The sequence below is a fragment of the Sporosalibacterium faouarense genome (assembly GCF_016765695.1).
Classification (GTDB): Bacteria; Bacillota; Clostridia; order Tissierellales; family VENL01; genus Sporosalibacterium; species Sporosalibacterium faouarense.
The window spans coordinates 1-57,671 of sequence record NZ_JAETGO010000023.1 but is presented as its reverse complement, the minus strand read 5'-3'; the positions used below and the strand labels follow the sequence as shown (position 1 = coordinate 57,671).

Sequence of the window (57,671 nt, the reverse complement as noted above, 5' to 3'; positions counted from 1 at the left end):
ATGAATTTAGTACAACTTCTTTATCTATTCCTAGTTTTGTATCTGTTAATTTAACTTGTATACCTAAATTATCTACTTTCACAGTTCTTCCTGTATTATTAGCTACTCTAATGATTCCTTCTTTTTTTAACCCTGGAAACCATAAACCAGTACCATATAAATTCCCTTGTTGACTAGTTCCTCCTTTTTCGAGAGTCACTAACACATTAGGCACTTGTGAGTTTCGTGTTGCATAAGAAGTATTGATGATTCCATAGGTAAAAATTGACATCATTACAATAACTAGAATTATGTAGAAGAAATTCTTTCTATACCTTCCCTTACCATTACTCATTTTTACCCCCCATTAATTCAACTCATTTTTAAATTTTATTAATACTACTTAATTATAAAACTATACCTAAAATATCATTTGAGTTATATATATTAAGCTCTTTACTATATCATTGAAAAAGTATACTCCTATCTTCCTAAATTATATCTAAGTTTTTTTACTTTTTCGCCATACATAATGCTAATTTTATATAGTACTTTATGTTACTCTATTTACTACTAAAGTAGTATTTAAAAATAGAAAAGCAGGTGTTCAGCCTACTTTTCTATATCCTTAACTCTCTATATCACTTTTCTTTATTTTATCTTTTTTTGATTTTGATGAACTTAACTTTAATTTTGATAACCTCTCTCTTAAGCTCTTAGGAGCCATATTACCGTTATTATCATCTCTTATATTTTTGGCTTGAGAAGTGAGTTTATCCATATCCTTATTGATATCATAAACATAGATTTCATTATCATCAGTTACATAGAATCTATCAAGTTTTTTATAGTTCGAACTATATCTGTACATAATAGGTCTTCCAAATTCATCGGAAATTTTAACTAAGTCACCTATTGATTCAACTGCATTTTGTTCTAAATATGAGTTTCCAAATTCATTATTTAAAGCCACTAATCTATCTCCGTATTTCTTAAATATTTTATTAAGTCTCTTTTCTTTAGGATCATTAACAGCTTTACCCTTTGTTAGAAGTAATACAACTAATAATATTATACCTAACAAACAAATTGTAACCACGTAAAGCTTAACTCTCTCTTCATCAGGTGGCAATAACATTTTTTGAGTTTCTTCTATAGCACCAGACTTTTTACTTTCTAATTTCCCTTCCACTTCAAAATAGCTTGTATTTAAAGGTATTGTTATTGAAGGTGATAGATCTTCTTCTATAACACCTTTGCCAGTATCAACATTAACATCTACATTCATAAATACTATTAGTCTAACATTTGAATTTACTTTCGAATCCTGAATAACTTGTCTTGCAAAGTCGTTGTATTGATTATAGTCTAATGATATATTTTCACCTATATGCAATTTAGTATCGTTACTATTAATTTTATTCTCATCTGCTAAAATAAAATCTTTATTCCAAATTACTTTATATGTTTCATTACTAATAGTATAGCCCTCTACCCTAGCTATTACCTTATAGCTTCCCTGAATATTTGCAATACTTTCTCCATCAAACTCATATATAAACGATGTATCAATATAATCTACAAATTGTGTTATATAAATATTATCTTTTCCCACACTTTCCTTATCATATAAAAGATTGGGTTTTAAAAAAACTTCATAGTCCATATTTGTTTTATTATTATAACTATATAAAGATATCTTCTTTTCTTCAAATCTTGGATTGTTTTTTTCTGTATATAATAAGAAAGATAAAACTCCAATTAATATAATCAAAATGATTATCAGTCCACGTTTAAAATGATTATTTATATGTACCCTCATTCTCAACACCCCTACAAGTCTTTTATATGTGTATTCCACATAAGCTACACTTATCCTTTATCTAGTTTTGTTGCTATTTGTCAACTTTTCTGTATTCTATATAACTCTTGCTTTTTATTTTTTTATTGCTAAAAATAGTTATTTTCAAAGTAGAAAATAGGAGCAGGAATCTTTCCTACTCCTATTACTTATATATTTCTATTATCTATTGAACGTCTCCATCTCCACCATATCCATTATCTCCATCGTATGGATTTTCAGTTGGATCAGTTGTCCATTGTTCCCAATTAAATGTTATCTTGAACTTAACATTTTTATTTTGGAACTCATTGCCAGCATCTGGATCAAGTTTAATTTTTATGCAACCATTCTCTTCTCCATCACCTAATGAAAGCCATCCACCTGGTTCAATAACTGCATTATGGTCATTAATATTAGCAACTAAAGCATTAAGAGCTCCTTGAAGTCCTCTCCAATTTTCACGATTCCATTCTACATGATCCCAATCATCTTTAGAGCCATCACCATTAATGTCAGCTTTCCAAGAAGTTTGACCTAATAATAAATTGAATAAATCTTCATTTCCACTAAGGTATTCAACCTTTGCACTCTTTAGCTTAGCAGGAATTGTACCATTATTAGTTGTTGTCATATCAACTTGAACTGTTCCACCAGGATATAAATCATTAAATTCAACTACAGCTGATGTTGCATTATGGTCAACATTACCACCATGAGTCCAGTCATATTCGTGCCAATCATGTGCTTCGTTCGCCTCTTGTCTATCACCAGTGCGAATAGAGGTATCAGTAATTTCCATCTTGAAATTACCAGTTCTCACAGTTGTTGTCAAGAATGTTTGGTTACTCCATGCCGCATAACCAGCACCCATTAGCATAACTGCTACTGCTAATGCAAGAGCTAAAAATTTAGTTTTTTTCATCAAAATCCCACTCCTTTTCTTGTTTTGAGCTTATCGAGCTCTTTCATTTATAATTATAGAATGACAGTAGCTTTATTTCGCCATTATAAAGTTTACTTTCCAATAGTGACTATGTGTTATTTTCAATGGTACTATTGAGTTAAATATCTACTTCTTTAGTAGTATAATGTAGCACTAAACTATCTATTATAGCAAATCTTACTATGACCATAAAAAATACTCCCCTTGTACTGACAGTCTTATCAATTTGACTGTCTACTACCAGGGGAGCATATCATATGCATGCTATTTTTTCTCCTTAGAATACTATTCCCTTGAGAGGAATATTTTCTTCGCTCTTTATTAATAGTGTTGGCCATCCTATCTTGGGAACAACAAAAACGATTTTTCCTCTTATATCATTTGGAGATACTAGCTCTTGATCTGGTCCAGAGTTATTATCCCCTTTAGTCTTATATCTTTTACCTTCATTATCTTCTATTATTTCAATTACTCTATGGGAAATCAAAATATTTCCTCGTTCAAATTGAATTACATCGTTTATCTTCAAATCATTTATATCATCCATGCTTTTTACTTTTTTTACTAAAATAACATCTCCTGGCTTAATCAGGGGCTCCATACTACCTGTAGCTATAACAGAAGGATAAACAGGGAACACTCCCACAGAAAACCATACTATCCCTATGGAAACCACACTTACCAATAACCAACTAAGAGGACTTTCATTGTCTTTTTTTGATTTATTAATTTGCTTCGAAGCATCTAAATATATATTCTGAACTGACATCATAAAAAAAATTGGACAAAGTACGCCTATCAATGCAGTTGTTATCCATTGAAAGTCAGGAAGTATAGGAGACAGCCAGTGAAACCCATCTACTGTACCTATATATATGATTGAAGTTAAAGGGCCACCTAAAAAAACCAAATATGTAGCCAATAGATGTTTTGAAAACTCTGGAGCTAAGCTTTCAGCTATAAATTCTACCAAATTCTCATGTCCACTTATATTTATATAACTGTTAAATGATATTGAAATAAAAGTTGTAAATAATGTTATCAATATGAATACCTTATAATTTTCTTTTTTCACTATTCTATTAACTAAATATCCACGAAATATTTCCCTTCCTATTAAAGCACTTCCAACAAATATTACATTCTTCAATATACCTATAGGCGAATGTGCATAAGGACTTTTCCCCAAGCCTTCTATAAATATGCCTACTATGACGGAGCAGGCTATATAAATAATAGCAAAGTTAAAGGCCCATAAATTTACCAAGCCTCTAAGTTTTAGTAATGCATGTCCATTTGCTCTTGGGTAAAGCCATATAGTTAATACAACTATACCCCATAATATCGGTTTAATTATGTAATTGAAGCTTTGACTCCCTATGATTGAAGGAATGCTGCTATTCTCTATGCAATATATGACTATAACCATTAATACTAATATAGAACACCTTAGTTTAGATACCTTTGTGGGTAAAAAGTCTTCTTTTATCATCATTACATTTCCCCTTTTTATCCTAAAAAATCGTATATTAGTTATATCTGTTACACATTTTGTTAACTCATCATTTACCATTATCAAATGTACTTATTTCATATCCATTATTTTAATTTTCATTATTAGAATTGTATTCCTTACTAGTCTTTTCAATTACATTTAAGTTATTACTATTTTCTTCGCCCTTACTTTCTTTAGTATCATCAGATTTTATTTCTTTATTTATAGAATTCTCCTGCAAATTTTTTATTCCATCATTTTTTGGTGAGTCCATTTCTTGAGTTTTGACCTTTGTATTTGAATTTTTATCTTCATTACTTTTGCTTTCATCTATCTTCTCTGCATTCTTTTCTTCAGATAATTCACTATTTATTTTCATATCTTCATTTTCCGCATTTACTTCAATAGTTTCATTTTCTATATCTTTTTCTTCTTCTACTATTTTAGGTTCATCCTCATAAATAGATTTATCTATTGATTTATCCCCATTTTCTTCAATCTCTTTATCAATTATGTCTACAGTTTCTTGACCTTGAAGTTGTCTATCCTTGTCTGTAGTATCACCAGCCTTTTCTTGCATTTCTTCAATTGCTATTGAAGGCGTTGCAGTCAAAGGATTATCTTGGGACTCAGAAGGTAATGATTGAACTTTAACTTCTCCAGTTATTGTTAAACTATCTTTCCAGTACCCATATCCACCTGACATCAACATTAATGCACCTAAAAGACTAAAAGCTATAATAATCGTTCCTTTTTTCATATTATACCTCCATGCATATTATTATTAAGTAGGATCAAGCCTTACTTAACTTATACTAATAATAATTTTTAATTATCTATTCCATTGTTTATAGTTCAATATTATATCGAAGGGATATTCTCCAGGTTTATCTGTTTCTAATGTTATAGCAATTGATTTTTCCTCTTCTGGATTTAATATTCCATCATATTCTGATGTTGATATATTAAGTTTAGAGCAAGAAGATGTATCTATATCACTTAATCGAATAGGTATACTTCCTTCATTTATGATTGTATAATTCAACTTTTTAGTATATTTTTCACCGTCTTTAATCTTTATAATATCATTAAAATCCTTATCTCCTTCAACTGATACACTCATTCTTCCAGTTGTCACAGTAGTATTAATATTTAATCCATCATTCCAGTATGCATAACTTATTCCCATAGCATTTAACATAGCTACAGAAGTCACAACCATTATAAATTTACTTGTAGACATACTTCTCTTTCTCTTCCTGGTCAATTAATTTTCCTCCCTCCAATATTCAACTGAAACTAACTAATATAAGCTTTAAAAATTAGCTGAATCTTTTATAAACAGAGCTGCCTCTGTTCTATGACTAAGTTCTAGCTTAGATAGAATATTACTTACATGTTTTTTTACTGTATTTTCTGATATATATAATTGATTAGCAATTTCTATATTGCTAAGACCCCTGCCAAGTTCATTGAGTACTTCCCTCTCTCTGGGTGTCAACTCACTTAAATCATTTCTATAAGTACTTTGCATATTATACTCCATAATTTCAGAATCATAGAATTTTTTGCCCCTGGTCACTACCTTTAAAGCATATAATATATCATCCATGAAGGATTCTTTTAATATATATGCATCAACACCTACTTTTTTAGCTTCGGAAAAGTCCTCATACCTCAAGGAGGAAGTTAACATAATAAATTTTGTCTTTATATCCATATTCTTTGCTCTATTTACAATTTCCAGCCCGCTCTCTTTGCCCAATCTTAAGTCGATTATAGCTATTTCAAATTTATAATATGCTAATAATTCCACTGCTTCACTAACATTTGAAGCCTCTTTAGTTTCTTCGATGTCATCTTCATAAGTTAATATAGAAGCTAACCCTCTCCTTATTAAAGGATGATCATCAACTAAAAGTATTCTCATACTATTTCCTCCTTATTTAAATAATACTTATTAGGTATAGTAATATTTATTTCAGTTCCCTTTTCTATATCACTAAAAAATAATATTTTTCCATTAAGAGAATTAATTAAATACTCTATGTTTCCAAGTCCTAATCCTAACTTCTGTTCCTTCCTAATTTTTTCATAGTTAAACCCTATTCCATTATCAGTTATTTTAAGAGATGTGGTACTCGCTTTGATAATCAACTCAATTACTATACTGCTTGATTTACCATGCCTTACCGCATTACTTATCCCTTCACTCACAACTCTATACAGAGCATTCTTCTGCTGTGATGATAAAAAATCAGTATTTCCCTGAACTTCAAAATTAATATTAACATGATTAAGTTTTATTACTTCGTTTATATAATTATTAATATCGGTTATAAACCAATTAATCCCTGTTTTTTTCCAATTAAGACCATATACAGTAGCCCTTAGTTCTTTCATAGTTTTATTTAAGGAGTTTCTTATTACCTGTAATTCATCTGTTAATTCATACGTCCTTGAATTTTCAAACGCCTTGGTTAATGCAGTTAGCCCACATGATATAGCAAAAAGTCTCTGTAAAGTACTATCGTGAATCTCATCAGCTATCCTTTTCTGCTCTTCATTTATAATCAAATGATTATTTACTCGTTCCAAATTCAGCTTTTCCAATACAATCCCACCTATTTCTGATAAAAATTTCAACTGATTTATTATTCCATTCTCTTCTTCATCACTTATACGTGTGATTTTTTGAATTCCTAATATTCCAAATATCTTATAATTACTTACTACAGGAGCTATTACAAAAACTTTATTATCAGCAGTAATTTCCTTAGTAGATGCTACTTTTAACATTTCAACTTTTTCTTGTGATAAAACATAATTAATATCTTTTTCTAAGTTGATATTATTCTTTTCATGATTAAATACTATATTGCGCTTTGAGTGTGATAAGTTATAGAAAAAAACTATTTCCGACCGAGTTAATTGCTTTGTATATTTAACAATTAAACTTATTAAGTCAGATTCATTGTCTTCAGAGGTTAATAAGTGTACTGCTTGATATAGCTTCATTACATACTCCATGGACTCCTTGTTTTTTTCGTTTGCTATTTCTAGCTGATGGTTTGCTCTCTCAAGCTTAACTTTTTTATCTTTAATGATATTTATATGCTTGGACAAGTACTGTATTACAACTGTAATTAATATAAAGCTAAGTATTAAATTCATTTCCTCATATACTAAAGCTGTAAAAGGCGTGATTCTTACAATTTTAATCGAATAAAGTATGCATGTTGAACTAAATAAGTAGACAAAAAGGCTTACCCAACAATACCTTTTTTTAAGCTTAATAGAAGATATTAAAATAGTATTCAAAGCATACCAAACATATGGGCTATTAAGTCCTCCTGAAGGTATTAGTATTAATGAATTACCCAAAGTCTCAATTAATAGCAATATTTTTATTTTAAAGGTAGAATCATGGTTTTTTACATATAAATAGTTTAATATTATAGAAGAGATACTAATACAAGATATAATAAAAACCTTTCTATCAATAGAATGTCCTGACCTGTCTATAATGTAAAATAGAGATGTTACAATTAATGATATATACCTATAAAAAAATACTAGTTTAATTTCTTCTAGTTGCTGTATGGCAGGTGATATTCTGGAATATATTTTTTCTAAAGTCAAAACATTTCCCTCCTAATGGTTGTTAGTCTAAAGACATGAAAACTAAACATAAATATCTATATTTTTTAGTCCACGTAATAAAAATACCGACCCTAAAAAAAGGCCGGTTGCACCACTGATTCCATATATCCTAGGTGCCCAAATAACGGATATACTTCATTATCTCCTATCATATAAAAACTGTATTCATCACATTATATGCATGTACAACTTATTATATTCCTAACTTTATTAATTTTTTTTAATATATTTTTACTCATTAGTATTACATCAAATACTACTTTAGAATTATAGCTTTTTTGATTCAACTTTCTAGATTATTATCAAAAAAAAATAAAGCCACCCTTCCTGGGTGGCTTTATTTTAATTAGAATATTTTTTTAACTGATTTGAATCTTTCTATCTTCATTACAAATTGTTACTTCAACTGTTTCGGTCAATATATCTGAATAACTATAAGACACTCTTCTTACTGAATTATATCCTCCGTCAATCTTTACTACGAATATACTAGGGTATGCGTTCTCTAGGACACCTTCTCTGATTGTTGTTTTCTTTCTGCCTTTGTTAGCTTTAAGTCTAACTTTTTGTCCTATGCAGTTTTCTACGTTTTCCTTAATTTTATCTAAAGAGTTCCTTTGTAACAAACAATCACCTTCTTTCAAAATGTATGGCTAATTTATTATAGCATACAAACAAAATCGTGTCAAGTCTTAAATATTTATTATACTACTTTAGTATAGCTTTTGTCAATTGATAAATCCAAACAAAATGCCATAAAATTCTCTATTTTTTCGCTAATACTTATAAAAACTGACAATACCTTGCACTATTCCCTTAGATATCTTTTGAATATTTTTCTTGTCAGCTAGTTTTTCTTCTACATCAGGATTAGTTAAATAATCTATAAATATCTGTATAGCACTATTCCTAACTTCTTTGACCAAAAATAACTCTGCTGTCCTTACGCCTCTATTTATTAAATTTGTCTCCTTGACTAAATTCTCCATTATATAATTTCCTAGGGCTTGACTATCCTTATCGCCTCTATAATGGTATATCTCGCATCCATTTACTGATGTATTAGGGAAGGCACTTAAACTTAAAGTAATAAAAAAATCAGGTTTTTTATCATTAGCAAGTTCTGCCCTTTTACTCAATGATAAGTAACGATCATCTTCTCTAGTTAAGATAACTATAGCCCCTAAATCTTCAAGCCTCTCTTTAGTGTACTTTCCAACTTCTAATACCACATCTTTTTCCTTCATACCTTTGGCTCCTTCTGAACCATTATCTTCTCCACCATGGGCAGGATCCAACATTATTAGTTTTCCACTCAACGGTTTTTTTATACTTGGCTTATTATATTTTTTGACTGCTATTCCTGTATAATAATATTTTAAAATTTCATAATAAGAATGCCCTTTTTGAGCCATTTCATTTCCACCATACTGACAGAAACCTATTCCATGGCCCTTTCCTTGGGTATTAAAAGAAATTACTGCTGGAGATATACTAAACCTTGTAGAGTTCAATCCCAAAAGCTCTCTAATTTCTGTGCCTTTAAATTTTTTTCCTCCTATTTTCATGCTTAATACTCTTCCACTCTCATCTTTATCTACTTCTTCTATGAATCCTTTTATCTCACTTTTTAAACTTGGCGTGATATTTGGGAACTTTATTCTTAATTTATCTTCAATTTCATCAAGAAAAAAGTCTCTTTTATTATCCCAATAAGGCGATTCTTTACAATAGTCACAGAGCACCCGTCTTAAATAAGTAATCTGATTACCTGTGACATTCTCAGAGTTTTCAGTAGCTCCTCCACATGTACTATGATATTTAGCATCTATAGGCTTATTATTATAGGTTATTATCAACCCTTTAGTACTATTAATTGCTTCATTTAGTTTTTTGTTATTTTTTGCATAGTTATCTCCCCATTTATCTTTAATATATTTATTATTTATCATTTCAATACAAAAGTCTCTATCACATATATCACAATCTTCAACTTCACTATATCCTTTGCCTCCAAAACATTTAGCTTCTTTAACAATACGAGTTCTAGCTATTATAGTTTGACACTTCAGCAATTCTATATGAAAATCTATATTAATTTCAGATAATATCATCATTTTAACAACTTCCTCCATAGGAAGACTTTCAATTTTATCAGTTAAACATCTATAAACTTTTATATATATATCATTATTTCCTAACACGGAAATATACCCCCTTCATTTATGCAATAAAATATTATATAAGTCCTCTTTTTATTAATATTAATATAAATTGATATATTATATAGTATGTTTATTACTTTGACCACGTGAGTAAGGAGAAGCCATAATAAATATATTTTTGCATTTATATGCTTAATGAAGGATTTTGTAATTTGATGTCTAATTTATATATTATATGTATTTATCGAAGGGAGGGACGGGGATAACCCCTTAATTATGAAAGGTACAATTGTACAAGCCTGGATAAAAACTTGCCGTAAAATTTACGGCGATGATTTAACAAATGAGGCAATGACAGCTAATAATATGGACCCCAAGAAACTTTTCAAACCAACAGAAGACATTGAAGACAGCTACGCAATGGGTATTGTTGATTTTATTTCAAAAGAAATAGATAAAAAGTCATATGATGTATGGAAGTCAATAGGAAATGATAATGTACTAACATTTTCTGAGGACTATCCAGCCTTCTTTAAGCATAAAAATCTATATTCTTTCTTAAAGTCTATGTATGATGTTCATGTCGTAGTTACACAAAAAATCCCTGGAGCTAAGCCGCCTATATTAAAGATGAAAGCCATAGACGGTTACACTGCTGAAATGACTTATAACTCATCTAGAGGAATGTTTGGTTATTTTCACGGTATGATTGAAGGAGCTGCAAAATTCTACGGAGAGACTATAGAAGTAAAAGAAATTGAAAAAACAAATAGTTATACAAAAATTCATGTGAGATTCTCGGAACAGATTTATTATCATAAATCCTATAAAATAAACAAACTATTATCTTTTGGATTTATAAAAAGTATAGAAGTAAAAATAGGAATAGCTTCCTTATTGTTTATAGGAATCCCTTATGGCATCTTATCAAGATTTATAGATGGAACAATGCTTACAGGAGTTACTTTGGGATTAACTCTATTAGTTCCTTATATTTTTTCTAAATTACTTATGATGCCAAAGAAAAGTGTTTTTAATGTTTTAAATGACTTAAAGAATAGAAATTATTCTGAAGAAACAAATATTTCTACTAATGACTTCTTTGAAGAAATAATAATCTCATTAACTGATTATAGAAACATATTGAAAAGTGATTTTGTTGGTTTTAAAGGCATGACCGATGAGCTTAACGTTTTTGGAGATAAATTTAATGAAATTTCAAAAAAAATGGGTGAGACATCTAAGGATATTTCTGGTGTAGTTGAACAGGTTGCTCAAGGTGCGACGGGACAAGCTAATGAAACTGAATCTGCTGCATACCTATTAAACAACAATATTGAGGCATTAAATAAGATTGTGGAAGAGGAAAATACAAGTAAGAGTGATTTAGAAACGGCAGTTAATAAAATTAGTGATGGTTATGAGGAGCTAAATGACACTTCTGTAAGCTTAAAGAATATTTTAGCTGAATTTGCACAGGTTAAAGAAAGTAGTCTATCAATTCAGACTAGAGCTGAGGATGTTACCAAAATAGTAGAAACTGTAGAATCAATATCTGATCAAACAAATTTACTTGCATTGAATGCAGCAATTGAGGCATCTAGGGCTGGAGAAGCTGGTAGAGGATTTACTGTAGTGGCAGATGAGATAAGAACTCTAGCTGAGGATACGAAGGATGCTGTTAAGAATATAAATGATAATTTAATTTCATTTATTAAAGAAATTAATGACTTAGTTGGACAAATCGAAGTACAGTTTACAGTTCTAGAAGAAGAAAATACTAAGCTTTCAAGTGTTGCAGAATCCAATTATAGCACTGTAAACTCTATTGAAAAGGTATCATCTTCTCTTATTAGAATGATTAACAAATTAACTGACGAAACCAGTTCAATTAATAGCGTTTCTCAAAATATAGAATCTCTAGCTGCTATTGCTGAAGAAAATTCAGCTTCTTCTGAGGAAGTAAGCGCTAATGTTACTGTATATACTCAAGAAATCGACAAAATGATGGAAAGCATTAGAGAATTTAAAAAAGTATCCACAGATTTTAAAGAGGATTTAGGGAAATACTCAATATAGATTTAAAATAAATACTCGAAAAATAAAGTCAGGAGATTTAAATCTCCTGACTTTATTTTTACTTCAAAACATATTCTTTCTAGTTAATACTAAAACAGCAAAAGTAGATAGTACTACAGAAGTTCCTATGATCAATAAGAAAGCATATGGAGAATCCTGTAATGGAAGTCCTATGTTCATCCCATAGAAGCTAGCTAGCATCGTTGGTATAGCCATCACTATTGTTATAGAAGTTAATACCTTCATAACTATGTTTAAATTATTTGATATTACTGATGCAAATGCATCCATCATGCCACTTAATATATTGCTATATATATTGGCCATCTCAATAGCCTGTTTATTCTCAATAATTACATCCTCTAGTAACTCTTCATCTTCCGGATATAGTTTAAGTGCATCTGTTTTTAATAGTTTTTCCATTACTATTTCATTAGCTTTTAATGATGTTGAAAAATAAACCAAACTTTTTTCTAAGTCTAATAATTGTATAAGTTCTTTATTCTTAGTAGACCTATGGAGTCTTCTTTCTATTTCATTACTCATCTTATCTATTTGCTTTAGATATAAGAGATATCTAGCTGCAATTCTAAAAAGTAATTGAAGTACAAATCTATTCCTCTTATAAGTAAAGAATGATTTCACTAAATTTTGCTTAAATTGATCTATTATTGAATTTTCCTTAAGGCATACTGTGATTATTGTCTTATCTGATAATATAATACCCAGTGGAAATGTGTAATAGACATATGACCCGTCCTCTTCTTCCACCATAGGTATATCAACTAAAATAAAAATTTGATTGTTTTCTCTCTCAATTCTAGAACTTTCTTCATCATCCAATGGAGCAAGTAAAAAATCCATATCTATTTCTAAATCCTGATTTACTATATCTAATTCTTCCTTCGTTGGATTTACTAAATTTATCCACACCCCATCTTGGAACTCATTTAATTCCTCTAAAGAATTATTAACTGTTTTGTAAATATTAAGCATAACGTCCACCTCACAATCTTATGTTTCTCCAGTGGATTTCCTATTATACGTGATAAAATCGATGAATATCCAAAGGAGAAAGTTTCATTATTCTATTAGTTCTCAGTAACCCAGGACCTTCATCCATTTTCATCACCCTTTCCATTTCACATTCTAAGAAATTGCATAACTTCTCTTGCATATATTTACATTTTCTATATATTTTTTATGTGAAAATGTAGTATGCAATTTCACAAATAAAATAGCACTATTCAAATTATAACACTTATGCTTATATTAAACCATGTTATTATTATATTTTAATATATACCCTTTAGAATCCAATTAATCAAAACAAGTAATTTTGAATATTTATAGTGAATGGGGGTAAGTGAATAATAAGAGCGATTCATCGTAATAGAAAATTTAAAAGGAGGAATTTTATGGATACTAAGAAACAGTACCGAGAAAAAATGGAAGCCCAACTTGATGAATGGAAAGCGGAACTTAATAAACTAAAGGCTAAAGTACAACAAACCAAAGCTGATAAAGAGATAGAATTAATAAACACAATAGAAGACATTCAAGGTAAAAGGAGCGAAGCACAGGGTAAATTGAATGAGTTAAAAGATACAGGGGAAGAAAATTGGGAAGCCTTAAAAGAACAATTAGATGAGTTTGGCAAAGACATAAAAGACTCTTTGAACAACTTAATGTCGAAAATTAATTAGCTAAAATTCATCTAAGATATTTAATATGAGATATGAGGAAATTACATATTGAAATTTTTACAAATAAATAATTTCCTCAATATAATTTTGTAAATAAGATTAAACAAAAATAACTGTGGATAGATTCTTTTCTCCCCCGAATTTATCCACAGCTTTCTTATTTTTTATACTTTTTATGTTAATAAATATCTTTGGTTTGATTATTTAACATATTTGTCTAAAACGTTTATTATCTCTTCGATTTTTTCGTCACCTTTACCTTCAAGTATTGCATCCTTTACGCAACTCTTAATGTGTTGATCTAGAATATTCAAATTAGCTTTTTTCAACAAGCCTAATACGGCTAAGATTTGCTTAGATATATCTACGCAATACCTATCTTCTTCTAGCATTCTTATAATGCCATCTATTTGACCTTTAGAGGTTTTCAATAAATTAACTGCTCTTTTCCTAGCATCATTCATTTTATCACCTACTTTACGTTGTTTTATATTATTGTTTAAATAAAGCTTAGGGCCCAATATCTCCTTTGGACCCTAACTAACTAAATTTCCTAATTTCTATATCTACTCTTTACTACTTAACCTCTATTACTTCATATCCAGCTTCTTCTATAGCATTCTTAATAGTATCATCAGAAACATTATCAACATTTAATGTTGCTGATCCACTTTCAAGATCAACGTCTACTGATTTTATGCCATCAACTTCTCCTAAAGCTCCTTTAACTGCCATTACACAATGTTGACAACTCATCCCTTTAATAAAAACTAACTTTTTCATTAATCATCTCTCCTTTTATTTTTTTACTTTAAATCTTTTTAATCTTAAAGAATTACTTACTACTGATACAGAGCTAAATGCCATTGCTGCTCCCGCAATCATTGGGTTTAGAAATCCTAAAGCTGCTAATGGTATACCAGCTGTATTATATCCAAATGCCCAAAATAGATTTTGCTTGATAGTTTTCATTGTTTTTTTGCTTAATTTTATTGCCATAACAATATCTCTTAAATCACCTTTCATTAAGGTTATATCTGCTGCTTCTATGGCAACATCAGTTCCTGTTCCTATGGCAAAACCAATATCTGCAGTTGCCAGAGCTGGAGCATCATTAATACCATCACCAACCATACCAACCTTCTTACCTTGTCCTTTTATGTTTTCAACCTTTTCAGCTTTATGCTCAGGTAAAACTTCTGCTATAACATTATCTATATCTACTTGCTTTGCTATGGCCTTGGCAGTTCTTTCGTTATCACCTGTAATCATATATATCTCTATTCCTAGTTCCTTAAGTTCATTTATGGCTTGAAGAGAATTCTCTTTCACAGTATCTGCCACAGCTATTATTCCACTCAATTTATTGTTTATAGACATTAGCATTGCTGTCTTACCTTCATTTTCTAAGTCTGCTATTTTATCTTCAGCCTGTTGAATTTCAATGTTCTTATCATCCATAAGCTTTCTATTACCAAGATAAACTTCATCTTCTTCTATCTTAGCAAATATACCATGGCCAGGTATTGCTTCAAATTCATCAAACTCCATTAATTTTACTTTTTGTTCTTTCGCCTTATTTACAATAGATTCTCCTAAAGGATGTTCTGATCCTTTCTCTGCTGTAGCTGCATATTTTAGAATAGTATCTTCATCTTTATCTAAAACTATAATATCAGTAACTTCTGGCTCACCTTTTGTGATTGTACCGGTTTTATCAAAAACTATGGTATTTAAATTATGAGTTCTTTCTAAATGTTCCCCACCTTTAATTAATATACCATTTTCTGCTCCTTTACCTGTACCAACCATGATAGCAGTAGGTGTTGCTAATCCTAATGCGCAAGGACAAGCTATAACTAGTACTGATACTGCATTTATTAATGCTCTAGTAAAATTTCCATCTATAAAGAACCAAGCTATAAAAGTTACTATAGCTATGCCTACAACCACAGGAACGAAAATTCCTGAAATCTTATCAGCTAATCTTTGTACTGGGGCTTTTGACCCTTGAGCATCTTCAACCAACTTAATTATCTGTGATAAAGCTGTTTCTTTGCCTACTTTAGTAGCCTTAAACTTAAATGTACCATGCTTATTAATAGTAGCTCCTATTATTTCATCACCGGTCTTTTTATCTACTGGGATACTCTCCCCAGTTAGCATGGATTCATCTATAGAGGAATTTCCCTCTGTTATCTCTCCATCAACAGGAATTTTTTCTCCTGGTCTCACTATTATAGTATCCCCTACTACGACTTCATCTATAGCAATATCTTTTTCTTCTCCATCTCTAATTACTCTAGCAGTCTTAGCTTGTAATCCCATAAGCTTCTTAATAGCCTCTGACGTCTTGCCTTTAGCAATAGCTTCGAACATCTTACCCAAAAGAATAAGTGTTATTATCATTGCTGATGATTCGAAATAATACTGCTGTATCCCTTCAAGTAGATTGTATAAGCTATAGAAATAAGCGGCTGATGTTCCCATAGCAATTAGAACATCCATATTAGCGCCTCCACCTCTTAGAGAGTGATAAGCACCTTTATAGAACCTATAACCAACAATAAACTGAACTGGCGTGGCTAGAGCCAATTGTACATAACCATTCGATAGTATAGTATGTACATTAGCCATATGGAAAAACATCGCAGAAAGTAAAGGTATACTTAAAACAGCAGAAATAACAAATAATGTTTTTAAAGTTTTTATTTCTTTTTGTCTAGCTTCTTTTTCTCTATCATTTTTTTTGCTACCTTCTTCATCTTCCTTATCCTCGTAGGCTTTATATCCTGTCTTTTCCACAACACCTATGATATCTTTAACTGATATGGCTTCTTCATTATACTCTATGGTTCCTCTATTCATAGCTAAATTTACATTTGCCTCAATAATGCCTTCGGCTTTATTTAAAGCCTTTTCTACCCTGGATGAACAAGCTGCACAGGTCATGCCTTCGATATTTAATGTAGCCTTTTCTGTTGGAACGTTATAGCCTGTTTTCTTAATAACTTCAACCATATCCTGAAAAGTTATCTTAGTCTTATCATATTCTACAGTGGCTTTTTCAATAACTTGATTTACTGTAGCCATCTCCACTCCTTCTAGCTTTGATAGAGCACTCTCCACTCTATTTGCACAAGCTGAACATGTCATTCCTGTTACTCTAATTGATACTTTATTCAATGCCATCATTTCATCTCCTTTATTCCACAATAAAAGTATGCCATTATTATATTAATTTACCCTAAAGACCTAATGAAAAAACAAATGCTGTCAACTTTAACCCCTCCCTTTAAGGGGTGTGATTTCATGATAACATGAATCTATCTTTCTGTAAAGTGCTAATAAAAAGATTTAAAGAAATTTCCCGCTTACAATTTAAATATATTTTGAAAAATTACATTGACATTATTTTACTTAGAAAATTATTTTTTCCCATTTAAAAAAGCCAGATGTAGTTAATACTACATCTGACCTTTTTAATTATTTCCAAGTTTTTTCATCAAATTTTTAGCAATAATTTTATAGTTGTCCTCTATATGAGCTTCAGTATCAGTAACGGAAGGTACCCCTTTATCACTGTCTTCTCTAATAGCAGTTACTAGAGGAATTTCTCCTAAGAAATCAGTATTGAGCTCATCTGCCAATTGCTTTCCTTCTTCTTTTCCAAAGATATAGTGTTTTTCTTCACAATTATTGCAAATAAAATAGGACATATTCTCTATTAACCCTATTATTTTACTATTAGTTTTTTCAGCCATTAGACCTAGTCGCTTTGCAACTGTAGCAGCAGTAATCTGGGGAGTAGTAACTATCAGTATTTCTGCATCAGGTAATTTCTGCATAAGACTTAATGGGACATCGCCTGTTCCTGGTGGTAAATCAATTAACATGTAATCTAATTCTCCCCAATATACATCATTAAAAAATTGTTCTAATATTCTACCAAGAATTGGACCTCTCCAAATAAGAGCTTGTTCACTATCTACTAGATTACCCATAGACATTATCTTTACTCCACTCTTCTCAACTGGCAAGATAACTCCTTCATCTATTGTCATTGGTTTGATACCTTTAATCCCCATTATTTGAGGAATGCTATAGCCTAATATATCAGCATCTATCAGACCAACTTTATATCCCATTTTACTAAGTGTAACGGCCAAATTAGCTGATACTGTTGACTTACCAACTCCACCTTTTCCACTTCCTATTGCTATTACCTTAGTGTCTTTAAAAGGCTCTTTCTTTTCTTGCTTTCTGTGGAGTTTTTCTACTAGCTTTTCTTTTTGCTCTTTACTCATTTCTCCAAATATAACCTCAACTTCGTTTATACCTTCTATGGATCCAACTTCCTTTTTTATGTCATCGGACATAGTAGATTTTAATGGACAGGCCATAGTCGTTAATGTTAAATTTACTGCTACCTTATTTCCCTCTACTATTACATCTCCTATCATATCTAACTCTATTAAATTCTTGTGTAGCTCAGGGTCATTTACATTTTCTAAGGCCTTATAAATCTTGTTTTTCAATTCCATAGTACACCTCCTCAAGCTTCTCACATTGTATTATTACCCTCTTTAGCTTTATTTTATAATTTTTCTATATTTTTTCTGTGACTTGAATCAAACTAATAATTTTAGATTTTCTTTATTTTTAATAATTATCTTCTTATTTCCAGAGAGTTCTATAGTCCCTTCATCTTGCATACTGCTTAATTTTCTACTAATAGTTTCTCTAGTCACCCCTATATAATTGGCCATATCTTCTCTGCTTAAAGGAATATTTAATACGATATTATCCTCTTCAACAATGCCAAAATCCTTTATAAAGCTTAGCAATAAACTTGCTATTCTGGCTTCAATATCATTGGTACTTAAACTTTGAATCAAATCTTCCAGCCTCATAATCCTATCATGAACTACTTCCAAAATCTTTAAAGCTATTTCTGGATTCTCTTTCAATACATTGTCAAAATCATTTTTCCCCAATGTACATACTGCAACATCCTCTAGGGCTTCTGCATTAAACTTGAAACTACTTCTTTTAAGTAGACTTAAATCTCCTATAAAATCTCCTTCAGATAAAATATAGAGAATTTGCTCTTTACCTTCCTTAGTATACTTGAATACCTTGATTTTTCCTCTACTAATTATATATAATCTATCTGATACATCGCCTTCAAAGCATATAATCTGACCCTTTTTATATTTTTTATGGATTATCAAATCAGTAACTTCCTTTAGTTCTTTGTCTTCTAGCACGGAAAAAATGGAAACCTTATTAGCACAATATTTATTTTCACAAACTGGACAATTCTTCTTTTCTTCCATTAAATTAATCCCCCTCTAAAATGTGATATTAATCACATCTTTTCGTGATTTGTTTAATATATACTTTTAAATAACTTAATTATAATAAAAATATATTGAGCAGTTAATATATTTTAGTTTTAAATGCATCTTTTTTTTAAACTAACAAAATATAATAATGAAGAAATTCATCATTACATTTTCTTGATTCAATATTAATTATGCAATTTTCTCAGTATATACGAGTATATAGTTATTTTTGCATGAGTACATTATTTTTATGTTTACATTATAACTTAAAAGGAGGAGTTATTACAATGAGTAGATTTTTAGGCCCGATTCACCATTGGCTATTTAATAAAATTACTTTACATGAAAATTTAGAAAGGGAATTAGTAGATAGATTTAAATCAGAATATGGTGATGAAATTGATGAAATAGTGAAAGACAATAGAGATAAGTATGGTGATCCCTTACCAGAAAAACCTTTAGAAGAGATAATAGACACTGACAATATACATGGTTGGCTACAAGGAAAAATCGAAATAGTAGAAACAAGACAGGCATCTATTCTAGGCGATTTATTTAAAAAATATGGTACAAATGGAGTTCTTTTATCTACATCAGTTTACGAAGATCATGGAAGCAAATGTGGAAAAGATGCTAGCAATAATTATGATGTATCATCAGCTGAAGGTATTTATAAAGTTCTCAATAATTACATTTTGGATGGCATGCCCTGTGATAATGCTAATAATGTTACTGAAGTTGAAGATGACTATCTAGAGTATAAACAAGTCCAATGTCTACATATCAGGTATTGGAAAGAAGCTGGTGTAGACCCTGAAAAAATGTATGATTTAAGAAGAGTATGGACCGAGTCTTTTGTTAATGAAGCAAATCCAGAATTTAAATATCAAGTTTCTATCGAAGATATTGACGGCCAACAAGGCTTTAAACATAAAATTTTCAAAAAATAAATCAATAAAAAAGGTAGTAGCTAGTTTCTATCAGTTACTACCTTTTTATCATCTTACTATTATCCTTTTTTCAGTTATTACATAGTCTAAAGGTATATCAAATTTCTCCATTTGAGATGCTCCAATTATTTGAAAGTCAAATGCCACTCCTACTTTGGGTATCTCTTTATTAACCTTTGCTAAAAATCTATCATAGTATCCTGCTCCATATCCTATTCTGAAACATCTTTTATCAAATGCTAGCCCTGGGATTATTATTATATCAATATCATCTAAATTGACTGGTCTAATGTACTCTGGTTTGGGCTCTAAATATCCAAAATTACTTTTAACTAATTCAGTTTTTACATCCTGTATTTCAGTAGGTATTATTTCCTTGCCTTTAGATTTACAATAAGGTACAATTACTCTCTTCATATTCCCCAGGCAATAGTTAATTAATTTAAAACTATCTACTTCATTGTTAAAGCTTAAGTATAGCATCACATTTTTACTTTGCTTAAACACAGGAAGCTTAGTTAGTACTTCAATTATTCTATCACTCAACTTTTCGAGTTCGCTTTTATTGAGTTTTTTTCTTTTATCTATCATTTTTCTCCTTACATCTTTTTTCCATATACTTTCCATGGTAACCCTCCATTCTGCGCTAGTTGATATATATCCATATGCTAGGAATTTAATCATGGAAATTTTTGATTAATTAACTTTCACCCATATCTTTAATTCTTCAGCTAATAGTACTTTCTCCACCTTTAGCTTGAATTCTTCATCTTCTATTTTCATAATTCTATTGTCTATTACCTCCGCTACCATCTCTATATCTATAGTCCTAACTTCCTTACCTATAAGGTTACTATATTTTTGCTTAATATGTTTTTCTAAAGTTAGTTTATCAATTTCATCACCTTCGTATACTAAGTTGATTCCTATTTTTTCTAGAATAAACTTTCTATTATTTATAGATTCCTCTAGCTTTTTTAACCTTACATCTTTGTCTTCTATTATTGTGTTTAAATAAGTTATTTCCTTTAGATACTCATCGATTCTATAGCTTATAAATATACTGAAGCTTATACTTCCAATAACCATTCCTATTAATATTCCTAAGGTAAGTGTAGTTATATACTTCAATACATTTCTAGTTAATCTATCCATAAATCTCTACACCTCTGTATTAACTTTATTAAACTGTATCCAACATTGGCTCCTACTAAGGCTACTAATATATACGCTAGCTGCTTAACAACAGATTTTATCTCTCCTTTCCATAGACCTTGATCTATAGCTTCAAATGAAGTAACTGTCCCCCCCAATGCAACGGCTACTGCCCAAATTTTTATGGATCTAGCCACATTAAGCATAGTTTTCATAGGAGGATGATTATTAAATATAGCACCCATACCAGCTAAAACACTAGCCCCAAGAATTACTCCAAAGGCAATTAAAAAGTTATATATTAGATTGCTCCAAAAATTAGTCATTACTTTCACCTTACCTATATAGATTTTATATAAAATATGATGACAATTCTATCTTTATTACTCCTATAGAATTCTATGCATTAAAAAAGTAGGAGTATAACTAGAGTTATACTCCTACTTTTTTAATGCTTTCAAATTATTTTTTTACTTAGCAACCGCCAGTACTTCCACCGGCAGAAATTCTAAATCCTTTTCGTAGCCAGTCATTTAAATAGTCAACACTAAACTCTTTATATTGGTCAACCAAATCATTATCTACTATAAACTCTAAGTCTCCTACAACATTTTTTACATCGTTATCTTTAAGCTCATCCAGAGCTAATCCAAAGGATGGACCGCCTCAACCAAAACCTGATATATATAGTCTTAACCCTTTGCCATTTGTATCTTTTTTCTCAAGTATTTTTTTCAACTCTTTATTAGCTATATCACTAACATTTATTTTCACAATAACCCTCCTTTTGATTTCATATACCCCCCAAGGGTATATTGGATTTATCTATATTGTATTATATATTTTACTTTAAGTCAAAGGGTTTCTTTTTATTATATGAAAATATTCTCTATAGAGTGAAAATATTCTTAATTAGATAATATAAAAGAATAGTTACAATCAGAATCAGTAATGATCTAAATTTATATGATATCTTCTTAATCTTCTTCAACTCTAATATTAGCGATACTATAAACAGCAATGTCAAATATAATGTGACTAAATGTCTATTTCCACCTAAATAGTTAAAGGAGAATATACCACTGTATTCTTCTCCTATCATTACACCATCAAATAACATAGTCCATATCCCTATTGCCATTGAAATATAGAAAGGTGGTGTGAATATTTTTAAGAGTTCTTGAAAAGATATATTTTGCATTTTAGAAACAAACCAAATAGTAAATAATCCAAATAAAACTCCGCCACCTAGGCTTAAATTATAATGAGAAAGTTTAAAAACATAGGATAAGCTATCCATATATACATTTAGATTTATTAGTACGTAAGTTATTCTAGCACCTATAAAACCAACTAATATAATCAGAAAGAATGTATCCTCAACTCTTTGCTGGGAGATTGTAGTATGTTTAGCTCTTTTCTTAATAATTAAGTAACTTAATATAATTGATAAAACAGTGAAAAATACAAACCAAGTTATTCCTATAGACTTATATATGAATATATAAGGATTTATTCTAAGCTTCATTGTAAAGCATCAAATCTTTGCTTGAGTTCAGGGTATTCCATAGCTCCGAGTCTAATTCCCCTAATGATCCCCTCTTTATCAACAATTATTGATGTAGGGACTCCTTGAAGTCCGTATTTAAAATATAACTCTCCTTCCTGATCTAATAGTACTGGAAAGTCATAACTATTTTCTTCTATATATTCTTTAACTTGCTTTAAAGGCTCTCCTACATCAACAGCTAATATAGTAAAATTTTCATCCTTATATTCAGAATAATATTTCTGAAAATCATCCATTTCCCCTCTACAAAAGTGACAAGTCGTTGCCCATATATTTACTAGAACATTTTTTCCCCTTTGATCTTCTAACGACACCATTTCACCCTGAAGATTTTCAAATTGGAAATTAGGAAGCTCTTTGCCTATTTCCAGCTGGAAATAACCATCACTCTCTTCTTCTTCAGAATCTTGATTTTCTTCTTCACTATTATCAACATCCATATTATCCTCATTCTGTTCATCTTCCATATTTAAATCTTTATCTTGTGTATCACCATCACATGCAGACAAGGCTATTAAAGAAACTATTAATACTAATGTTAATATAGACTTAAAAAGTACGCTTCTCTTCATATTAGACCTCACTCCTTTATATAAAAATTTAGATAAACCAATTAGCAATTATATACATCTTGTCAAAAAAAATTAACATTCCTAATATGATAATAAGTCCTCCACTTACTTTCATAATTATTGGCATAATTCTTTCAGACTTAACCAAAAATTTGCTGAATTTGTTTATAAGTAATGCAGTTAAGATAAATGGGACTGCTAATCCCAAAGAATAAGCAAATAATAGATATACGCCTTTAGCAACTGTAGCTGTAGTTCCAGCATAAAGTAAGATAGATCCTAGAACAGCTCCTATACAAGGAGTCCAACCAGCAGCAAATGCCATTCCCATTAAGATAGAACTAAACCAACTTGTAATCTTAGGTAACTTAAATCTTTTCTCCCTATTTAAAAGTCCTATCTTTAATATACCCATCATATTTAGTCCAAAAACTACTATTAGAATACCACTAATTTTTATAAAATAGTATTTATATGCATTAAATAACTTTCCAACAAAACTTGCAGATACTCCCATAATCATAAATATTAATGTGAACCCAACAATAAATCCTATCGTTCTTCTAAGGGCAAATAATTTTTTATCTGCTAGCTCTTCTTCCATGCTAGTCCCAGTAATATACGTTATATATCCTGGAATAAGTGGAAGCACACAAGGTGAAAAAAAAGATAAGAATCCCGCAACTAAAGCTATCGGAATTGAAACATCTCCCATATTAATCCTCCTTATTATTAAGTAGTCTATTTAATGTATATTATACCACATAGGGGTATATGACACAAAATAATTAGCTCAAGATTATTATCTCGAGCATTTCATGAGTAAACTTCAGTTATTTTTTACATATCTCACATGAATATCTTTTCTTATCTTCACAAGGGTTAACATGAACTAATACATCTTTTACTCCTCCTATATTTTTATAAACAATGTCCTCTACCTCTTCAGCTATTTCATGTCCCTCAACCACTGTTATATTAGATTTAACACATATTTTAATATCAAAGAAAACCTTTGAGCCATGTTTCCTAGTTTTTATTTGGCCTATATTTATTATGCCTTCATGGGATTTAATTTCTAAAATTATTTGTTGGAGTTTAGTCTTTTCTATAGAGCTGTCCATCAGCTCATTATATCCCTTTATGAAAAGCTCTACTCCTACTTTCAGAACTATAATTGAAACTACAAATCCTGCCACAGGATCAAGAAATGTATACCCTAATCTAGATCCTATTATTCCTATTAAAGCTGCTATTGAAGACAAGGCATCAGACCTATGATGCCATGCATCAGCTATAAGAGCACTACTATTTATCTTTTTTCCTCCATACATTGCTACCCTATACTGAAACTCTTTAACTATAATTGATCCAGTTGCAACCCATGCTGCTATTAGCCCCGGCACCTTCATATCACCAGAAACCATCATTTCTATGGTAGAGTATCCTATTTTTAATCCTACAGCGACTAAGAGGATAGCTAAAATAAAACCCGCTATAGATTCTGCTTTTTCATGTCCATACTGATGCTCTTCATCCTCGGGCTTCTGAGAAATAAAAAGACCTATTATTATTCCAATTGAACTACCCACATCAGAAATAGTATGCATGCCATCAGCCAATATAGCCGTAGAGTTTGCAATAATACCTACTCCAACTTTTACTATTGCTAATATTACATTTATTATTATAGTTATCCACGTTATTTTATTACCAATCCTGTATCGTTCTTTTTCTGTTAAACTTTTCATATCAATCAACCCCATTCTCAATTGAAATACATCCTATTAATATTATATGAAATATATCATTTTTTGCAACCACTTATTTTAGCTTTTTACACTTTGTTTCAGCGAATGATATTTTTTCGAATTTCATTATCAATTGATAATGAATGTGGTTATTAATCTCCTCTATCAATATTATAATCTATGCGTAAAATCAAATTTTGGAATATACTTCATCATATTGTATATATATTAATTAGTTATTTTTACCTTGTATAAAAGAATATTCTACTGGTAATAATTATTCCATTAGCAACCATTCTAGAGGTGTTTATATTGATAAAAAAAATTCCAATATTAATTGTTTCTTCTGCTTTACTAATAGCAATTATCGGGATTTTCATAATATCCCTTTCCTTTATGTATAATTTATTAGTATTAAAGAATGAAGCAAATGAGATAGCAGGCTTGAGTTTCTTTACCGTTGTAGGAGATAGTATGTCTCCTCAATTTGATGCCGGAGATTTAGTAATTATAAAAAAAGTAGATATAGATGCTATAGATGTTGATGACATTATAGCTTTCAATAAAGATGGATTAATAGTAACCCATAGAGTTACTGAGATAGCAAATGAAGTTTTCTTTACTCAAGGAGACAATAATAATCTTTCTGATGATTTTAAAATTACTTACAGTAATATAATGGGGAAATATATATTTAAGATTCCTAATGGAGATACTATTTTACATATAATTAAAAGTCCCCTATTTACTATAGTTATTTTCATTTTGCTACTCGTAAATATTACCCTTTTAGCTAAGTTTGTTCAGGGTAATTATATTCTATAAGAAAAAAAATTTATAAATGTGACTTTAATCACACACAATAACTGAAAATATGGTATTATTAAATATGAAAAGTATTAAAAGGAGGATTTTAGATGGCTATAACAAAAGATATGCTTATTTCAGAAATATTAAGACACAGATCAGATGCTGCTGAGATATTAATGAGATTCGGTATGGGTTGTGTAGGGTGTCCTTCATCTCAAATGGAATCCCTTGAGCAAGCTGCTATGGTTCATGGTCTTGATTTAGAGAAAGTATTAGTAGCTTTAAATGAAGGTTTAGATGACTAATTATGTATATATAAAAAAACTCTGGTTAACCAGAGTTTTTTTATTTTTATCTTAATTTTTTTTGTTTTTTTATATTTATTATAGTAGCTCTTCTAATCTAGCTTTATTAAAACCTACTATTTCTTCTCCGTCTACAACTATTACTGGAACTCCCATATGTCCCATTTGCATTAATTCTTTTCTTGCATTAGAGTCAGTTTGAACATTCTTCTCTTCAAAATCTACTCCCTTTTCATTTAAATAATTTTTTGCAGAAACACAATGTGGACAAGTACTACTTGTATATACAGTTATTTTTGCCACGATAATCCCTCCTAAATAAATTTTCTTTGTACTATATATTATACCCCTATAGGGTATATGTGTCAAGTGAATTAACTATTTTTTTCATATCGTTTTAATGTGTAATTTTATCACCTAATGACTATTATCTATCCTATATATTTTCATATATTGATTATACCCTATATATACCATCAATATTTTTAAAAAAATCTATATAGAAAAAAGAACTATAGAAATTCTCTATACCTCTACAGCTCTTCTTATCAATTTAGCCTTAAAATTACTTTACAAAAGCTCTTCTAGTTTAGCTTTGTTAAACCCTACTATTTCTTCTCCATCCACTACTATTACTGGAACTCCCATATGTCCTTTTTGCATTAATTCTTTTCTTGCATTAGAGTCAGTTTGAACATTCTTTTCTTCATAATTAATACCTTTCTCCGAAAGATACTGCTTAGCAGTTGTGCAATGTGGTCATGTATTACTAGTATAAATTGTTACATCTGACATAATAAATTCCTCCCTATAGAAATATTTTATATTAAATTATGGTCGTATAGACTATTTCTATAATACCCAACAAAATCCTTTTTTAATCAGTGGATTTATTTCAATATTTTTTTATTACATTTTTTATTGATAAAAAATTATCATTTAATTGATATTGTATATAAAAAAGTCTTATGATAGTATTAGATAATGAAATAGCTATAATAATTTGAATAAAGGTGATTATGATGATAAAAAACCATATGGAAAACTTAGTAGATAGTATATTATGTGAAGTCATAAATAGTTATGATATTTGCAAATGTAATGATTGCTTGAATGATATAAAAAGTATTTCACTAAATAATTTACCTTCAATGTATTTTTTATCTAATGCTTCTCAGGCCGAAAAGACTGCTTTCCTACTAGATAGACAACGAAGAATTTCTGTTCTAGCAAAGGTTGTAGAATCAATAGAATTGGTGAGAAAGAACTCACATAATAATGTTAGATAATTTAGTAAAAATAGATAAAACAAAAGCGACAGTACAACTGTCGCTTTTGTTTTTAGCTATTATTATCAGTATTTTGGGGATTTACAACCCTTCCTGTCGTAGGGTCAATATGAATAATCCAATATCCCAGTCCATTATTTCCTTTCTTTTTACGCCACTTTGTAAATCCAGTAGCTCCTCTATGAGGCTGTTCTCTCCTTGTATATTGTCCTGGCATCCCATAGACATAATATTTTACTTCGTCATTCATCTTCATAATTCCAAAAATATAATGATTATATTTCTTAATAAGACTCTGACATCCAACAGATTTATATATTGAAGGATAAGGATAGTACATGCCTATAATATGATTATAATATGGAAGAAATCCTCTATAGAGATTTTTGTCATCATATTCAATTTCCCACCAGTCATATCCTTCCATTTTCTCTTGAAATGGTTCGACCTTTTCAAAGAATTTTAAAATATTCATTGTATAGTTAGATATTTGAGTACTATAAATTCTCGCTCTCTTATTATATTCACTATTTTTATTTAAAGAGTATCCATAACCTTCCTCTCTAGCTCTATAATCATCTCTCTGTTCCTGTTCATAACCGCCATAATTTTCTTGCTCCTCTAATTCATTTTCATCTATAAAGTATTCATCTTCATTACTATCTATTTTCATAAATTTTTCTTCTACAGAATTTTCTTGTATTGTTTCTTCTGATTTTTCAGCTATATCTTCCTTTAGCTTATCAATTTCTGATAATTCTTCTACATCTTCATCTAATTCATCCAGTTCATCCAAAAGATTTCCCTCATCTAAATCACTAGATAGATTGCCTTCTCCAAGACTTTTCTCTTCATCTAGGTTTTTAATATCTCCCTTATTTCTTTCTGTTTCTCCTATCTCATCTCTTTGTAATTCCTTTTCTATATTAGCTTTTTCTATCTCTACCTCTTCTAAGTTTTCTTCACCGTCTAAATCATTTATTCTTTTTTCATCATCATAATCAGATTCTTCAATCTCTATTATTTCCTCGTCAATCTCTGCCTCATATGATAATAGGCTTACATCTTGTTTTCCTTCATTATCCTTATTAGCATCTTCCAACATTTCATTACAGACTTTATGTTCTTTCTCTATGTAAGGTTCCTCTTCATCCATTTCTATTTCTTTTTCATTTTGTTCATTCTCTATGTAATCCTCTTTAATTTCTTTTCTAGATAGCCCTTGGATCAAATCTTCTATGTTATTTCCATCTTCTTCAATATATCCAGCTAGTGGAGCTATTATTTCGTTATTCTCTTGATCCATATATGCTAATTCTATTAGTAAATTACTGAATTCCTCAATGTTTAATTCTTTCTTTCCTATCTTATGAGGATTAAATTTTAAGACTGTTTTCCCTTTACCTTTTTCATCTACCTCGAGCATTCCAAGTTCTTCTTTAATTATATTATCACTAGATTTTCCTAATAACTCTACTTTATATATTTTGTCCACATCAGTCATATGCTTTAATCCTTCAACATTTACAGTTAATTTTCCCTTTCCTTCTCTTACTTCAAGCTTAGCGTGCCCTTTAGATTCATCATTTTTAGAAAAAGCCGTTTCTCTTCCTTGAAGGATTATAAATTTTCTAATATACTCTTTCCTACTAGACAAAACAATTCCCTCCTTTCTAATCCTTATTATCAATATATGTAAGAAAGAGGGAATTTTGAACTAGTAAATTAAATTATATTAAATATTAAATCTATATTAGTCTATTTTTTTATACCTTTCCAATATATATTCCAGTTTTTCTCCACATTTGATTTCATCAATAGTTGGTTTTCCTCTTCAGTATCATATAGCATCATGCCAAAGCTTCCATGTACTAGTGATAAATAAGAATATATAAGAAAATTTATTTCTTCTTCATTAATTTCACCGTTTTTCATAGCTTCTACAAAAATTTTATCTAAAGAAATTTTCACTTTATCCTTTATCTTTTCTAGCTTAGTATTTATAACATCTTCTAGAAAGGTTGGAGGAAAAAATAAAATAATACTATAAAACTCTTTCGCAGATTTAAACATACTGAAATAATCTATAATTCTATAGTAGATATGAGAAAGAGTATATTCAGTATCTTGACCCTTCGTTTCTGAAAATATCCTATCTAAATACATATAAAATTTATTAATAGTAGTATCTAAAATTGTAGTAAAAATCTCCTCTTTGCTAGAAAAATGTGCATATATTGAAGGTTTTTTTATGCCAACTTCCTTTGCTATCTGAGATAAACTCGTTCCCTCATATCCATTAATAGCAAATAGCCTATACGCAGACTCTAAAATTTTATCCTTCGTCATTTTTATCTCCCCTTGATATCTATTATAAAATCGATTATGTCATAAAATCCTTAAATGTTAAAAATTGTCATTGCTTGGATTATACTTTACTTTTTAATAGAAAGTCAATGAGAAATAAGTCCTATTTTGCTTGTGCTATGGACTCTGTTAGTGTCACATATTCAGATATAGTTAGTGTTTCTCCTCTACGTTTAGGATCAATTCCGCACCTCTCCAATGCTTTATTTACTTCATCTTTAGTTAATCCTAGTCCACTTGAACTTAGAGCATTTAACAAAGTCTTCCTTCTCTTCCCGAAAGCTGCCTTTACTATCTGAAAAAGTAATTTTTCATCACTAACACTATATCTAGGCTCTTTATGAATATTTAACATTATTACTGCTGAATCTACATTGGGCCTTGGCATGAAAACATTTTTAGGGACATTTAGAATGATTTCTGGATCTGAGTAATATTGCACAGCTATAGATAAAGCGCCATAATCTTTATTCCCCGGGTTTGCCTTCATCCTATAGGCTACTTCTTTTTGGACCATAACTACTATCTTTTCTACATTTATTTTTTCTTCTAAAAATCTCATTATTATCGGAGTCGTAATATAATAAGGTAAATTTGCTACTACACTAGCTTTCTCTCCTTTAAACTTTTCTCGCAATAATGATTCCAAATCTATCTTCAATACATCGCCATGAACAACCTCTACATTGTCATAGGAAGATAAAGTCTCCTCAAGTATTGGAAGAAGTTTTCTATCCAATTCAATTGCAATTACCTTCTTAGCTCTTTCACATAGGGATTGAGTCAATGTTCCAATCCCAGGACCAATTTCCAATACAAAGTCTGAGTCTGTTATTCCTGACTCAATACAGATATTATCAATAATATTTCCATCAATTAAAAAGTTTTGCCCTAAGCTTTTTGAAAATTTAAATCCATACTTTTGTATTACTTCCTTAGTGACACTTGGTGAGTATAGTCTTTTATCGTCCATTTTCTTCATTTATCCTCCTGACTGCATCATTAAATTCTTCTCGAGTTATGCCATAATTGTTTAGTCGATTTAATAATTGTTTAGCATTACAATATCCTATACCAAGTATTCTTCCTAACTTATCCCTTCTTTTACTAGAATCATTGATTCCTATTAATTTATGCAAAAAGAGATCAGTCTTCCTAAATTCTTCTCTTTTTTCTACTGATTCAGTTCTTGCTTTATTAAGAGCATCAATTATATCCTTTGGCTTAGCATTCTCAATTCCTATGTTGCTATCTTTTGTAGCTTTATCCCTTGACAAAAAAGCATGCTTACAGTTTTTAACCTCTTTAGAAATTAATTTTCTAATTTTTTCACCGGCAAAATCAGGATCTGTGAATATTATTACACCTCTTTTTTCTGCAGCAGTCTTAATTCTATCCATAAGATCATCAGGAAACCCTAAACCTCCTGTAGTTATTATCTCAGCATCAACAGCTTTCTTAATCGCTGCAACATCATCCTTTCCCTCAACGACAATTACTTCTTTTATCACTGGAAAACCTCCTTAATCCAAAATTAAATATAGTTATGAATTATATCATAATAATCAAATATTAAAATACTCATTTATCAAATTATATTTTTCCTTTAATCTTAAAATATTACTCTTATTATGTCAATATAATGCTATATGACTTACATTTAGCATAAAATGCATATTATAAGATTATCATTTGTTAATGTTTTTGACAAATTATAACGGATATGAAAAAGAAGGCCTTTAAGACCTTCCCTAATTATCTAATATATATACTTTGACTTTCCTTCTTCCAAAATCCAGTGCTTTTGATCTACTCTCCATATATAAATCAATTCTATTTCCCCTTATTGCTCCTCCTGTGTCTTCAGCTACAGCAAACCCATAATCTGGCCATCCATCCAAACTCTCAATATATAATCTTGTTCCCAAGGGTATAACATTAGGGTCTACTGCAATAACTCCGGGTCTAACCTTTGTACCAGAAGCTGTGATACCAAAATTTTTATCTCCTGAAGTTTTTCCAGTACTTTCATATGAGAGGTCATAAGCACTTGCAACCATAGTCATGGTATCTTTATACTCTAATTTCCCTCTTGATGAAACTAGATAGTCTTTTGTTCCCCTTTCAATTACTGAATTCACAGGTTCCTTAACTAGATATGAGTCAATAATTTTTTCATCTAGCAACTTGTTATCTTCATATATCTTCTTAACTTTATACTCCACAAGTCCTTTTGCTCCGGGCTGAATTACAATTGAATCTCCCTTAAATAAATTATTATTGTACTCCTCGATTATACTATACGGTATCATATCAATTATTTTCTCAACTTTTTCCTCGACCTTTACAATATTGATTTCTAAATTACTGGTAATATTATTCTCTAAAGGTGGATTTATTTTGTCATTATCGTCCACATCAATATCTAAGCTCTGAATTACTTCTTCAACATTATTAGCAGTTGTATTGATTTGCATCTTCTTACCACCAGCATTTACGAATATTGGTACTGCTTTCTTTATTATAATGTTCATACCTTCTTCTACATCTTTGTCCAAGCTCGTATTTATGTAGTCTTCATCCTTAAGTTCAATACCATTATCATATAATAATTCTCTAACTGTGCTATCTGTAACCTTAAAAGCGGTAACTTTATCATCAATAGTAATAGTAACCTTTTCATTAATAAGATTATATATACTAATCGTTGCCATCAAAAGAAAAACTAACCCGATAATTACCAGCTTTTTTCTCTTTTTTAATTCAATCATATTATATACCTCCAGCTTTTTTCACATCTTTATTCTATTGCATATTTGCTATCATGTCAAATTGTGTAGTTTTATGTCTTATTTTTCCAAATTTTCATATTTTTTATTTGCCTTCATCTATATTTATTTCAATTGTCTTAATTTTTATACCTAAAAATCAAAAATAGGGCTAATCACTATAGAAATAGAGTTAGCCCCTTAATTTTATTATTTTTTTAATACATGGGATAACTTTGATACATTCCACCCATATTATCTTTATTATTTTCTCCTTGCTCAGGACTAATAGGATAATTGGGCATCATTGGATTACCTTCATACATTCCTGGCATTGTTGGATTCATTGGGTAGTTTGGCATCGGCATCATTGGATTACCTTCATACATTCCCGGCATTGTTGGATTCATTGGGTAGTTTGGCATCGGCATCATTGGATTACCTTCGTACATTCCTGGCATCGTTGGATTCATTGGGTAGTTTGGCATTGGCATCATTGGATTGCCTTCATACATACTAGGCATAGTTGAGTTCATTGGATAGTTTGGCATCATTGGATTATTCTCATACATTTCTGGCATAACTTGATTCATGTAAGGGTTCATGCACATCATCATACATTGTTTCATCATTTGGCACATTGCCATTGGGTTCATCATTGGGCTAATCATTGGATTCATAGGGTATTGAGGATACTCTGGATATCTGGGTGGTTCAGGGAATTCAATAGGGTCAGTTGGGTACTTATTATTATCATTATTCCTTGCCATCAAATCAACTCCTAAATATATTTTAGTTTTACCTAGTAATATTATATGATTACGTTTTTTTGTTGTTACAAGTTGTTTGATTCAAATATTGATGAATGCTCTACTTACCAAAATCAATTCTTAAATTAGGAATTTACATATTTACAAATTGAAATAGTATTGCAAGAATTAATACTATGGGAAAATTACTTATTTATTCACTTTTCCCTTAAATCTATTAATAATATTCAGCCTACTTATTAGTTAATAATTTTATGTGATATAATGAATGATAATTATATTTTTTCACTTATATAAAGGTGGTGTGCCCACGTGGCAGCAGATATTCATTAAATTACTCAACGAATTAAATATCCTATCCATATATAGAATTGGTGTATACGAAATTGATTTTATATAAGTACTTTCTAGGTGCTCTACAACTTATATTAGAACACCACTAGACTGCTAGGGTATTTGTAAAATTAAGGTTGTGTTATGTAAACTTAAGGAGTGATTTAATTGAATATTTTGTATAATAGCTTAGCTAGATACAAGAGGATATATGCCTTCTCAATACCAATTATTTTGAGTATGTTATCCCATTCTCTTGTTGGCTTTGTCGATACTGTAATGGTTAGCCAATTAGGAAAAAATCCTTTAGCTGCAGTGGGAATTACTAATGTTGTAGTGAATTCCTTAATTGGTCTTTTAGGTGCTATATCACCTGCAATAAATATTTTAATGTCTAGAAGTCTCAAAAATAATAAAAAAAGCGAACTTTCAAAATATATATGGAGTGGATTTTATATCTCTCTTATCATTGGAGTTCCTATTACAATTATAGGAGTTATTCTAACTAAGCCTATTTTAGGAATTATTGGAGCAGAAGCCTCAGTTATCTCTTCAGGAGCTACTTATATGAAGATTAGATTTTTAACTACTATACTTGTTCTGTTTCAGTTTATATTTTCAAACTTTTTTAAGACTGTAGAAAGAACAACCATTTCCATGAAGGTTACCTTTGCTGCAAATCTAATGAACATAGCAGGTAATTATTTGCTGATATTTGGAAATTTCGGTTTTCCTGCTTTAGGTGTTGTCGGTGCTGGATTATCTACCTTAATGAGCTACTTATTCAGCTTTTTGATTTATTCATTATATATATTTTTAAGTGAATATAAAGATTTTTTTAAGTGGAGTACTTCTTTAAATGGAGTTAAGGAAGCAATGATTTCAATTATCAAGATATCAATTCCTTTAGGATTAGAAGAGCTATTTTCTTATTTATTAGTTCCTACAGTTATTATGATGATTGTAACTCATATTAGCATTGATGCCATAGCTGCTAATGAAATTGTTATAAATATTATTTCATTCATTGCTATACCTCACTATGCTTTTTCACAAGCTGCTACTACTTTTATTAGTAAACTTGAAAGATTAGACAGTCACAGAACAATGAAAAATACAATTCAAGATATTATTGTATGCGATATTATATACTTAGTTCTAATTTCTGCTATAGTTGTCTTGAATAGAAAAGATATTGCATTACTTTTTATTGATGAACCTAAGATCTTAGAGATAGTTATGCCTTGTTTAATTATCTCGATACTTCTACAACCTTTTGATGGTGTATTAAAAATATTATCGGGATCATTGATTGCTCTTGGATATGAGAAGTGGACTTCGATACTATCATCTTCTTTAAATTGGATAATATATGTACCTTTAGCTTACTTATTATCAATATATATGAATATGGGGCTAATAGGTATATTTGTATCACAATTGTTATTCAAGATAATTGCTAGTTTCGTTTATACTGTTAAAGCTAATAATTCTATTAAATCAATGGATTCAAAAGATTTGATTGGAATAAATAGTAATACTATATAAATAGACAAATACTAGAAAATATAAAAAAACGAGGTGTGCTAATTTCTTAGCATACCTCATTTTATATTTCAACTATCTATATTTTTTTACAGTAAATATCAGTTGACTATTAGAAGTTACACAGCCTCCTTCATAATCACCATCAAATGATATTCTTTTGTATGTCTATTTTATATTAAACAATCTCTTAGTATTTTCAGCAGTTACTTTAGCCACTTCTTCAAATTTTATACCTTTTAACTCTGCAATCTTGCCTGCAACGTATCTTACATTTACAGGTTGATTTCTCTTGCCTCTATGGGGCTCTGGAGTTAAATATGGTGAATCTGTTTCTATAAGAATATGCTCTAAAGGAATTTCCTTAGCAACTTCCTTTGGTTGTTTCGCATTCTTGAAAGTGATTGGGCCAGAAAATGATATGTAAAAGCCCATATCAATATATTTTTTTGCCATTTCAGTACTGGCTGAAAAGCTATGTATTACTCCAGTTAAATTTTCATCTAATTCCTCTGATATAATATCAAAGGTATCCTTATGAGCATCACGATCATGAACTATAATCGGGAGTTTTAACTCCTTAGCTAGCTTTATTTGCTCTCTAAATCGCTGTTGCTGAATATCCCTAGGAGAGTTATCATAGTGATAATCCAGCCCTATTTCTCCAATGGCTACAACCTTTCCCTTCTTTGTTAAGTCTCTTAATACATTAATTGTTTCATCATCCATTGTTTTAGCATCATGGGGATGGATTCCCACAGCAGCATAAATATTTTCATATTTCTCAGACAGAGAAACCGCTTTTACTGAAGATAAAAAATCCGCTCCTGGATTTATAACTATATCTACATCATCCTTCTTTAAATCACTAATTATATCATCTCTATCTTTATCAAATCGTTTATCATCAAGGTGAGCATGACTATCAATAAGCATTATTCATTCCTCCTTAAAACTACAACATTTATTTCTTCTTAAATGCAGATTTTTTCACTTTTTCCTTAAATAGTGAGTTTACCTTGTTTTTAATGTTCCTTATTTTAATAGTAGTACTCTTGATATACTTCTTTTTATCTGAGCCGATATTAAACTTTATATCTAATTTATAATCATCATATTTCTTTCCTTTTAGAGGACTCCAACTAACTTTTTCAATGGAACTCCATTTAACAAAATAAGTGAATTTTAATATTCCGTTCTCTGTAAATTTAGTGTCAATAACTACTATTAAAACCAAATAAGCATACCAAAGGACCCAAAAAATTACTCTGTAAAAAAAGTCAATGTCCTTTTCTCCTCTAATAAAAACAAAGTATATAATTACTATACTAAAGGCTAGCCCTAGTAACCTTAGCACTTTATCTTTAGAACTCTTTGTCTCATTTAAATCAATTAATACATCTCCAGCTTCTTTTTTGTTTTTAAGGTATTTTTTGGTTGACGAAAATAAAATTCCTAAAATTATAACTACCAATACAAGATTGAAATACTCCACAAAGCTTCCCCCTTTTACAAGTACAGAGTGGAAGGATTTAAGTTATTCCTGCCACTCTGTCAATTTTTATCAAGCTTCATTAATAATTACTGAACCTTAGCTCCACTAGATATATCCTCTAATACCGATGCTAATGTTAGCTTTTTACCTTTGTCAGCTGCTAAAATCATTCCATGGGACTCTATTCCCCTTAGTTTAATCGGTTTAAGATTAGCAACTAAGATTACCTTTTTCCCTACTAAATCTTCTGGTTCATAGTATTTTGCAATACCTGAAACCACTTGTCTTTTTTCATCTCCAACCTCAAGCTGTATTACTAAAAGCTTATCAGCATTTGGATGCTTCTCTACTTTTATTACTTCTGCTACAAGTAATTCTATTTTATCAAAATCGTCTATAGTTATTAAATTCTCTTCCACTTCTTTATCTCCCTCTTTTTTCTCTTCTTCATTAGCTTTTTTGCCCATTCTTTTATTAACAAACTCTTCATGAACCTTATTAAATCTTTCAATCTCTTTCTTCACATCAAGTCTTGGGAACATTGGGTCTTCTTTTCTTACCTTCTGTCCTGTGATTAATTTACCCCACTGGGCTAAGTCCTCCCAAGATGTTCCTTGACCATAATCTATTCCAATTTGTCTCCAAATGGCATTTGATGTTTCTTCCATAAAAGGTCTTATTAAAATAGATGTTATTCTTAAAGATTCAGAAAGATTATATAAAACAGTATCTAATCTATCCTTTTTATCATCTTCCTTAGCTAATATCCAAGGAGTGGTTTCATCTATATATTTATTTGTTCTTCTTATTAACTTCCAAGTTTCTTCTAATGCATTACTAAAATCAAATTTGTTCATATATTCTTCTACTTTAGCAGAAGCAGCTATTCCAGTTTTCTTTAAATCTTCATCGAATTCTCCACTTTCCTTAGGCTCTGGCATAATTCCACCATTATATTTCTCAATCATAGCAACTGTTCTACTAACTAAATTGCCTAAATCATTGGCTAAATCAGAATTGATTCTATTTAAAAACTTTTCTCTTGTAAAAGAACCATCTTGCCCAAAAGAAAATTCTCTTAATAGGAAATATTTAAGGGTATCTACACCATATAACTCAATTATTGGTTCAGGATATACCACATTTCCCTTAGATTTTGACATCTTGTCATTATCAAACAATATCCATCCATGTCCGAAAACCTTTTTAGGCACTTCTTCTCCTAATGCCATTAATATTGCTGGCCAAATTATTGTATGGAATCTAACTATTTCTTTACCTACTAAGTGTACATCAGCAGGCCAATATTTTTTATAATCACTATCTATATCTGTTTTATACCCTAAAGCTGCTATATAGTTACATACAGCATCAAACCAAACATATATAGTATGCTTCTCATCAAAAGGAACTTTAACTCCCCAGTCAACTGTTGTTCTTGATACACATAAATCCTCTAATCCTGGCTTAAGGAAGTTATTTATCATCTCATTTACCCTTGACTTAGGCTGTAAGAACTCTGGATTCTCTTCTAAAAGCTTTAAAAGCCTATCCTGGTATTTTGATATCTTGAAAAAATAAGCCTCTTCCTTAGCCAATTTCACAGGTCTGCCACAATCGGGGCAGTTCCCATCATTTAGTTGAGTTTCCGTCCAAAAAGATTCACAAGGAGTACAATAGTACCCTTCATATTCACTCTTGTATATATCACCTTGATTATAAAGCTGAGTAAATATCTCTTGAACTATCTTCCCATGTTTTTTATCTGTAGTTCTATAGAAAATATCATAGGATATATCTAAACTTTTCCATAGCTCTTTAGAGTCTGCAACTATTTTATCTACATACTCCTTTGGAGTCACTCCCTTTTCTTTAGCCTTTTCTTCTATTTTCTGTCCGTGTTCATCTGTACCTGTAAGAAATTTAACATCATATCCCTGAATTCTCTTATACCTGGCTATAACATCTGCTGCAACAGTACAATAGGTGTGTCCAATTGTTAGATTACCACTTGGATAGTAAAGTGGAGTTGTAACATAATAAGTTTTGTTTGACATAAAATTACCTCCTGTTTTTGTTTATATTATCTGCTTCCATCACAAAGTTTTTTTTACTCTACGTAATATTATAAATAGTTTTTTATAAGTTTTTATAAAATAAAAAAGCCCTCACCCCTAATCCTATAGAGACGAAGACTAATATTCGTGTTACCACCCTAATTTGTTTAAGCTTCACAACTTAAACCTCAACAGGTTACCATCATAACCTTGTAATGATAACGGATACAAATCCGATATAGCCTACTTCTTTTCAGCTATACAGTTCAGGGGCCATCTTCAGCTTATTCACTCACGTCAGCTTTCACCTAACCTGACTCTCTGTAGAAAGATTCTAAACTTACTCTTCCCTTCATAACCTTTAAAAAATTGATTATGTAATAATTATATGATTTACTATATTATAAAAGAATATACAAGATTTGTTCATTTTTGTCAAGTAATAAACTAAAATTTTTTTGCCAATAGACTCGTATATTTTATAGAAACTATTAATAATTTTACTTCTATCTTAATTTTAATTTGATTTCATTAACTTCCAAAAACTAGTCTGCAAACCATTACAGATGCAATAACTGCAGCTACATGGGACAATAGGGCTGCTGATAGAGTATGTCGAGAGTTTTTTATTCCTACTGCTCCAAAATAGACGGCCATTGTATAAAATATAGTTTCAGCAGACCCCATCATAGTAGAAGCTACCCTTCCTATAAAGCCATCAGCACCGTATGTACTAACAATATCCTGTACCACACCTAAAGATCCGCTACCAGAAATAGGCCTCATAATAACCAAAGGAAGCACTTCATTTGGAATTCCAAAAATATTAGTTATTGGTGCAAAAATGTTAACCATTATCTCCATTGCTCCAGATCTTCTAAATATGCCAATTGCAACAAAAATTGCAATTAAATAAGGCATTATTTTTATAGCTGTTGTAAATCCTTCTTTAGCTCCCTCAACAAAGACATCATATAAGGCAACACCTTTGATATATCCATGTACTAATATTATGGTTATAATTGTTGGAATTACTGATATTGATATTATGCTTAACACTTTTACCATAAAATCACCTTCTATTTTGGAGTATCTTAGCACTGATGATACCAACAACTGTTGAAACTGTTGTTGCCACTAATGACGTTCCAATAATTTCTGTAGGATTTAACGATCCAGCATCAGCTCTAATTTTTAATACAGTTAGAGGAACTAATTGAACAGAAGACATATTTATTATCAAGAACATACACATAGCATTAGTTGCTCTTTTTTTATCATTATTAAGCTTATTCATCTCCTCCATTGCCTTAATTCCAAGAGCTGTAGCTGAATTACCAGCTCCAAACATATTTGTTACCATGTTCATAACTATAGCACTAAGAGCTGGATGATTCTTAGGTATATCTGGGAATAAAAAGTTAGTTATAGGTCTAAGCGCTTTGCTAAATGAATTAATTAACCCTGATTTTTCGGCTATTTTCATCATGCCTAACCATACAGCCATAATTCCAATAAGTCCTATAGCAAACATAACAGCTGATTGGGTATCTTCAATGACAGTGCTGTTTATAGCTTCGATATTTCCTGTAAATATGGCAACTAAGATACCTATAAAAATGAGAAAAAACCATATATAGTTAATCATAGAATCTTCCTTTCAATTCAATATGAAAAAATCGATAGCTGGTGAAATTATTATATTTATGAAATTATATGCAGTAAGGATATACTAAATTACAATCATAGTTGTATTCAGTAAAATAAACAAGCCTATTTAGTTAAGATAACTAAATAGGCTTGTTAAATATTTTATACTGTTTATAGATTTTATCCTTTTATCCTTTTCTAATTCTGTTGCCAAACCTGTTTCATAAGCCACACTTCAAAATTCTTCAGGTGTAGTATTAGAATCAACTTGACAAGCTAGAACATATAACCTTTATATATATGGGATATTAACTTAATCCAGTCTTCCCATTTATAAGGAGTATATGGCGATATGTCATTTAGATCTAACAATGGGCTTCTTTCTATTGCTATAGCAATATATTTCCAACATGTAATAAAAAATTAGTTATTAGAAATTAGTCTGTGTGGAAATTTCTCCACACAATTATTAAATTTATTATTTTCTTACAACACACCCTCAATAAATTTCAAAGCTGCTTCCTTACTTGTCCCTATTTTCCCATTGTATATTGCCTTTCGAACTTCTTCTATTAATTCATTAATCAAAACATCTTCTCCTAGGTCAAAATTCTTAATTACATTTTTGCCTGTAATTATATGGGAAATATCTTCTACTTCCTTGAACCTTGTTAAATAGTTATTTGCAATATATTCAACATGAATCTTAAATTTCCCCATTTCCTCTGTAGGATCTAATAACTTTCTTGTAGCTATTATATCTGCCAGAGCAATAAGAAGCACATCTAATGTATCATCGCCTAATTCCTTAAACATTTTATAAAGAGTCTTCCCACTGACATCATTCTTCTTGTACAATACCAAAGGTATCATATGCTTAGCTACTAATCTATAAAGCAAGTCCCTTTCTTTTATACTAAGTCCTAGATTCTCAGCCATATCTTTTATAATCTCTGCACCTGTTATTTCATGCCCTCTAAATCTAGTTCTTCCCGTTTCATCAATTTTCATAGCAGAAGGCTTGCCAACATCATGAAAAAATGCTCCTAGCTTAATGAATTCTAGTCTACTATGACCTAATGCTATTTCTTCTTTGCTATGCTCTTTGTATACTTTTCTTATATGCTCTTCAAAATATGAATCTGAATAAATAATAAGTTCAAGAATCTCCATAGTATATAGAGAATGTTTGAATACGTCGACAACATGATATTTACACTCTCCAACCTCTTTCATTGGACTAATTTCCGGGAATATCTTTTGAAAAATATTAAGATTCTGGTCAAGAAACTTAAAATAATAATATGTTTTTTCCATCTTCAGTATTTTAAATAGCTCATCTGTAATGTTTTTGCTATAACTAGTCTCTATTTTCCCATGATTTTCTACAATAAAGTCTTTAAATTTTCCATCCATATCAAAGTTATATTGCGACATAAGACGAACAGCTTTTAATATATTGGAAATCTCTAGAGCATCTTCTCTCTCTAAATTATTTCTTACCTTTTTCCCTTGTAAATCCTTTAATCCTCCATAGGGATCTATTATATTCTCATGTTGAACTTCATTATACAAGTTTATAGGTAAGGCCATACTATCAATAGTTATAACTCTATTTTGCAGATGATCTCTTAAAACATGATTTTTTAAATCAATCAACCTTATTTCTATGTTTTTTTCTTTATTTCTCAAGAAAACTACTTCTTTTCTCACTTCTTTAGTATAGTTATCAAAGTCTAATCTCTGAAAAACTCTATCTATAGCATCTATAAATCCATTTTCAATAACAATCTCTATTTCATTTGATGATATTCCTAATAATCTATCAATGATATATTGACCAACTACATATATGCTAATATCATCACTTTTATTAACCTCATTCAAAACAGATAACACATATTCCATTAAACCATCTCCTTAGAAACTTTATACCCTTAATTCCCCATGCTACTACAGAAGTTTCCTTATATATACTCCCCATTTACCTTATCTTCTATTTATTTTAATATATCACAAAATATATTCATTAGAAGAAATTGCATATTAAAATTTTATTTAAGATTATATGTAATTCCTTCATTAAAGTACTACTTCGAAATATAATATTTATTTTAGAGAAAATTACCCTTATAATATGTAATTTCTTGAAATAAATCCCTCATAATTGAAAAACAGTAAAAAAATAAATTATTCTTAATTTCCATATTTTACTATATGATTAAACTTTGGCTTTATAACTGATGTATGTCCCCATAAAATTATAATTTATACATTGCTGTTAACAAAATTTAATAAAGTGATGTTGACTTTTATTGGAATTTATGGTACGATTTTTTTGTAAAAAAAAGTCGATTAACAAGAATTTTGATGCACTTGTTAATAAGTAGATAGTATATTATGATAGGAGGTAGGTTTCGTGAAGTCAACTGGTATTGTAAGAAAAGTAGATGAGTTAGGTAGAATTGTAATTCCAAAAGAGCTAAGAAAAACTTTCGATATAGCTGAAAAGGATTCTCTTGAAATATATGTAGATGGAGAGCAAATAATATTAAAGAAATATTCACCTGCATGTATCTTCTGTGGACAAGCTAAAGATAACACAAGATTTAAAGGTAAAATCATTTGTTCTGAATGTAAAGAAGAAATGGCAAATATTGATAACTAATACATAAAGACGACTATTAAGTCGTCTTTTCTGTATCCTTTATTTTTTTATACCATATCAACTATTGGATCTACTCTCTCCAATTTATTAAGCTCTTCTAATATTTTCTCTACCTTTATATTATTTAAAATACATGCCTTCTCTAAAGTATCAGTATGATTTCCATGGCAGAATATGCATTTCAATCCAAATGCCTCAAAAACATCTATTGCTTTTTCATGCTCATGTAATATATCAAACATTTTCATGTCTGCTGTTATTTTCATTTTAGATCATCTCCCAACTCACTAAAATATTTATATTCCTATACTTTCTTTATAGACTTCGTTCTTAGGTATATTTCTTTCTTTTGCAACCCTCTTTATAGCCTCTTTTTTCCTAAATCCCTGATTAACATAAAGGATTATATGCTCTTTTATTGTCATATCTGACCACATTGATTCTTCAATTTCCTTAATTATTTCTGAGGACATTCCTTGTACCACAATAACAAATTCTCCCCTAGGACCTTCTGAGTCAAATTTCTCTATTGCACTTTGTATACTCCCTCTATATACTTCTTCATATTTTTTTGTCAACTCTCTAGCTACTGCAATATTTCTATCTCCCAGTGCTATAAACATATCTTTTAGTAGTGCTAATAATCTATGGGGAGATTCATAAAATATTAAAGTTCTTTCTTCGGTCTTTAGTTTTTCTAGACTTTCTTTTCTATCTTTGCTTTTTGCTGGTAAAAACCCTTCAAAAACAAACTTATCTGTAGATAATCCTGATAAAACCAAAGCAAGAATGGATGCTGTTGCTCCTGGCAAAGCTATAATATCAATATTGCTTTCAACAGCTAATTTAACTAAATCTTCTCCTGGGTCTGAAATTGCTGGCATTCCAGCATCAGAAACTAAAGCTACATTCTTTCCTTTTAATATCTTATCTATTATAACTGGGCCCTTCTCCTTTATGTTATGCTCATGATAGCTTGTCAATGGTTTCTTTATGTCAAAATGGTTAAGTAATTTTATGGTATGTCTTGTATCTTCGGCAGCAATTAAATCAGCCTCTTTTAAAGTATTTAGCGTTCTTATGGTAATATCATCTAAATTTCCAATGGGTGTTGGACATATGAACAACTTTCCTTCCATATCATTTTTCAATTTTATCACTTCCATTCATTCCATATATATCATAAATTTCTTCTGTATAGGTTCCATCATCATTATAAACATAAAGAGGTTTATCAAATTTTAGTTCTGGTTTTGCAGCTTTTATTCCTTTTATCAATACAAGATTAGGCTTTGCTCCTATCTTAGGGTGAATGAATCTAATTCTTTTTGGTTCAATTTTATATTCCCTCATTAAACATAGTATATCTACAATTCTATGGGGTCTATGAACTAAAAAGAATCTCCCATTATGTTTTAAAAGTCTGCTAGATACCCTTATAATATCCTCTAAGTCACACTTTATTTCATGCCTAGATATGGCTTTCTTATCTTGAGGGTTTATCTTTCCTCCTCCTAGATTCATATAAGGTGGATTACTAGTAACTACATCAAATTTATTCACACCTAGCTTATCTAGAGAATCATTTAAATCTATATTTAGAACTTCAATATCCCCTTCTAATTTATTCAATTTAATTGTTCTTGTTGCCATTTCTGCTACTTCTTCTTGTATTTCAATACCATATATTTTCTTTATAGTATTTCTTGCCCATACTAGAAGAGGTATTATTCCAGTGCCTGTACCTAAATCAACAACAACTGAATTATTCTTAATTTCTGCAAAGCTTGAAAGTAAAACTGCATCCATACCAAAACAAAAGCCTTCAGTATTTTGAATTATTCTTAAATCTTTGATTTGCAAATCATCTATTCTTTCATTATCTCTTAGATTAATCTCTGTCATTATATCTCTCCTAAATTATTAAGACCATTATGTATTATTATATCATTTATTGAATGTTTTATAGTCCTTATACTTAATTATTTTTTATATATGAAAAAAGACCCCTAATTGGAGTCTTTCTACAATTCCTATAACATATAAGTACTATTCTGGAACTGGAGCATCTACTGGACAAACATTGGCACATGCACCACAGTCAATACATCCATCTTGATCTATAACGTAAATTTCATCTCCTGCACTTATAACATCAACTGGACACTCTGGTTCGCATGCACCACAGCTAATACAAGAATCTAATATTTTATAAGCCATCAAGTTCACCTCCTTATATGAGTAACACCATAATATTTTCCCTAATAATTTTAACATTTATTACTGTGTAATAAAAGTATTATTAATTTTTTTTTATATATTTTATGTTACTTTTTTTTCTTTCTATACATAAGTAAGTTACCCAATAGTAATATCATTATTCTTTTCTATCTTTTTTGTCGTTTTAATTCCTCTAATGAAAAAGGTAATATATCCTCTGTATCTTGATCAACCTTTATCTTTACTTTAACCTTTTCTAGTAATATATTAGTATCGACTATAATACCTTTACCCTTTGGTGTAATTACAATTTCACCAACTTCTGGCATTTTTTCAATTATTTTTTCATAGGTTTCATGCTCATATTTTAAGCAACACATTAGTCTACCACAGATTCCAGATATCTTTGTAGGATTTAATGATAGGTTCTGTTCCTTTGCCATTTTTATCGATACAGGCTCAAATTCACCTAAAAATGTGGAACAACACATAGCTTTACCACAAGGGCCTAATCCTCCAATCATTTTTGCTTCATCTCTAACTCCTATTTGACGTAATTCTATTCTAGTTCTGAAGATTGAAGCTAAATCTTTAACTAATTCTCTAAAGTCTACCCTACCATCTGCAGTAAAATAAAATATAACTTTGTTATTATCAAATGTATATTCCACGTCTATAAGCTTCATATCTAATCCATGTTCATCTATCTTTTCAAGACATATATCAAAGGCTTCTTTTTCTTTGTTTTTATTTTCTTCATGCTGGCTGGTATCTTCATCTGTAGCTATTCTAATAACCTTTTTAAGAGGTGCAACCACTTCTTCTTCTCTAATTTCCTTAGGTCCAACTACAACCAATCCAAATTCTATACCTCTAGCAGTTTCAACAATAACTTTCTCATCTAAATTTATTTCTATATCATCTGGATCAAAATAATATATTTTTCCAGCTTTCTTAAATCTAATTCCTACGACCTTAACCATCTTATACCTCCTGTATTCTCAAAAGCATAACCTCAATAGCTAACTCATAATTCACATTGGAGACTATGTTTTCCTTAGCATTATTCAATGCTTGAATTATTTCATGAATCTTTTCTCTACCTATTTTTAAAGAGTGTTGTGATAGAGTTTCTATTTTATCTTTATTTATTATCAACTGGTTATTATCTAATTCCTTAATAAAAAGTATATCTCTAAACCAAACCATCATCATATCTAGAATATCCTCAATCATTTCCTTATGATTTTGAAAAAATTCACTGATACTAAATATTTTATACTTATTACTTTTTAACGTAGTATCAATAACAGAAATAACCTCTTCTCTAATAGCCTTAAAATCTTCAGATTCTGCAAGTATTATTGCTCTTCCTATTATACCATTTGAAAATGAAGTTATAATCTGAGCTTCTTCTTGAGTTTTCCCCAGATTATTTAATAATAGACTTTCTATTTTCATACTTTCAACAGGTTTAAACTTTAACACTTGACATCTAGAAATAATAGTTGGCAAAAGACTATAACTGTTAATAACTGTCATTATAATTGTAACATATGATGGAGGCTCCTCTAAGGTCTTTAAAAAACTATTCTGAGCTTGTTGTGTCATTTTATCTATATCCTCAAGTATATATATCTTTTTATCCCCTTCATATGGTAACGTTTTTATTGACCTCTGAAGATCTTCAACCTGTCCTTTTTTGAAGCTTTCACCTTCAGCACTACCTATAAATACATCAGGATGATTGCCAGAGTCAAATTTAAGGCACGAAGAACACTGATTACAAGGCTGAACCCCTTTTTCTTTACATAGTAAAGTCTTAGCAAAGACCTCTGCCACTTTACTCTTACCAATAGCCTTTGGTCCTTCAAATAAATAACTGTGACTTACATTTCCCTTCTTTATAGAATTCTGTAATCTCTTTATTATATTCTCATGTCCTACTACATGACTATAATCCATATTATTCCTCCAAATATGCTAAAAAACTGTTTTCTATCACTATTATAGTATAGCGGGCCTTAGGCTTCAAGCTATTTAAATGTATATAACGATTTAACCGTAAATATTTTATGATAATCAAATTAAAGGCTGATTGTATCAAAACCACTAGATTAGTTAAGGGAGATACAATCAGCCTTTAATATTCTTAGAGCTTTTCATATTTGTCTACATCTACAACAAATATAGTCGCCCCTCCTACTTGTACTTCAACTGAATAAGGAGTATACACCCCTGAAGACCATGTAGTAGGTGCTGGTGACGTTGTTACTCGTTTTCTTGATTTACATGTACTTCTAATTATTTCTATTACATCGTCTATCTTTTCTTTTTCTACACCAACTATAATTGTTGTATTTCCTGACTTTAAGAAACCTCCCGTTGATGCAAGCTTTGTTACTCCAAACTTATTTTTCATAAGTTCATCTACTAATCTCCCAGTGTCTTCATCTTGTACTATGGCGATAACAAGCTTCATAAAATCCCTCCCTAAATTCTTTCAAACCTTTCAACATCTAAGGTAAATACTGTTGCTCCTCCAATTTTGGTTTCCATAGGATATGGAATATATGTGTCTCCTGTTAATGTTAATGAAGCTAAAGATGTTGTTATTTTTCTAACCTTGCAAGTGTTTTCAATTATTTTAAACACTTCATTTACCATTTCTTTCTTAACACCGATTATTAAAGTTGTATTCCCTGACCTTAAGAAACCTCCTGTAGAAGCTAATCTAGTTACTTGAAATTTATTCTTTGTTAAGTCTTCCGTAAGATGTGGCGCATCTTCATCTTGTACAATAGCAATAATAAGTTTCAATATTATACCCCCTTCATAATTTTAGAACATTGCAACTAGATATTCATCAAACTATTGGTTTTAACTATTTTAATAACAGTTCATCTACTAGTGTCTTAACTTGATTAAAAGTATTATCCAAATCTTGCTTTGCATCAATTATTTTAATTCTATCTGGATACATCTCAGTAAGCTTTAAATATCCTTTATAAACCTCCTTATGAAATTTTATGCTTTCTCTTTCTAACCTATCCTTTCTTCTTCGATGTCTTCTTCTGTTAATTGCAAGCTCAGGTGGTATATCAAAGAATAAAGTTATATCAGGCTCAAGATTCTGAGTTGCAAAATCATTTATTTCCTTTATTTTATTTATACCCAAATTTCTTCCGATTCCTTGATATACTAGGCTAGAATCTACAAATCTTTCACAAATTATTATTTTTCCTTTTTCTAAAGCAGGTAATATTTTCTGTGAAACATGTTGAGCTCTAGATGCTGCATAAAGTAAAGCTTCTGTAACCGGTGACATTCTAGTATTTTTATTATCTAAAATCATATCTCTTATTTCTTCACTTATCCTGGTTCCTCCAGGCTCTCTAGTTACTAATATATTATGTCCTTTTTCCTGTAAATATTTAGTTAATAATTTTGTTATTGTGCTCTTTCCAGAACCATCTGGCCCCTCTATAGTAATGAATAACCCCTTCATCTACATCATTCCCTTCTTTATCTTATTATCTCGATGTTTTCTAAATTATTATCTTTATATCCAAGTATTTGTATATTATTTGATCGTAAAAACTGAATATAGGTTATAATTTCTTCTGTTATAATTTCTCCTGGACATAATATAGGTATCCCTGGGGGATATGGAATCAGAAAGCTTCCTGATACTTCTCCTTTTGCTTCTGATAATCTTATAGTTTTTTTAGACCTATTAAAAGCATCATGTAATGACATATTCACATTTGGTAAAATATTAGATATTTTAGTACTAATTTTAGTATTATGATTACCATCCGCCTCTAGTTCGGAAATATTTTCTATTGCATTAGCAAGTTTGTCGATGTCTTCTTCAGTGTCCATTACGCTACATAGAGCAACACCATAAAAAGAGTCTGACATCTCAAGCTGAATATTATATTTTTTTCTAAGAATTTTTTCAACGGAACTTCCACTTATCCCTTCAATCTGAAATAATATTTTCATGGTATCAAAATCATAGATATCTTTATAATTTATTCTTTCTTGATCAAATATCTTTACTCTATCTAGTCCCTTTAGATGGGTTGTTGTTACACCTATTTTTCTAATCATTTTTTCAAGGTTTATTTTACCCTTCTCTTCCATGTAAGCCCTTGCCATATCTAACGATGCCATTAAAATATATGATGGACTAGTTGTCTGGTACATAGATATCATTTTTCTAAGTCTATCATTATCTACTCTATTTGTACCTACATGAACCATAGAAGCCTGCGTAAATGCTGGTAATGTTTTATGGGTACTTTGGATACATATATCTGCTCCTGCTTCAATTGCTGTAACAGGTAAGTTATTACTAAAATTAAAATGACTTCCATGAGCTTCATCAACAATCAATATCTTGTTATACTTATGAACAACCTTTGCTATTTCTTGAATATTACTACATATTCCATAATAAGATGGATTTGTTATTATTATAGCCTTGATATCAAGATTATTCTTTATTTTCTTTTCTATATCTTCCGCCAACACCCCAGTAAGTATATTCCATTCTTTATTATACACAGGATAAATATACTCGCTATTTAATTGATTAAAAATTACGGCATTATAAACTGACCGATGGCAATTTCTTTGTATTAAGACCGTATCCCCTGGCTTTGTAATTGCCCCTATGGACCCATATATACCTCCCGTGGTTCCATTGATAGAATAAAAGGTATTTTTTGCTCCAAAGGTGTTAGCTGCCAACTCTTGACTTTTTAAAATTATAGATTCAGGGTTATGAAGATTATCAGTCCCATCGACTTCAGTTACATCTATTTGAGGAATAAGATTTCTCCAATTTAAAAGAGCCTCTTTTCCTTTGTGTCCTGGCATATGAAATCTAACATTTTCTTCCATTATATATTTCATCAAACCATCTATAATTGGTGTCTTCATTCATTCTCCTCCTACTGTAATTATTCTACTAAATATATAAAATTCCTTTATTTAAGGAAATTGCATTCTAAAATTCAACTATAAAATCTAAAATAAAAAAGGATATAGAATTATTATCTATACCCTCCGTTCACTAAAATTTTTTAATAATTAAGCGCTATATAATCAATCCATATGTCCCTTATTGCAAGCTTATAATCCTCGTACCTTAAACCATCCATTTTTGCCTCTAACATACTGTCCACACACTGTTTACATATATGTACTCCTAGTATATGCAATCCTTTATTCTGATTGTTACTTTCCTTAAGACAAATCTTACAAACAGTAGACCCCACAAGACCATCTCCTTATTATATATTACTAGGATTATTGCCCTTATGTAATATATTATTCACATTGCATGACCAATGTTCTACATTTTTGGAAATGGTCTTTTATTTTAGTTGTCTACATATTTAGCAATTTTATCCTTAACAAGTAAATTCAAAAGTCTGCTACTTGGCTTAAATATAAATCTATATTTTTTATCATCCTTCAAAAATGCTCCTACATAAAAATTATCATAATCTTTATCACAAATAAATTTATAAGTGACTGCAACAGATTTGTCTTCTTCCATTTCTCTATATGGTTTAATACTTTCGATTTCTTCTATACCCAAATCTAAAATAACCTTTGATTTATTTCCAATTATTCGTTCAAAAATTAGTCTATTATCAGCTATTCTATAACTATAATATGCTACAATCTTGATTATTAAAAATCCACAAACAGATATTGTTGAAGCAAGAACAATAATACTGGCAATACCAGCATATTTTTCTCCCAATAAATTACAAGATGTAATTAATAAATTTAGTAATATAACAGCTCCTAAAACTATAAATACTATTTGCCAAAATGGTCTTTGCTGCCTTCTTACTACTTCTTTGAATAATCCATTCATAAGATAATATCCTTTCTCTATTTAACTTTTTGATATGCCTTCTTAACTGCTTCAGCAACTACTTCCGTTACATTTTTGTTAAACACATCAGGAATAATATATTTTTCACTTAGTTTATTATCCTGTATTACAGAAGCAATAGCTTCTGCTGCAGCTATCTTCATATCATCATTAATCTCATTAGCATTAATTTCTAAAACGCCTTTAAATATCCCAGGAAATGCTAGAACATTATTAATTTGATTATCAAAATCTGATCTTCCAGTGGCTACTACTCTAGCACCATTATCCTTAGCTATATCTGGCATGATTTCAGGTACTGGATTTGCCAAGGCAAATATGATTGGATCTTTTCCCATACTTTCTATCATGTCTCCAGTTACAATATTCGCTGCAGATACTCCTATAAAAACATCCTTACCTTTCAATATATCCCTTAGTTCTCCTGTCTCATTATTAATATTGGTGATTTCCAACATGTCCGTTTTTACCCAATTAAGATCATCTCTCTCTTTAGATATAGCTCCCTTTCTATCGCAAAGAACTAATTCTTTTATACCTACCTTATTTAAGAGCTTTGTAATTGCTATCCCTGCTGCTCCTGCTCCGTTAATAACGATCTTCATGTTTGCCAGTGCCTTATTAAGCAGTTTAGCACAATTAATTAATCCCGCAAGAACAACTACAGCCGTTCCATGTTGATCATCATGAAAAACGGGAATATCTAGCTCCTTTTTTAGTCTTTCTTCTATTGTAAAACATCTTGGTGCTGATATGTCCTCTAAGTTTATTCCACCAAAGGAAGATTTTATAATTTTTACCGTATTTACTATAGTATCTTCATCTTTAGAATCTATGCAAATAGGAAAGGCATTAACTCCTGCAAACTCTTTAAATAAAATTGCTTTGCCTTCCATAACTGGCAATGATGCATCAGGACCAATATCCCCAAGCCCTAAAACTGCACTTCCATCAGTAACTATAGCCACCATATTTCCTTTGGATGTATATCTATAAATGTCCTTTGGATTTTTTTCTATACGAGAACAAGGTTCTGCTACTCCAGGGGTATATGCCAATGACAAACTTTCTCTGTCCTTAATCTCTATTTTTGAATTTACCGAAATTTTCCCCTTATTCTTTTCATGAAGTGATAATGCTTTCTCTTTAGTATCCATTGCTTACTCCTTTAAAAATATTTTTTATAAGCTATCTCTTATGCTATCTTTGATTTTATTCCAATCTTTCTTTAAGAGGTCCATATATCTTACATCTGAATATTCTCCTCTTCTACTGTCAAAGTAGCCTTCTCTTATAATTCCTATCTCTTGAAACCCTAGTTTTTTATATAATCCTTTTGATCTATTATTATCAACCATGGTGGTTAATTCAATTTTATTAAGGTTTAAAAACCTAAATAAGAAATCTATGAAATGAAATAATGTATCCTTGCCATATCCTCTATTTTGTTCAGAAGTTTCGCAAATCTTTATTCCGAACTCACATTTTTGATTTCTTGCATCCCAATCATTATAGTTTATTTCACCAATTGGTTCTAAGTCTTCTTTCTTACAAATTATAAATCTTCTTTTTTTCGAAAACATCTTAGTTTCTTCGATCTCTTTTAAAATATTTAGCTTGATGGACTCTTTACTTTGAAGAGTTCCAAAGGGATGGGTTGCATGGGCCATCATCTCACCATCATTCCACCATTTATATAGATACTCTTCATCCCCTAATTCAAGCTGTCTAATTACAATATTCTTCCCCTCAATCATTGTATCCCCCCTTAAGCTAACAAATCAATATTATTATCTATTATATAGATTATTTCCCTTTGAATCAATCGCAACAATTAGTGGGAAGTTTTCTACATATAATTCTCTTATTGCCTCTGCCCCCAATTCTGGATATGCAATAATTCTAGATTCTTTTATACAACTGGATATTAGAGCCCCAGCTCCTCCTATTGCTGCAAAGTATATTGCCTTGTTTTCTATCATAGAGTCAATTACTTTTTCATTTCTTAATCCTTTACCTATCATACCTTTTAATCCTTTATCTAGTAATAGAGGTGTATATTTATCCATTCTATAGCTAGTTGTTGGTCCTGCCGAGCCAATCACTTCTCCTGGCTTCGCTGGGCAAGGTCCCACATAATAAATAGTAGCATTTTGTATTTTGAATGGTACGTTTTCTTTATTCTCTATTTGATTTACTAACCTCTCGTGAGCTGCATCTCTTGCAGTATATATTGTTCCTGTAAGGTAAACTCTATCTCCCGCTTTAAGATCTTTAATCTTATCAAGATTTAAGGGAGTCTCTATTTTTATTTCAGACATATTAACTCCTCCTTAAATTTCTATATTCATATGTCTTGCAACATGACAATTCAAATTTACTGCCACAGGTAGTCCTGCAATATGAGTAGGAAATACTTCAATATTTACGTCTAAGGCAGTTGTATTTCCTCCTAATCCTTGAGGTCCTATTCCTAATTTATTTATTTCTTTTAAAAGTTCTTTTTCAAGTCCTGAAATATGACTCTTTTTATTATATATTCCAATATTTCTCATTAATGCTTTTTTAGCTAATAAACATGCCTTTTCCATTGTTCCTCCTACTCCTACTCCTACAACTATTGGAGGGCATGGATTAGGTCCTGCTTTTTTTACAGTATCTATAACAAAATCTTTTATTCCCTCAATACCATCTGATGGCTTTAGCATTGCTACTCTACTCATATTTTCACTACCAAAACCCTTTGGAGCAAAAAGCATCCTTAACTTATCTCCTTCAACTAAGTCATAATGGATAATTGCCGGTGTATTGTCATTTGTATTTTCCCTTAGTATTGGATCACCTACAATGGACTTTCTTAAATATCCTTCCTTATATCCTTGCCTAACACCTTCATTAATTGCATCTGTCAAACTTCCACCTGATATTACTAGATTTTGTCCTACTTCAACAAAAAAAACGGCCATTCCAGTATCTTGACATATTGGCATCTGTTTTTCCTTAGCTATATTTGCATTTTCTAAAAGCTTTTCTAAGATATCCTTTCCTATTAGTGATTTCTCTTCTCTTAAGGACTGTTCTATTTTATCAATTACATCCTTCCCCAAGTTTCGATTAGCCGATATACACATTTCTTTTACTTTTTCAATTATAATAGTAGTACTAATCTCTCTCATTGCTTTCACCTTCTCTCAAAATAATACTATTTCCCTAATATTTATTATTTTACCATAAGATTTTCTTTTAACTAGTTGTATTTTCGCAAAAAAAATAAGCGGTGTATAAAATACCACTTATTTTACTACTCTAATTCTTCCATTATTAATTTGTCTATCTTTATTATATCTAATAGTATTATCTTTGGCCGCTACTGTAGGTCTATAATTCTTATTTGCCTTTTTAAAATTCTTAAGAATATCAAAAAATAAAATGCCTTGAAATACAATAATAGGTGTAATTAAAAAAATCATAATTATCATTTTCATAAAATCATCTCCTGATTATTGGGAAGTTAAGTGAATAGCTTGTCGAATTTTACTGTATTAATTACCTATTTTTCTTCCATTTATTATTTATTTTATCATTTTATTTCGAAAATGTCATGATTCTTTTGTAGAATTTGATATCTGTTGTCATATTTTATGAAAAAAGAGATTGTCTTAATAAGATATATATATCATTAAGACAATCTCTAAAATTTTATTTCAATATGTACCTATCACTCTTTTAATTCTATTTGAGCTTCTTCATCCTCTTGCCCTACAAGTTCAGGTTGATCTTCCTCAGTAATCAAATCAGAGCTAGATGTATCTTCTACATCATCGACTTCTTCATCTTTTATATGTGATAGGGATACAATTACCTCTTCACCATCATTTAATATTGAGAAATCTTCTGAAAACTCAACATCCGAGACTCTTAATGAGTTTCCTAACACTAAGTCAGATATATCAATTGATACAAATCTTGGTACTTTATCTGGATAGCATTCTACTTCAATTTTTTCTAGTTGCTTTTGAAGTATTCCAGTAGTATCAACCTTCTCTTTTCCATTTAGAACTATTGGTATAGCAGTATGTATTTTTTCTGAAATGTTTATCTGTTGTAGATCTAAATGAATTATACCTCCAGTTAAGCTATCTCTTTGAATTTCCTTTATCATAGCAGGATAAGAACTTCCATTAACCATTACATTAACTAAAGCATTTTCACCATGATCTTTAATAATCCTATTGATTTCTTTCCTATCGAATTCTAAAGGATAACTAGATATGTGATGTCCATAAATCACGCCTGGCACATGTCCATTTGCCCTCACTCTATGACTTGCATTACTTCCAACATCATTTCTTAAACTACAGTCTAAAAAAGTATCTGGCATAATAATCCCTCCCTTTCTATTAAAACAGTATCTCCAGTTTTGTATTTTTTTAAACTTTAGGGAGGTAAAAAAAGAGACCTTGAGTTCTAAGACTCAAAGCCCCTTTATATAGCTATATGCTTATTCTTCTAAAATACTTTTTTCAGTTTCATAAATTGGTGATTCGACTTCTTCTTCAACCTCTTCTCTAGTAGCTGAAGTTAAGGAAGCTACAATTTCACTTTCTTCATTTAATATTTCAATATTATCGTCTTTTGCTATCTCCAAATCTCCTACTTCTAATGATTTCCCCACCTCAAGATTAGATACATCTGCTGTAATAGATTGCGGGATATCTTTTGGTAAACACTGAATTTCTAATTCACTTATTTGCTGTTGAACAATGGTAGAAGATGTCTCTACCTTTTCCTTTCCTACTAAATTAATAGGTATTGCCATCTTAATCTTTTCCCCAGCTGATAATTGTTGAAAGTCTACATGTAAAACTCCCTCTTTAACAACGCCTTTTTGAATTTCCTTTATAATAGCCGAAACCTGTTCTTTTTCTAATTCTATATTAATTGTACCACTATGACCATGTCTTTTTAAAATCTTTTCAAGCTCATTATTATTTACCTTTATGGTCTTAGTTTCTTTATTATGACCATAAATTACAGCTGGTACAAAACCTTCTCTTCTCAATTTATTTGCAGAGCGTTTTCCATTTCCTTCTCTTAGCTCTACTTTTAGTTTCGGTATAGACATAATAATTCCCCCTTTAATTTTTTGTCCTATTTTTTCCTATATATATATTAAAACAGATTTTTCGGAAAATTTCAAATTTTTCAAAATATTTATGTTGTCACTTATTCTCTACATATAGCTTTATATCATCATCACAGCAATTTTAAAAATAGAATTTTTTTCCTTTTAGGATAAAAAAAAAAAGGCTCCGTTCTATTAACAGAGTCCTTTAATTTATATATTTAGTAACCAAAATATATTTAATACATGAACTGTCCAGATATTTCTCTCATGATTGGTATCATAGTTATTATACCAAGTATTATTAAAATTCCAACAACTACTATTAGAGCAATAATAGGTATGAAATAAGTTAATGTAGCCTTACCAGTACCCATTTGATAAGTTTTCTTTATAGCGATAATATTTAAGACTATCACCCAAATGGTTATCGGAATACTTATTATAGTACTTACTATATTTAAGTTTATTGATGAAAAGATTCCCAATAGAATAATACTAAATATTCCTGGAACGCTGGCAAATCCAAGGGCTGAGAACAATCCTTTACCACTTCCCTTATACCCTAGAAACTCAGAAATTAAATTATACATTCCTGTTTCTATAAAGTGAAATAGTGGATTAACTATCATAGCAAAAAATACGCCCATTACCATAAACATTGGTATCATTGACGAAAGCATTTCAATGTCGTAAGGACTTATTCCAGGCCCCATATTTGCCATTAATGTATTTCTATTTAATGTTATAAATACTGACAATACCCCTAATATAACATTTATAGAAATAGCCTGCCATATTGGTGCACTATTGGATATTTCTTCAAGTGTATCTTTTGGATTAGTAATCACTCCTATTATTCTCTTAAAAAACCCCATAAAACTCCTCCTTTATTTGTTTCTACATACTTAATAATAACAGAAGTTTACCTCTAAATCTACTATTGGATTTTTTTAACTATTTATTATTTTATTATTAACTTCAATAAATAAATACCCTATTGCTAGGCTTTTAATAGTAAGCCTAGCAATAGGGTTTAAATTAATCTTGCTAGTGAAGTTTTTACAAATTTATCTTTTGATAAGACTCCCACTTCTATAAGTGGGAGAGAAGACTTCTCTTCAGGTGGA

65 protein-coding genes, 1 riboswitch and 1 other annotated feature (1 of these 67 running past the window's edge) are annotated in these 57,671 nt (G+C 30.2%); of the genes, 8 read left to right on the top strand and 57 right to left on the bottom strand.

Features of this window, described 5'->3' with window-relative positions; genetic code table 11:
- The 10 genes from JMO20_RS03545 to spoIID form a co-directional block, all read right to left on the bottom strand.
- Positions 1 to 334 carry the beginning of an S-layer homology domain-containing protein gene (locus JMO20_RS03545; RefSeq protein ID WP_202708154.1) on the bottom strand. It extends 938 nt beyond the left edge of the window, so the window shows 334 of its 1,272 coding nt (coding positions 1-334); the start codon lies at positions 332 to 334; the stop codon falls past the left edge of the window.
- Between the two features lie 273 nt (positions 335 to 607).
- Entirely contained in the window at positions 608 to 1,801 is a 1,194-nt protein-coding gene (locus JMO20_RS03540; RefSeq protein ID WP_202708153.1) for a DUF5305 family protein, read from the bottom strand.
- Positions 1,802 to 2,006: 205 nt separating this feature from the next.
- The gene (locus tag JMO20_RS03535; protein WP_202708152.1) at positions 2,007 to 2,744 is read right to left on the bottom strand and encodes a hypothetical protein; all 738 of its coding nucleotides are present in this window, start codon (positions 2,742 to 2,744) and stop codon (positions 2,007 to 2,009) included.
- Between the two features lie 298 nt (positions 2,745 to 3,042).
- The gene (locus tag JMO20_RS03530) at positions 3,043 to 4,260 is read right to left on the bottom strand and encodes a signal peptidase I (RefSeq protein ID WP_202708151.1); all 1,218 of its coding nucleotides are present in this window, start codon (positions 4,258 to 4,260) and stop codon (positions 3,043 to 3,045) included.
- A gap of 109 nt (positions 4,261 to 4,369) precedes the next feature.
- A complete protein-coding gene (locus tag JMO20_RS03525) occupies positions 4,370 to 5,020 on the bottom strand; it encodes a hypothetical protein (protein ID WP_202708150.1) in 651 nt (216 codons plus the stop codon).
- A 72-nt stretch (positions 5,021 to 5,092) separates the two neighbouring features.
- Positions 5,093 to 5,527, bottom strand: coding sequence for a TasA family protein (locus JMO20_RS03520; protein WP_202708149.1), 435 nt, complete (start codon positions 5,525 to 5,527; stop codon positions 5,093 to 5,095).
- Positions 5,528 to 5,575: 48 nt separating this feature from the next.
- Positions 5,576 to 6,190 carry a response regulator gene (locus tag JMO20_RS03515; RefSeq protein WP_202708148.1) on the bottom strand — a complete coding sequence of 205 codons (615 nt, stop codon included), beginning with the start codon at positions 6,188 to 6,190 and terminating at the stop codon, positions 5,576 to 5,578.
- Positions 6,187 to 7,902 carry a sensor histidine kinase gene (locus JMO20_RS03510; protein WP_202708147.1) on the bottom strand — a complete coding sequence of 572 codons (1,716 nt, stop codon included), beginning with the start codon at positions 7,900 to 7,902 and terminating at the stop codon, positions 6,187 to 6,189. Before JMO20_RS03510 ends, JMO20_RS03515 begins: the two co-directional genes overlap by 4 nt.
- A gap of 92 nt (positions 7,903 to 7,994) precedes the next feature.
- A riboswitch (cyclic di-GMP riboswitch) is annotated at positions 7,995 to 8,078 on the bottom strand.
- A gap of 204 nt (positions 8,079 to 8,282) precedes the next feature.
- A complete protein-coding gene (locus tag JMO20_RS03505; protein WP_202708146.1) occupies positions 8,283 to 8,549 on the bottom strand; it encodes a Veg family protein in 267 nt (88 codons plus the stop codon).
- Between the two features lie 150 nt (positions 8,550 to 8,699).
- Complete coding sequence (spoIID, locus tag JMO20_RS20560; RefSeq protein WP_202708145.1) at positions 8,700 to 10,127, bottom strand: stage II sporulation protein D; 1,428 nt, start codon at positions 10,125 to 10,127, stop codon at positions 8,700 to 8,702.
- A 237-nt stretch (positions 10,128 to 10,364) separates the two neighbouring features.
- On the opposite strand from spoIID, the gene JMO20_RS03495 reads away from it, so the two are divergent.
- A complete protein-coding gene (locus JMO20_RS03495; protein ID WP_202708144.1) occupies positions 10,365 to 12,167 on the top strand; it encodes a methyl-accepting chemotaxis protein in 1,803 nt (600 codons plus the stop codon).
- Between the two features lie 63 nt (positions 12,168 to 12,230).
- Here the strand turns inward: JMO20_RS03495 and JMO20_RS03490 are convergent, their stop codons facing one another.
- Positions 12,231 to 13,163 (bottom strand): magnesium transporter CorA family protein, encoded by a 933-nt coding sequence (locus JMO20_RS03490; protein WP_202708143.1) that lies wholly within the window; start codon positions 13,161 to 13,163, stop codon positions 12,231 to 12,233.
- A gap of 422 nt (positions 13,164 to 13,585) precedes the next feature.
- Between JMO20_RS03490 and JMO20_RS03485 the strand changes: the two genes are divergently transcribed.
- On the top strand, positions 13,586 to 13,873 hold the full coding sequence (locus JMO20_RS03485) for a sll1863 family stress response protein (RefSeq protein ID WP_202708142.1): 288 nt from the start codon (positions 13,586 to 13,588) through the stop codon (positions 13,871 to 13,873).
- Positions 13,874 to 14,073: 200 nt separating this feature from the next.
- Here JMO20_RS03485 and JMO20_RS03480 read toward each other — a convergent pair whose 3' ends face one another.
- The 5 genes from JMO20_RS03480 to JMO20_RS03460 all read right to left on the bottom strand — a co-directional run bounded on the left by JMO20_RS03480 (position 14,074) and on the right by JMO20_RS03460 (position 19,212).
- Positions 14,074 to 14,337, bottom strand: a complete 264-nt coding sequence (locus JMO20_RS03480) for a metal-sensing transcriptional repressor (protein ID WP_202708141.1) — start codon at positions 14,335 to 14,337, stop codon at positions 14,074 to 14,076.
- A gap of 112 nt (positions 14,338 to 14,449) precedes the next feature.
- Positions 14,450 to 14,656, bottom strand: coding sequence for a heavy-metal-associated domain-containing protein (locus tag JMO20_RS03475; protein ID WP_202708140.1), 207 nt, complete (start codon positions 14,654 to 14,656; stop codon positions 14,450 to 14,452).
- A gap of 15 nt (positions 14,657 to 14,671) precedes the next feature.
- Positions 14,672 to 17,065 (bottom strand): heavy metal translocating P-type ATPase, encoded by a 2,394-nt coding sequence (locus tag JMO20_RS03470; RefSeq protein ID WP_202708139.1) that lies wholly within the window; start codon positions 17,063 to 17,065, stop codon positions 14,672 to 14,674.
- A gap of 290 nt (positions 17,066 to 17,355) precedes the next feature.
- On the bottom strand, positions 17,356 to 18,417 hold the full coding sequence (locus tag JMO20_RS03465; RefSeq protein WP_202708138.1) for an Mrp/NBP35 family ATP-binding protein: 1,062 nt from the start codon (positions 18,415 to 18,417) through the stop codon (positions 17,356 to 17,358).
- A gap of 87 nt (positions 18,418 to 18,504) precedes the next feature.
- On the bottom strand, positions 18,505 to 19,212 hold the full coding sequence (locus tag JMO20_RS03460; RefSeq protein ID WP_202708137.1) for a Crp/Fnr family transcriptional regulator: 708 nt from the start codon (positions 19,210 to 19,212) through the stop codon (positions 18,505 to 18,507).
- A 296-nt stretch (positions 19,213 to 19,508) separates the two neighbouring features.
- Here JMO20_RS03460 and JMO20_RS03455 point away from each other — a divergent pair, with 296 nt between their 5' ends.
- Positions 19,509 to 20,171 carry a hypothetical protein gene (locus JMO20_RS03455; protein WP_202708136.1) on the top strand — a complete coding sequence of 221 codons (663 nt, stop codon included), beginning with the start codon at positions 19,509 to 19,511 and terminating at the stop codon, positions 20,169 to 20,171.
- Between the two features lie 48 nt (positions 20,172 to 20,219).
- On the opposite strand, the gene JMO20_RS03450 is transcribed toward JMO20_RS03455, so the two are convergent.
- The 7 genes from JMO20_RS03450 to JMO20_RS03420 form a co-directional block, all read right to left on the bottom strand.
- Positions 20,220 to 20,798 carry a 5-formyltetrahydrofolate cyclo-ligase gene (locus tag JMO20_RS03450; RefSeq protein WP_202708135.1) on the bottom strand — a complete coding sequence of 193 codons (579 nt, stop codon included), beginning with the start codon at positions 20,796 to 20,798 and terminating at the stop codon, positions 20,220 to 20,222.
- Between the two features lie 69 nt (positions 20,799 to 20,867).
- Entirely contained in the window at positions 20,868 to 21,326 is a 459-nt protein-coding gene (locus JMO20_RS03445; RefSeq protein WP_202708134.1) for a sporulation membrane protein YtrI, read from the bottom strand.
- Positions 21,314 to 21,652, bottom strand: coding sequence for a YtrH family sporulation protein (locus tag JMO20_RS03440; RefSeq protein ID WP_202708133.1), 339 nt, complete (start codon positions 21,650 to 21,652; stop codon positions 21,314 to 21,316). Before JMO20_RS03440 ends, JMO20_RS03445 begins: the two co-directional genes overlap by 13 nt.
- Positions 21,653 to 22,215: 563 nt before the next feature.
- Entirely contained in the window at positions 22,216 to 22,854 is a 639-nt protein-coding gene (locus JMO20_RS03435; RefSeq protein WP_202708132.1) for a prolipoprotein diacylglyceryl transferase family protein, read from the bottom strand.
- A complete protein-coding gene (locus JMO20_RS03430; RefSeq protein ID WP_202708131.1) occupies positions 22,851 to 23,468 on the bottom strand; it encodes a TlpA family protein disulfide reductase in 618 nt (205 codons plus the stop codon). The genes JMO20_RS03435 and JMO20_RS03430 overlap by 4 nt, the downstream gene beginning before the upstream one ends.
- A gap of 28 nt (positions 23,469 to 23,496) precedes the next feature.
- Positions 23,497 to 24,183, bottom strand: a complete 687-nt coding sequence (locus JMO20_RS03425; protein ID WP_202708130.1) for a cytochrome c biogenesis CcdA family protein — start codon at positions 24,181 to 24,183, stop codon at positions 23,497 to 23,499.
- Between the two features lie 118 nt (positions 24,184 to 24,301).
- Complete coding sequence (locus JMO20_RS03420; RefSeq protein WP_243414617.1) at positions 24,302 to 25,219, bottom strand: cation diffusion facilitator family transporter; 918 nt, start codon at positions 25,217 to 25,219, stop codon at positions 24,302 to 24,304.
- A 312-nt stretch (positions 25,220 to 25,531) separates the two neighbouring features.
- Here JMO20_RS03420 and JMO20_RS03415 point away from each other — a divergent pair, with 312 nt between their 5' ends.
- Both JMO20_RS03415 and JMO20_RS03410 read left to right on the top strand, forming a co-directional pair.
- Complete coding sequence (locus JMO20_RS03415; RefSeq protein ID WP_202708129.1) at positions 25,532 to 26,044, top strand: signal peptidase I; 513 nt, start codon at positions 25,532 to 25,534, stop codon at positions 26,042 to 26,044.
- Between the two features lie 92 nt (positions 26,045 to 26,136).
- Complete coding sequence (locus JMO20_RS03410) at positions 26,137 to 26,334, top strand: DUF1858 domain-containing protein (protein ID WP_202708128.1); 198 nt, start codon at positions 26,137 to 26,139, stop codon at positions 26,332 to 26,334.
- Between the two features lie 78 nt (positions 26,335 to 26,412).
- Here the strand turns inward: JMO20_RS03410 and JMO20_RS03405 are convergent, their stop codons facing one another.
- Positions 26,413 to 26,637, bottom strand: a complete 225-nt coding sequence (locus JMO20_RS03405; protein WP_202708127.1) for a glutaredoxin domain-containing protein — start codon at positions 26,635 to 26,637, stop codon at positions 26,413 to 26,415.
- A 267-nt stretch (positions 26,638 to 26,904) separates the two neighbouring features.
- Positions 26,905 to 27,129 (bottom strand): glutaredoxin family protein, encoded by a 225-nt coding sequence (locus tag JMO20_RS03400; protein WP_202708126.1) that lies wholly within the window; start codon positions 27,127 to 27,129, stop codon positions 26,905 to 26,907.
- A 227-nt stretch (positions 27,130 to 27,356) separates the two neighbouring features.
- Here JMO20_RS03400 and JMO20_RS03395 point away from each other — a divergent pair, with 227 nt between their 5' ends.
- Positions 27,357 to 27,623: a late competence development ComFB family protein gene (locus JMO20_RS03395; protein WP_207753423.1), complete on the top strand. Its 267-nt coding sequence runs from the start codon at positions 27,357 to 27,359 to the stop codon at positions 27,621 to 27,623.
- A 52-nt stretch (positions 27,624 to 27,675) separates the two neighbouring features.
- Here JMO20_RS03395 and JMO20_RS03390 read toward each other — a convergent pair whose 3' ends face one another.
- From JMO20_RS03390 to JMO20_RS03365, 6 genes are all read right to left on the bottom strand, one after another.
- Positions 27,676 to 29,280 (bottom strand): hypothetical protein, encoded by a 1,605-nt coding sequence (locus JMO20_RS03390; RefSeq protein WP_202708124.1) that lies wholly within the window; start codon positions 29,278 to 29,280, stop codon positions 27,676 to 27,678.
- 101 nt (positions 29,281 to 29,381) lie between these two features.
- On the bottom strand, positions 29,382 to 29,972 hold the full coding sequence (locus tag JMO20_RS03385) for a TetR/AcrR family transcriptional regulator (protein ID WP_202708123.1): 591 nt from the start codon (positions 29,970 to 29,972) through the stop codon (positions 29,382 to 29,384).
- Positions 29,973 to 30,093: 121 nt separating this feature from the next.
- Entirely contained in the window at positions 30,094 to 30,963 is an 870-nt protein-coding gene (gene rsmA / locus JMO20_RS03380; protein ID WP_202708185.1) for a 16S rRNA (adenine(1518)-N(6)/adenine(1519)-N(6))-dimethyltransferase RsmA, read from the bottom strand.
- Complete coding sequence (gene rnmV, locus JMO20_RS03375; RefSeq protein WP_202708122.1) at positions 30,953 to 31,501, bottom strand: ribonuclease M5; 549 nt, start codon at positions 31,499 to 31,501, stop codon at positions 30,953 to 30,955. Before rnmV ends, rsmA begins: the two co-directional genes overlap by 11 nt.
- A gap of 240 nt (positions 31,502 to 31,741) precedes the next feature.
- Positions 31,742 to 32,761, bottom strand: coding sequence for a 3D domain-containing protein (locus tag JMO20_RS03370; RefSeq protein WP_202708121.1), 1,020 nt, complete (start codon positions 32,759 to 32,761; stop codon positions 31,742 to 31,744).
- 215 nt (positions 32,762 to 32,976) lie between these two features.
- Positions 32,977 to 33,528, bottom strand: coding sequence for a hypothetical protein (locus JMO20_RS03365; RefSeq protein WP_202708120.1), 552 nt, complete (start codon positions 33,526 to 33,528; stop codon positions 32,977 to 32,979).
- Positions 33,529 to 34,029: 501 nt separating this feature from the next.
- On the opposite strand from JMO20_RS03365, the gene JMO20_RS03360 reads away from it, so the two are divergent.
- Positions 34,030 to 35,409, top strand: a complete 1,380-nt coding sequence (locus JMO20_RS03360) for an MATE family efflux transporter (protein WP_202708119.1) — start codon at positions 34,030 to 34,032, stop codon at positions 35,407 to 35,409.
- 165 nt (positions 35,410 to 35,574) lie between these two features.
- Here JMO20_RS03360 and JMO20_RS03355 read toward each other — a convergent pair whose 3' ends face one another.
- From JMO20_RS03355 to JMO20_RS03330, 6 genes are all read right to left on the bottom strand, one after another.
- Positions 35,575 to 36,342, bottom strand: a complete 768-nt coding sequence (locus JMO20_RS03355) for a TatD family hydrolase (RefSeq protein WP_202708118.1) — start codon at positions 36,340 to 36,342, stop codon at positions 35,575 to 35,577.
- Between the two features lie 28 nt (positions 36,343 to 36,370).
- Positions 36,371 to 36,901, bottom strand: a complete 531-nt coding sequence (locus JMO20_RS03350) for a hypothetical protein (protein ID WP_202708117.1) — start codon at positions 36,899 to 36,901, stop codon at positions 36,371 to 36,373.
- Positions 36,902 to 36,987: 86 nt separating this feature from the next.
- Positions 36,988 to 38,958, bottom strand: coding sequence for a methionine--tRNA ligase (gene metG, locus JMO20_RS03345; RefSeq protein WP_202708116.1), 1,971 nt, complete (start codon positions 38,956 to 38,958; stop codon positions 36,988 to 36,990).
- A 124-nt stretch (positions 38,959 to 39,082) separates the two neighbouring features.
- Positions 39,083 to 39,323, bottom strand: a binding site (T-box leader).
- A 166-nt stretch (positions 39,324 to 39,489) separates the two neighbouring features.
- On the bottom strand, positions 39,490 to 40,026 hold the full coding sequence (locus tag JMO20_RS03340; RefSeq protein ID WP_202708115.1) for a spore maturation protein: 537 nt from the start codon (positions 40,024 to 40,026) through the stop codon (positions 39,490 to 39,492).
- A gap of 4 nt (positions 40,027 to 40,030) precedes the next feature.
- A complete protein-coding gene (locus JMO20_RS03335) occupies positions 40,031 to 40,606 on the bottom strand; it encodes a nucleoside recognition domain-containing protein (RefSeq protein ID WP_202708114.1) in 576 nt (191 codons plus the stop codon).
- A gap of 488 nt (positions 40,607 to 41,094) precedes the next feature.
- Positions 41,095 to 42,516 carry an HD domain-containing protein gene (locus JMO20_RS03330; RefSeq protein WP_202708113.1) on the bottom strand — a complete coding sequence of 474 codons (1,422 nt, stop codon included), beginning with the start codon at positions 42,514 to 42,516 and terminating at the stop codon, positions 41,095 to 41,097.
- Positions 42,517 to 43,027: 511 nt separating this feature from the next.
- Here JMO20_RS03330 and JMO20_RS03325 point away from each other — a divergent pair.
- Positions 43,028 to 43,276: an AbrB/MazE/SpoVT family DNA-binding domain-containing protein gene (locus tag JMO20_RS03325; protein ID WP_202708112.1), complete on the top strand. Its 249-nt coding sequence runs from the start codon at positions 43,028 to 43,030 to the stop codon at positions 43,274 to 43,276.
- A gap of 47 nt (positions 43,277 to 43,323) precedes the next feature.
- Here the strand turns inward: JMO20_RS03325 and JMO20_RS03320 are convergent, their stop codons facing one another.
- From JMO20_RS03320 to JMO20_RS03225, 20 genes are all read right to left on the bottom strand, one after another.
- Positions 43,324 to 43,542 (bottom strand): DUF1858 domain-containing protein, encoded by a 219-nt coding sequence (locus tag JMO20_RS03320; RefSeq protein ID WP_202708111.1) that lies wholly within the window; start codon positions 43,540 to 43,542, stop codon positions 43,324 to 43,326.
- A 30-nt stretch (positions 43,543 to 43,572) separates the two neighbouring features.
- Positions 43,573 to 44,436 carry a 16S rRNA (cytidine(1402)-2'-O)-methyltransferase gene (rsmI, locus tag JMO20_RS03315; protein WP_424141319.1) on the bottom strand — a complete coding sequence of 288 codons (864 nt, stop codon included), beginning with the start codon at positions 44,434 to 44,436 and terminating at the stop codon, positions 43,573 to 43,575.
- Positions 44,417 to 45,181: a tRNA1(Val) (adenine(37)-N6)-methyltransferase gene (locus JMO20_RS03310; protein ID WP_202708110.1), complete on the bottom strand. Its 765-nt coding sequence runs from the start codon at positions 45,179 to 45,181 to the stop codon at positions 44,417 to 44,419. The genes rsmI and JMO20_RS03310 overlap by 20 nt, the downstream gene beginning before the upstream one ends.
- A 144-nt stretch (positions 45,182 to 45,325) precedes the next feature.
- Positions 45,326 to 45,496: a 4Fe-4S binding protein gene (locus JMO20_RS03305; protein WP_202708109.1), complete on the bottom strand. Its 171-nt coding sequence runs from the start codon at positions 45,494 to 45,496 to the stop codon at positions 45,326 to 45,328.
- 167 nt (positions 45,497 to 45,663) lie between these two features.
- Complete coding sequence (locus JMO20_RS03300) at positions 45,664 to 46,479, bottom strand: PSP1 domain-containing protein (RefSeq protein ID WP_202708108.1); 816 nt, start codon at positions 46,477 to 46,479, stop codon at positions 45,664 to 45,666.
- Position 46,480: 1 nt separating this feature from the next.
- Positions 46,481 to 47,461, bottom strand: coding sequence for a DNA polymerase III subunit delta' (gene holB / locus JMO20_RS03295; protein ID WP_202708107.1), 981 nt, complete (start codon positions 47,459 to 47,461; stop codon positions 46,481 to 46,483).
- A 187-nt stretch (positions 47,462 to 47,648) separates the two neighbouring features.
- A complete protein-coding gene (locus JMO20_RS03290; protein ID WP_202708106.1) occupies positions 47,649 to 47,978 on the bottom strand; it encodes a cyclic-di-AMP receptor in 330 nt (109 codons plus the stop codon).
- An 11-nt stretch (positions 47,979 to 47,989) separates the two neighbouring features.
- Positions 47,990 to 48,316, bottom strand: a complete 327-nt coding sequence (locus JMO20_RS03285) for a cyclic-di-AMP receptor (RefSeq protein WP_202708105.1) — start codon at positions 48,314 to 48,316, stop codon at positions 47,990 to 47,992.
- Between the two features lie 64 nt (positions 48,317 to 48,380).
- Positions 48,381 to 49,004, bottom strand: coding sequence for a dTMP kinase (tmk, locus tag JMO20_RS03280; protein WP_202708104.1), 624 nt, complete (start codon positions 49,002 to 49,004; stop codon positions 48,381 to 48,383).
- 17 nt (positions 49,005 to 49,021) lie between these two features.
- On the bottom strand, positions 49,022 to 50,446 hold the full coding sequence (locus JMO20_RS03275; RefSeq protein WP_202708103.1) for an aminotransferase class I/II-fold pyridoxal phosphate-dependent enzyme: 1,425 nt from the start codon (positions 50,444 to 50,446) through the stop codon (positions 49,022 to 49,024).
- A 143-nt stretch (positions 50,447 to 50,589) separates the two neighbouring features.
- Positions 50,590 to 50,784 (bottom strand): sigma factor G inhibitor Gin, encoded by a 195-nt coding sequence (locus JMO20_RS03270; protein ID WP_202708102.1) that lies wholly within the window; start codon positions 50,782 to 50,784, stop codon positions 50,590 to 50,592.
- A gap of 104 nt (positions 50,785 to 50,888) precedes the next feature.
- Entirely contained in the window at positions 50,889 to 51,395 is a 507-nt protein-coding gene (locus tag JMO20_RS03265; RefSeq protein WP_202708101.1) for a hypothetical protein, read from the bottom strand.
- A gap of 17 nt (positions 51,396 to 51,412) precedes the next feature.
- The gene (locus tag JMO20_RS03260) at positions 51,413 to 52,573 is read right to left on the bottom strand and encodes an NAD(P)-dependent malic enzyme (protein ID WP_202708100.1); all 1,161 of its coding nucleotides are present in this window, start codon (positions 52,571 to 52,573) and stop codon (positions 51,413 to 51,415) included.
- A gap of 24 nt (positions 52,574 to 52,597) precedes the next feature.
- Entirely contained in the window at positions 52,598 to 53,173 is a 576-nt protein-coding gene (locus JMO20_RS03255) for a GNAT family N-acetyltransferase (protein WP_202708099.1), read from the bottom strand.
- Between the two features lie 33 nt (positions 53,174 to 53,206).
- The gene (locus JMO20_RS03250; RefSeq protein ID WP_202708098.1) at positions 53,207 to 53,737 is read right to left on the bottom strand and encodes a Fe-S-containing hydro-lyase; all 531 of its coding nucleotides are present in this window, start codon (positions 53,735 to 53,737) and stop codon (positions 53,207 to 53,209) included.
- Positions 53,738 to 53,749: 12 nt separating this feature from the next.
- Entirely contained in the window at positions 53,750 to 54,592 is an 843-nt protein-coding gene (locus JMO20_RS03245) for a fumarate hydratase (protein ID WP_202708097.1), read from the bottom strand.
- 117 nt (positions 54,593 to 54,709) lie between these two features.
- Entirely contained in the window at positions 54,710 to 54,901 is a 192-nt protein-coding gene (locus JMO20_RS03240; RefSeq protein WP_202708096.1) for a hypothetical protein, read from the bottom strand.
- 233 nt (positions 54,902 to 55,134) lie between these two features.
- On the bottom strand, positions 55,135 to 55,797 hold the full coding sequence (locus JMO20_RS03235) for a 50S ribosomal protein L25 (RefSeq protein WP_202708095.1): 663 nt from the start codon (positions 55,795 to 55,797) through the stop codon (positions 55,135 to 55,137).
- A 120-nt stretch (positions 55,798 to 55,917) separates the two neighbouring features.
- Positions 55,918 to 56,541, bottom strand: a complete 624-nt coding sequence (locus JMO20_RS03230; RefSeq protein ID WP_202708094.1) for a 50S ribosomal protein L25 — start codon at positions 56,539 to 56,541, stop codon at positions 55,918 to 55,920.
- Between the two features lie 239 nt (positions 56,542 to 56,780).
- Positions 56,781 to 57,419, bottom strand: a complete 639-nt coding sequence (locus tag JMO20_RS03225) for a Yip1 family protein (RefSeq protein WP_202708093.1) — start codon at positions 57,417 to 57,419, stop codon at positions 56,781 to 56,783.
- Positions 57,420 to 57,671 lie beyond the last annotated feature (252 nt).

Excerpts from the sequence above, each read along its gene's own strand:
- JMO20_RS03540 (WP_202708153.1), bottom strand. The coding sequence starts at position 1,801 with ATGAGGGTACATATAAATAATCATTTTAAACGTGGACTGATAATCATT.
- JMO20_RS03535 (WP_202708152.1), bottom strand. The coding sequence starts at position 2,744 with ATGAAAAAAACTAAATTTTTAGCTCTTGCATTAGCAGTAGCAGTTATG.
- JMO20_RS03530 (WP_202708151.1), bottom strand. The coding sequence starts at position 4,260 with ATGATGATAAAAGAAGACTTTTTACCCACAAAGGTATCTAAACTAAGG.
- JMO20_RS03525 (WP_202708150.1), bottom strand. The coding sequence starts at position 5,020 with ATGAAAAAAGGAACGATTATTATAGCTTTTAGTCTTTTAGGTGCATTA.
- JMO20_RS03515 (WP_202708148.1), bottom strand. The coding sequence starts at position 6,190 with ATGAGAATACTTTTAGTTGATGATCATCCTTTAATAAGGAGAGGGTTA.
- JMO20_RS03495 (WP_202708144.1), top strand. The coding sequence starts at position 10,365 with ATGAAAGGTACAATTGTACAAGCCTGGATAAAAACTTGCCGTAAAATT.
- JMO20_RS03490 (WP_202708143.1), bottom strand. The coding sequence starts at position 13,163 with ATGCTTAATATTTACAAAACAGTTAATAATTCTTTAGAGGAATTAAAT.
- JMO20_RS03485 (WP_202708142.1), top strand. The coding sequence starts at position 13,586 with ATGGATACTAAGAAACAGTACCGAGAAAAAATGGAAGCCCAACTTGAT.
- JMO20_RS03480 (WP_202708141.1), bottom strand. The coding sequence starts at position 14,337 with ATGAATGATGCTAGGAAAAGAGCAGTTAATTTATTGAAAACCTCTAAA.
- JMO20_RS03475 (WP_202708140.1), bottom strand. The coding sequence starts at position 14,656 with ATGAAAAAGTTAGTTTTTATTAAAGGGATGAGTTGTCAACATTGTGTA.
- JMO20_RS03470 (WP_202708139.1), bottom strand. The coding sequence starts at position 17,065 with ATGGCATTGAATAAAGTATCAATTAGAGTAACAGGAATGACATGTTCA.
- JMO20_RS03465 (WP_202708138.1), bottom strand. The coding sequence starts at position 18,417 with ATGGAATTGAAAAACAAGATTTATAAGGCCTTAGAAAATGTAAATGAC.
- JMO20_RS03460 (WP_202708137.1), bottom strand. The coding sequence starts at position 19,212 with ATGGAAGAAAAGAAGAATTGTCCAGTTTGTGAAAATAAATATTGTGCT.
- JMO20_RS03455 (WP_202708136.1), top strand. The coding sequence starts at position 19,509 with ATGAGTAGATTTTTAGGCCCGATTCACCATTGGCTATTTAATAAAATT.
- JMO20_RS03450 (WP_202708135.1), bottom strand. The coding sequence starts at position 20,798 with ATGGAAAGTATATGGAAAAAAGATGTAAGGAGAAAAATGATAGATAAA.
- JMO20_RS03445 (WP_202708134.1), bottom strand. The coding sequence starts at position 21,326 with ATGGATAGATTAACTAGAAATGTATTGAAGTATATAACTACACTTACC.
- JMO20_RS03440 (WP_202708133.1), bottom strand. The coding sequence starts at position 21,652 with ATGACTAATTTTTGGAGCAATCTAATATATAACTTTTTAATTGCCTTT.
- JMO20_RS03435 (WP_202708132.1), bottom strand. The coding sequence starts at position 22,854 with ATGAAGCTTAGAATAAATCCTTATATATTCATATATAAGTCTATAGGA.
- JMO20_RS03430 (WP_202708131.1), bottom strand. The coding sequence starts at position 23,468 with ATGAAGAGAAGCGTACTTTTTAAGTCTATATTAACATTAGTATTAATA.
- JMO20_RS03425 (WP_202708130.1), bottom strand. The coding sequence starts at position 24,183 with ATGGGAGATGTTTCAATTCCGATAGCTTTAGTTGCGGGATTCTTATCT.
- JMO20_RS03420 (WP_243414617.1), bottom strand. The coding sequence starts at position 25,219 with ATGAAAAGTTTAACAGAAAAAGAACGATACAGGATTGGTAATAAAATA.
- JMO20_RS03410 (WP_202708128.1), top strand. The coding sequence starts at position 26,137 with ATGGCTATAACAAAAGATATGCTTATTTCAGAAATATTAAGACACAGA.
- JMO20_RS03395 (WP_207753423.1), top strand. The coding sequence starts at position 27,357 with ATGATAAAAAACCATATGGAAAACTTAGTAGATAGTATATTATGTGAA.
- JMO20_RS03385 (WP_202708123.1), bottom strand. The coding sequence starts at position 29,972 with ATGACGAAGGATAAAATTTTAGAGTCTGCGTATAGGCTATTTGCTATT.
- rsmA (WP_202708185.1), bottom strand. The coding sequence starts at position 30,963 with ATGGACGATAAAAGACTATACTCACCAAGTGTCACTAAGGAAGTAATA.
- JMO20_RS03370 (WP_202708121.1), bottom strand. The coding sequence starts at position 32,761 with ATGATTGAATTAAAAAAGAGAAAAAAGCTGGTAATTATCGGGTTAGTT.
- JMO20_RS03365 (WP_202708120.1), bottom strand. The coding sequence starts at position 33,528 with ATGGCAAGGAATAATGATAATAATAAGTACCCAACTGACCCTATTGAA.
- JMO20_RS03355 (WP_202708118.1), bottom strand. The coding sequence starts at position 36,342 with ATGCTTATTGATAGTCATGCTCACCTTGATGATAAACGATTTGATAAA.
- metG (WP_202708116.1), bottom strand. The coding sequence starts at position 38,958 with ATGTCAAACAAAACTTATTATGTTACAACTCCACTTTACTATCCAAGT.
- JMO20_RS03340 (WP_202708115.1), bottom strand. The coding sequence starts at position 40,026 with ATGGTAAAAGTGTTAAGCATAATATCAATATCAGTAATTCCAACAATT.
- JMO20_RS03335 (WP_202708114.1), bottom strand. The coding sequence starts at position 40,606 with ATGATTAACTATATATGGTTTTTTCTCATTTTTATAGGTATCTTAGTT.
- JMO20_RS03330 (WP_202708113.1), bottom strand. The coding sequence starts at position 42,516 with ATGGAATATGTGTTATCTGTTTTGAATGAGGTTAATAAAAGTGATGAT.
- JMO20_RS03320 (WP_202708111.1), bottom strand. The coding sequence starts at position 43,542 with ATGAAAATAACAGCAGACATGAAAATGTTTGATATATTACATGAGCAT.
- JMO20_RS03310 (WP_202708110.1), bottom strand. The coding sequence starts at position 45,181 with ATGACAGAGATTAATCTAAGAGATAATGAAAGAATAGATGATTTGCAA.
- JMO20_RS03305 (WP_202708109.1), bottom strand. The coding sequence starts at position 45,496 with ATGGCTTATAAAATATTAGATTCTTGTATTAGCTGTGGTGCATGCGAA.
- JMO20_RS03300 (WP_202708108.1), bottom strand. The coding sequence starts at position 46,479 with ATGGTTAAGGTCGTAGGAATTAGATTTAAGAAAGCTGGAAAAATATAT.
- holB (WP_202708107.1), bottom strand. The coding sequence starts at position 47,461 with ATGGATTATAGTCATGTAGTAGGACATGAGAATATAATAAAGAGATTA.
- JMO20_RS03290 (WP_202708106.1), bottom strand. The coding sequence starts at position 47,978 with ATGAAGCTTGTTATCGCCATAGTACAAGATGAAGACACTGGGAGATTA.
- tmk (WP_202708104.1), bottom strand. The coding sequence starts at position 49,004 with ATGAAGGGGTTATTCATTACTATAGAGGGGCCAGATGGTTCTGGAAAG.
- JMO20_RS03275 (WP_202708103.1), bottom strand. The coding sequence starts at position 50,446 with ATGAAGACACCAATTATAGATGGTTTGATGAAATATATAATGGAAGAA.
- JMO20_RS03265 (WP_202708101.1), bottom strand. The coding sequence starts at position 51,395 with ATGAATGGATTATTCAAAGAAGTAGTAAGAAGGCAGCAAAGACCATTT.
- JMO20_RS03260 (WP_202708100.1), bottom strand. The coding sequence starts at position 52,573 with ATGGATACTAAAGAGAAAGCATTATCACTTCATGAAAAGAATAAGGGG.
- JMO20_RS03255 (WP_202708099.1), bottom strand. The coding sequence starts at position 53,173 with ATGATTGAGGGGAAGAATATTGTAATTAGACAGCTTGAATTAGGGGAT.
- JMO20_RS03250 (WP_202708098.1), bottom strand. The coding sequence starts at position 53,737 with ATGTCTGAAATAAAAATAGAGACTCCCTTAAATCTTGATAAGATTAAA.
- JMO20_RS03245 (WP_202708097.1), bottom strand. The coding sequence starts at position 54,592 with ATGAGAGAGATTAGTACTACTATTATAATTGAAAAAGTAAAAGAAATG.
- JMO20_RS03240 (WP_202708096.1), bottom strand. The coding sequence starts at position 54,901 with ATGAAAATGATAATTATGATTTTTTTAATTACACCTATTATTGTATTT.
- JMO20_RS03235 (WP_202708095.1), bottom strand. The coding sequence starts at position 55,797 with ATGCCAGATACTTTTTTAGACTGTAGTTTAAGAAATGATGTTGGAAGT.
- JMO20_RS03230 (WP_202708094.1), bottom strand. The coding sequence starts at position 56,541 with ATGTCTATACCGAAACTAAAAGTAGAGCTAAGAGAAGGAAATGGAAAA.
- JMO20_RS03225 (WP_202708093.1), bottom strand. The coding sequence starts at position 57,419 with ATGGGGTTTTTTAAGAGAATAATAGGAGTGATTACTAATCCAAAAGAT.